Source organism: Rhodococcus sp. no. 34 (genome assembly GCF_054589475.1).
Genome location: NZ_BAAILK010000046.1, coordinates 468821 through 525336, shown reverse-complemented (window position 1 = coordinate 525336; position 56516 = coordinate 468821). Strand labels below are relative to the sequence as shown.

Annotated in this window: 54 protein-coding genes; 27 read left to right on the top strand and 27 right to left on the bottom strand. The window is 63.2% G+C overall.

Annotated features, from left to right (window positions below; translation table 11 throughout):
- Positions 1-49: 49 nt before the first annotated feature.
- The 3 genes from ACYP01_RS23585 (at position 50) to ACYP01_RS23575 (ending at position 4411) form a co-directional block, all read left to right on the top strand.
- Complete coding sequence (locus ACYP01_RS23585) at positions 50-1723, top strand: putative PEP-binding protein (protein WP_064112803.1); 1674 nt, start codon at positions 50-52, stop codon at positions 1721-1723.
- Between the two features lie 75 nt (positions 1724-1798).
- Positions 1799-3079 carry a uracil-xanthine permease family protein gene (locus ACYP01_RS23580; protein WP_020907537.1) on the top strand — a complete coding sequence of 427 codons (1281 nt, stop codon included), beginning with the start codon at positions 1799-1801 and terminating at the stop codon, positions 3077-3079.
- Positions 3080-3268: 189 nt separating this feature from the next.
- Entirely contained in the window at positions 3269-4411 is a 1143-nt protein-coding gene (locus ACYP01_RS23575; protein ID WP_459683050.1) for an acyl-CoA dehydrogenase family protein, read from the top strand.
- A 92-nt stretch (positions 4412-4503) separates the two neighbouring features.
- Here the strand turns inward: ACYP01_RS23575 and lexA are convergent, their stop codons facing one another.
- Complete coding sequence (gene lexA / locus ACYP01_RS23570; RefSeq protein ID WP_007735195.1) at positions 4504-5232, bottom strand: transcriptional repressor LexA; 729 nt, start codon at positions 5230-5232, stop codon at positions 4504-4506.
- A 342-nt stretch (positions 5233-5574) separates the two neighbouring features.
- Here lexA and ACYP01_RS23565 point away from each other — a divergent pair, with 342 nt between their 5' ends.
- A complete protein-coding gene (locus ACYP01_RS23565; RefSeq protein ID WP_459682735.1) occupies positions 5575-6228 on the top strand; it encodes a LysM peptidoglycan-binding domain-containing protein in 654 nt (217 codons plus the stop codon).
- Between the two features lie 194 nt (positions 6229-6422).
- Positions 6423-6920: a transcriptional regulator NrdR gene (gene nrdR, locus ACYP01_RS23560; RefSeq protein WP_030535543.1), complete on the top strand. Its 498-nt coding sequence runs from the start codon at positions 6423-6425 to the stop codon at positions 6918-6920.
- 286 nt (positions 6921-7206) lie between these two features.
- Here nrdR and hrpA read toward each other — a convergent pair whose 3' ends face one another.
- Positions 7207-11112, bottom strand: coding sequence for an ATP-dependent RNA helicase HrpA (hrpA, locus tag ACYP01_RS23555; RefSeq protein WP_459682733.1), 3906 nt, complete (start codon positions 11110-11112; stop codon positions 7207-7209).
- 101 nt (positions 11113-11213) lie between these two features.
- On the opposite strand from hrpA, the gene ACYP01_RS23550 reads away from it, so the two are divergent.
- Positions 11214-11843, top strand: a complete 630-nt coding sequence (locus ACYP01_RS23550; RefSeq protein ID WP_003942129.1) for a Pr6Pr family membrane protein — start codon at positions 11214-11216, stop codon at positions 11841-11843.
- Here the strand turns inward: ACYP01_RS23550 and ACYP01_RS23545 are convergent.
- Positions 11814-12131: a DUF2322 family protein gene (locus tag ACYP01_RS23545; RefSeq protein WP_459682731.1), complete on the bottom strand. Its 318-nt coding sequence runs from the start codon at positions 12129-12131 to the stop codon at positions 11814-11816. The two genes, ACYP01_RS23550 and ACYP01_RS23545, sit on opposite strands and share 30 nt — an antisense overlap.
- 132 nt (positions 12132-12263) lie before the next feature.
- Between ACYP01_RS23545 and ACYP01_RS23540 the strand changes: the two genes are divergently transcribed.
- Complete coding sequence (locus ACYP01_RS23540) at positions 12264-13487, top strand: aminotransferase family protein (protein WP_058039339.1); 1224 nt, start codon at positions 12264-12266, stop codon at positions 13485-13487.
- A 2-nt stretch (positions 13488-13489) separates the two neighbouring features.
- Here the strand turns inward: ACYP01_RS23540 and ACYP01_RS23535 are convergent, their stop codons facing one another.
- Positions 13490-13756, bottom strand: coding sequence for a hypothetical protein (locus tag ACYP01_RS23535; protein ID WP_042919958.1), 267 nt, complete (start codon positions 13754-13756; stop codon positions 13490-13492).
- Positions 13757-13773: 17 nt separating this feature from the next.
- On the opposite strand from ACYP01_RS23535, the gene ACYP01_RS23530 reads away from it, so the two are divergent.
- Positions 13774-14472: a hypothetical protein gene (locus ACYP01_RS23530; protein WP_003942163.1), complete on the top strand. Its 699-nt coding sequence runs from the start codon at positions 13774-13776 to the stop codon at positions 14470-14472.
- Here ACYP01_RS23530 and ACYP01_RS23525 read toward each other — a convergent pair.
- The 3 genes from ACYP01_RS23525 to ACYP01_RS23515 form a co-directional block, all read right to left on the bottom strand.
- The gene (locus ACYP01_RS23525; protein ID WP_003942237.1) at positions 14458-15138 is read right to left on the bottom strand and encodes a PhzF family phenazine biosynthesis protein; all 681 of its coding nucleotides are present in this window, start codon (positions 15136-15138) and stop codon (positions 14458-14460) included. The genes ACYP01_RS23530 and ACYP01_RS23525 overlap by 15 nt on opposite strands.
- 80 nt (positions 15139-15218) lie before the next feature.
- Positions 15219-15758 (bottom strand): carboxymuconolactone decarboxylase family protein, encoded by a 540-nt coding sequence (locus tag ACYP01_RS23520; protein ID WP_003942122.1) that lies wholly within the window; start codon positions 15756-15758, stop codon positions 15219-15221.
- A gap of 2 nt (positions 15759-15760) precedes the next feature.
- Positions 15761-16348: a peroxiredoxin gene (locus ACYP01_RS23515; RefSeq protein WP_003942119.1), complete on the bottom strand. Its 588-nt coding sequence runs from the start codon at positions 16346-16348 to the stop codon at positions 15761-15763.
- A gap of 229 nt (positions 16349-16577) precedes the next feature.
- On the opposite strand from ACYP01_RS23515, the gene ACYP01_RS23510 reads away from it, so the two are divergent.
- A complete protein-coding gene (locus ACYP01_RS23510) occupies positions 16578-17498 on the top strand; it encodes a hydrogen peroxide-inducible genes activator (protein ID WP_042920013.1) in 921 nt (306 codons plus the stop codon).
- 28 nt (positions 17499-17526) lie between these two features.
- Here ACYP01_RS23510 and ACYP01_RS23505 read toward each other — a convergent pair whose 3' ends face one another.
- Together ACYP01_RS23505 and ACYP01_RS23500 are read right to left on the bottom strand one after the other, a co-directional pair.
- Positions 17527-18927: an FAD-binding oxidoreductase gene (locus ACYP01_RS23505; RefSeq protein WP_064444536.1), complete on the bottom strand. Its 1401-nt coding sequence runs from the start codon at positions 18925-18927 to the stop codon at positions 17527-17529.
- 122 nt (positions 18928-19049) lie between these two features.
- Positions 19050-19898, bottom strand: coding sequence for a LysR substrate-binding domain-containing protein (locus ACYP01_RS23500; protein ID WP_003942255.1), 849 nt, complete (start codon positions 19896-19898; stop codon positions 19050-19052).
- A gap of 56 nt (positions 19899-19954) precedes the next feature.
- Here ACYP01_RS23500 and ACYP01_RS23495 point away from each other — a divergent pair, with 56 nt between their 5' ends.
- Positions 19955-20362: a DUF5997 family protein gene (locus ACYP01_RS23495; RefSeq protein WP_007732807.1), complete on the top strand. Its 408-nt coding sequence runs from the start codon at positions 19955-19957 to the stop codon at positions 20360-20362.
- 53 nt (positions 20363-20415) lie between these two features.
- Here ACYP01_RS23495 and ACYP01_RS23490 read toward each other — a convergent pair whose 3' ends face one another.
- The 3 genes from ACYP01_RS23490 to ACYP01_RS23480 form a co-directional block, all read right to left on the bottom strand.
- On the bottom strand, positions 20416-22920 hold the full coding sequence (locus ACYP01_RS23490; protein ID WP_459682727.1) for a DEAD/DEAH box helicase: 2505 nt from the start codon (positions 22918-22920) through the stop codon (positions 20416-20418).
- 26 nt (positions 22921-22946) lie between these two features.
- A complete protein-coding gene (locus ACYP01_RS23485) occupies positions 22947-23984 on the bottom strand; it encodes an alpha/beta fold hydrolase (protein WP_007732813.1) in 1038 nt (345 codons plus the stop codon).
- A 181-nt stretch (positions 23985-24165) separates the two neighbouring features.
- Positions 24166-25125, bottom strand: a complete 960-nt coding sequence (locus tag ACYP01_RS23480) for a proteasome assembly chaperone family protein (protein ID WP_003942198.1) — start codon at positions 25123-25125, stop codon at positions 24166-24168.
- Positions 25126-25480: 355 nt separating this feature from the next.
- Between ACYP01_RS23480 and ACYP01_RS23475 the strand changes: the two genes are divergently transcribed.
- Positions 25481-26236 carry a sensor domain-containing protein gene (locus ACYP01_RS23475; RefSeq protein ID WP_459682724.1) on the top strand — a complete coding sequence of 252 codons (756 nt, stop codon included), beginning with the start codon at positions 25481-25483 and terminating at the stop codon, positions 26234-26236.
- Positions 26237-26391: 155 nt separating this feature from the next.
- The gene (locus ACYP01_RS23470) at positions 26392-27525 is read left to right on the top strand and encodes a DUF4192 domain-containing protein (protein WP_459682722.1); all 1134 of its coding nucleotides are present in this window, start codon (positions 26392-26394) and stop codon (positions 27523-27525) included.
- Here the strand turns inward: ACYP01_RS23470 and galE are convergent.
- Complete coding sequence (gene galE, locus ACYP01_RS23465; RefSeq protein ID WP_003942257.1) at positions 27522-28511, bottom strand: UDP-glucose 4-epimerase GalE; 990 nt, start codon at positions 28509-28511, stop codon at positions 27522-27524. The genes ACYP01_RS23470 and galE overlap by 4 nt on opposite strands.
- 8 nt (positions 28512-28519) lie before the next feature.
- Positions 28520-29206: a metal-dependent transcriptional regulator gene (locus tag ACYP01_RS23460; protein ID WP_003942150.1), complete on the bottom strand. Its 687-nt coding sequence runs from the start codon at positions 29204-29206 to the stop codon at positions 28520-28522.
- 176 nt (positions 29207-29382) lie between these two features.
- On the opposite strand from ACYP01_RS23460, the gene ACYP01_RS23455 reads away from it, so the two are divergent.
- Both ACYP01_RS23455 and ACYP01_RS23450 read left to right on the top strand, forming a co-directional pair.
- Complete coding sequence (locus ACYP01_RS23455) at positions 29383-30654, top strand: acetoin utilization protein AcuC (RefSeq protein ID WP_165638343.1); 1272 nt, start codon at positions 29383-29385, stop codon at positions 30652-30654.
- Entirely contained in the window at positions 30647-33358 is a 2712-nt protein-coding gene (locus ACYP01_RS23450; protein WP_030536893.1) for a bifunctional acetate--CoA ligase family protein/GNAT family N-acetyltransferase, read from the top strand. The genes ACYP01_RS23455 and ACYP01_RS23450 overlap by 8 nt, the downstream gene beginning before the upstream one ends.
- 124 nt (positions 33359-33482) lie before the next feature.
- Here ACYP01_RS23450 and ACYP01_RS23445 read toward each other — a convergent pair whose 3' ends face one another.
- From ACYP01_RS23445 to ACYP01_RS23435, 3 genes are all read right to left on the bottom strand, one after another.
- The gene (locus ACYP01_RS23445) at positions 33483-34454 is read right to left on the bottom strand and encodes a sigma-70 family RNA polymerase sigma factor (RefSeq protein WP_003942639.1); all 972 of its coding nucleotides are present in this window, start codon (positions 34452-34454) and stop codon (positions 33483-33485) included.
- Positions 34455-34613: 159 nt separating this feature from the next.
- Positions 34614-36113, bottom strand: a complete 1500-nt coding sequence (locus ACYP01_RS23440; RefSeq protein ID WP_075833058.1) for a DUF7782 domain-containing protein — start codon at positions 36111-36113, stop codon at positions 34614-34616.
- 26 nt (positions 36114-36139) lie between these two features.
- On the bottom strand, positions 36140-36499 hold the full coding sequence (locus ACYP01_RS23435; RefSeq protein ID WP_459682717.1) for a DUF3099 domain-containing protein: 360 nt from the start codon (positions 36497-36499) through the stop codon (positions 36140-36142).
- Positions 36500-36582: 83 nt separating this feature from the next.
- Between ACYP01_RS23435 and ACYP01_RS23430 the strand changes: the two genes are divergently transcribed.
- On the top strand, positions 36583-36819 hold the full coding sequence (locus tag ACYP01_RS23430; protein WP_003942602.1) for a DUF3039 domain-containing protein: 237 nt from the start codon (positions 36583-36585) through the stop codon (positions 36817-36819).
- Here the strand turns inward: ACYP01_RS23430 and ACYP01_RS23425 are convergent.
- Complete coding sequence (locus tag ACYP01_RS23425) at positions 36792-38054, bottom strand: YihY/virulence factor BrkB family protein (RefSeq protein ID WP_459682715.1); 1263 nt, start codon at positions 38052-38054, stop codon at positions 36792-36794. The genes ACYP01_RS23430 and ACYP01_RS23425 overlap by 28 nt on opposite strands.
- A 256-nt stretch (positions 38055-38310) precedes the next feature.
- On the opposite strand from ACYP01_RS23425, the gene ACYP01_RS23420 reads away from it, so the two are divergent.
- Positions 38311-40089 carry a DEAD/DEAH box helicase gene (locus tag ACYP01_RS23420; protein WP_003942642.1) on the top strand — a complete coding sequence of 593 codons (1779 nt, stop codon included), beginning with the start codon at positions 38311-38313 and terminating at the stop codon, positions 40087-40089.
- 133 nt (positions 40090-40222) lie between these two features.
- On the opposite strand, the gene ACYP01_RS23415 is transcribed toward ACYP01_RS23420, so the two are convergent.
- Entirely contained in the window at positions 40223-40414 is a 192-nt protein-coding gene (locus tag ACYP01_RS23415; RefSeq protein ID WP_003942643.1) for a DUF7455 domain-containing protein, read from the bottom strand.
- Positions 40415-40648: 234 nt separating this feature from the next.
- Here ACYP01_RS23415 and ACYP01_RS23410 point away from each other — a divergent pair, with 234 nt between their 5' ends.
- From ACYP01_RS23410 to ACYP01_RS23395, 4 genes are all read left to right on the top strand, one after another.
- A complete protein-coding gene (locus tag ACYP01_RS23410) occupies positions 40649-41026 on the top strand; it encodes a DUF952 domain-containing protein (protein ID WP_209922846.1) in 378 nt (125 codons plus the stop codon).
- 86 nt (positions 41027-41112) lie between these two features.
- The gene (locus ACYP01_RS23405) at positions 41113-41595 is read left to right on the top strand and encodes a cation:proton antiporter regulatory subunit (RefSeq protein WP_021344116.1); all 483 of its coding nucleotides are present in this window, start codon (positions 41113-41115) and stop codon (positions 41593-41595) included.
- Positions 41596-41602: 7 nt separating this feature from the next.
- On the top strand, positions 41603-42775 hold the full coding sequence (locus ACYP01_RS23400; protein ID WP_003942634.1) for a cation:proton antiporter: 1173 nt from the start codon (positions 41603-41605) through the stop codon (positions 42773-42775).
- Between the two features lie 21 nt (positions 42776-42796).
- Positions 42797-43606 carry a tyrosine-protein phosphatase gene (locus ACYP01_RS23395; RefSeq protein WP_387385757.1) on the top strand — a complete coding sequence of 270 codons (810 nt, stop codon included), beginning with the start codon at positions 42797-42799 and terminating at the stop codon, positions 43604-43606.
- 69 nt (positions 43607-43675) lie between these two features.
- Here the strand turns inward: ACYP01_RS23395 and ACYP01_RS23390 are convergent, their stop codons facing one another.
- Both ACYP01_RS23390 and ppgK read right to left on the bottom strand, forming a co-directional pair.
- Positions 43676-45100, bottom strand: a complete 1425-nt coding sequence (locus ACYP01_RS23390) for an RNA polymerase sigma factor (protein ID WP_370333980.1) — start codon at positions 45098-45100, stop codon at positions 43676-43678.
- 112 nt (positions 45101-45212) lie between these two features.
- On the bottom strand, positions 45213-45980 hold the full coding sequence (ppgK, locus tag ACYP01_RS23385; RefSeq protein WP_064112879.1) for a polyphosphate--glucose phosphotransferase: 768 nt from the start codon (positions 45978-45980) through the stop codon (positions 45213-45215).
- Positions 45981-46149: 169 nt separating this feature from the next.
- Between ppgK and ACYP01_RS23380 the strand changes: the two genes are divergently transcribed.
- A complete protein-coding gene (locus ACYP01_RS23380; protein WP_165638345.1) occupies positions 46150-47028 on the top strand; it encodes an inositol monophosphatase family protein in 879 nt (292 codons plus the stop codon).
- Between the two features lie 6 nt (positions 47029-47034).
- Here the strand turns inward: ACYP01_RS23380 and cei are convergent, their stop codons facing one another.
- Positions 47035-47718: an envelope integrity protein Cei gene (gene cei / locus ACYP01_RS23375; protein ID WP_003942618.1), complete on the bottom strand. Its 684-nt coding sequence runs from the start codon at positions 47716-47718 to the stop codon at positions 47035-47037.
- A 533-nt stretch (positions 47719-48251) separates the two neighbouring features.
- Between cei and ACYP01_RS23370 the strand changes: the two genes are divergently transcribed.
- Positions 48252-48554 (top strand): DUF4193 domain-containing protein, encoded by a 303-nt coding sequence (locus ACYP01_RS23370; RefSeq protein WP_003942593.1) that lies wholly within the window; start codon positions 48252-48254, stop codon positions 48552-48554.
- A gap of 80 nt (positions 48555-48634) precedes the next feature.
- Here ACYP01_RS23370 and ACYP01_RS23365 read toward each other — a convergent pair whose 3' ends face one another.
- On the bottom strand, positions 48635-49132 hold the full coding sequence (locus tag ACYP01_RS23365) for a DUF3093 domain-containing protein (protein ID WP_003942596.1): 498 nt from the start codon (positions 49130-49132) through the stop codon (positions 48635-48637).
- Positions 49133-49173: 41 nt separating this feature from the next.
- Between ACYP01_RS23365 and dut the strand changes: the two genes are divergently transcribed.
- Both dut and ACYP01_RS23355 read left to right on the top strand, forming a co-directional pair.
- Positions 49174-49668, top strand: a complete 495-nt coding sequence (dut, locus tag ACYP01_RS23360; RefSeq protein ID WP_003942635.1) for a dUTP diphosphatase — start codon at positions 49174-49176, stop codon at positions 49666-49668.
- 3 nt (positions 49669-49671) lie between these two features.
- The gene (locus ACYP01_RS23355) at positions 49672-50511 is read left to right on the top strand and encodes a DUF3710 domain-containing protein (protein ID WP_003942585.1); all 840 of its coding nucleotides are present in this window, start codon (positions 49672-49674) and stop codon (positions 50509-50511) included.
- Positions 50512-50522: 11 nt separating this feature from the next.
- Here the strand turns inward: ACYP01_RS23355 and ACYP01_RS23350 are convergent, their stop codons facing one another.
- Positions 50523-51248 (bottom strand): alpha/beta fold hydrolase, encoded by a 726-nt coding sequence (locus ACYP01_RS23350; protein WP_204855774.1) that lies wholly within the window; start codon positions 51246-51248, stop codon positions 50523-50525.
- Between the two features lie 138 nt (positions 51249-51386).
- Here ACYP01_RS23350 and ACYP01_RS23345 point away from each other — a divergent pair, with 138 nt between their 5' ends.
- Positions 51387-51761, top strand: a complete 375-nt coding sequence (locus ACYP01_RS23345) for an OB-fold nucleic acid binding domain-containing protein (protein WP_003942613.1) — start codon at positions 51387-51389, stop codon at positions 51759-51761.
- A 52-nt stretch (positions 51762-51813) separates the two neighbouring features.
- Positions 51814-52527 carry a DUF3159 domain-containing protein gene (locus ACYP01_RS23340; RefSeq protein WP_003942611.1) on the top strand — a complete coding sequence of 238 codons (714 nt, stop codon included), beginning with the start codon at positions 51814-51816 and terminating at the stop codon, positions 52525-52527.
- Here the strand turns inward: ACYP01_RS23340 and ACYP01_RS23335 are convergent.
- The 3 genes from ACYP01_RS23335 to ACYP01_RS23325 all read right to left on the bottom strand — a co-directional run bounded on the left by ACYP01_RS23335 (position 52520) and on the right by ACYP01_RS23325 (position 54261).
- The gene (locus ACYP01_RS23335) at positions 52520-52813 is read right to left on the bottom strand and encodes a GNAT family N-acetyltransferase (protein WP_003942641.1); all 294 of its coding nucleotides are present in this window, start codon (positions 52811-52813) and stop codon (positions 52520-52522) included. The genes ACYP01_RS23340 and ACYP01_RS23335 overlap by 8 nt on opposite strands.
- A 33-nt stretch (positions 52814-52846) precedes the next feature.
- Entirely contained in the window at positions 52847-53509 is a 663-nt protein-coding gene (locus ACYP01_RS23330) for a potassium channel family protein (RefSeq protein ID WP_003942632.1), read from the bottom strand.
- Between the two features lie 86 nt (positions 53510-53595).
- Complete coding sequence (locus tag ACYP01_RS23325; protein ID WP_003942587.1) at positions 53596-54261, bottom strand: potassium channel family protein; 666 nt, start codon at positions 54259-54261, stop codon at positions 53596-53598.
- Between the two features lie 171 nt (positions 54262-54432).
- Here ACYP01_RS23325 and ACYP01_RS23320 point away from each other — a divergent pair, with 171 nt between their 5' ends.
- Positions 54433-56427, top strand: coding sequence for an APC family permease (locus tag ACYP01_RS23320; RefSeq protein WP_007732857.1), 1995 nt, complete (start codon positions 54433-54435; stop codon positions 56425-56427).
- Positions 56428-56516 lie beyond the last annotated feature (89 nt).

Here is a 56516-nt window from a genome sequence, read left to right as displayed (position 1 = left end):
GCTCGAGGTGATCCGGTGTGACACCGGGCCCATCGCTCAAGGAGGACAGATGACCGAACAGCTCAACCGAATCACCGTGCACGGCACCCCCGTCGTGCCCGGAATTGCCTACGGCCCGGCTATCTGGCCGTCCAGCCGACCAGAACTCGTCACCGATGCACCGGCCCTCGACGAGGCCGATCGAGAGGCCGCTGCAGACGCCTTCGTCGCAGCAGCGAAGGCTGTCGAGAACCGCCTTCTCGGACGGGCCGGCGAAGCCACAGGCGCGGCCGCCGAGGTCTTGCAGGCCAACGCGGCGATGGCAGCCGATCGCGGCTGGATCGGGGCGGCAAAGAAGTCGATCGCCGGCGGAGTGCCCCCGGTGCAGGCTGCGATCGCGGCGACGGAGCAGTTCGTGGTGCTGTTCACCAAGGTCGGCGGTGTGATGGCCGAGCGCGTCACCGATCTCGAGGACATCCGCGACCGCGTGATCGCCGAACTCTCCGGATTGCCCGAACCCGGAGTTCCGATGCCCGAGACGCCGTCGGTGCTGTGCGCGGACGATCTGGCTCCTGCGGACACCGCGGGCCTCGATGCAACCAAGATCATCGGACTCGTGACCATCTTCGGCGGCCCGACCAGCCACACGGCAATCATCGCGAGGCAGTTGGGCATCCCGTGCATCGTGGCCGCGAAGGAACTGGAATCCATCGCGGCCGGAACACCGATTCTGATCGACGGAACCACCGGCGACGTGATCGCGGAGCCCGATCCCGAGCAGGCGCGCGAACTGGTCGAACAATCCCGGATCGATCGTGAACGCGTCAGCACGTGGACCGGACCAGGCCGGACGTCGGACGGCCGGCCGGTAGACGTCCTCGCCAACGTTCAAGACGGCGCCGGCGCTCGGGCCGCGGCGCTGACCGCAGCGGGAGGCATCGGGCTCTTCCGGACCGAACTCTGCTTCCTCGGCCGTGAGACCGAACCGACCGTAGACGAGCAGGCGGCGATCTACGCCGAAGTTCTCGAGGCCTTCGCAGGCAAGAAGGTCATCATTCGCACGTTGGACGCGGGTTCGGACAAGCCGCTCAAATTCGCCAACCATCAAGAGGAAGCGAATCCGGCCCTCGGCGTTCGTGGGGTCCGAATCGCCTGGCAGGACATGGGAATTCTCGACCGCCAGCTCGACGCGATCGCGGCAGCCGCGGCGTCGACCAACTCGTCGCCGTGGGTCATGGCACCGATGATCGCCACCCCGGCCGAGGCGAAACGTTTTGCCGATGCGGTGCGGGCACGCGATCTTGTTCCCGGTGTGATGGTGGAGATCCCGGCGGCGGCGCTGTTGGCCGACCAGATTCTCGAACACGTCGAATTCCTCTCGATCGGTACCAACGACCTCGCTCAGTACACGATGGCCGCTGATCGGATGTCCTCCGAACTCGCCGACCTGACCGATCCGTGGCAGCCCGCGGTGCTCGCCCTTGTCGCACGTACGGCCCAGGCCGGTCAGGCGGCAGGCAAGCGCGTCGGCGTCTGCGGTGAGGCGGCCGCCGATCCACTGTTGGCGTGTGTTCTGGCCGGACTCGGAGTTTCCTCGCTGTCGTGCGCTGCGGCGTCGGTCGCGGGTGTGGGAGCGAAGGTCGGGTCAGTCACCATGGCGCAATGTGAGGCGGCTGCGGCGGCGGTGCTGGCAACCGGTGATCCGGTGGCAGCGCGCAAAGCGGCGGCCGACGCAATCAGCTGAACTGGTTTCGTTGGTCTCGGTCGGAGACCGAGCGCCTGACCTCTAGTATTTCGACCTGTGATCGAACGAGAAACAATGACCGGGGCCGGCGGAATCGGCTGGACTGTCCACGGAGACGGCAAGCGGATCGCCGACGGAGCCGTCGTGGCGCCGGACGAACGACTGAGTTGGCCGCGCACCATCGGAATCGGGATGCAACACGTCATCGCGATGTTCGGAGCGACACTGCTCGTTCCGACCATCACCGGCTTCCCCGTCACGACGACGCTGTTGTTCTCGGGTATCGGCACCGCGCTGTTCCTGCTCATCACCCGGGGCCGGATCCCGAGCTATCTCGGTTCGTCCTTCGCGTTCATCGCCCCGCTGACAGCGTCGGCAGGATCGGGCCCGGCCGCGCAGCTCGGTGCCGTCATGGCCGTCGGCATCGTGTTGATGTTGATCGGCGTCGCCGTACGTCTGATCGGCAGCCGGGTCATCGACGCCGTCATGCCGCCGGTAGTGACAGGCGCGGTCGTCGCGCTGATCGGTCTCAACCTCGCTCCGACGGCGGTCGGTTCCTTCGAATCGCAGCCGCTGATCGCCACCGTCACGCTCGTTTCGATCCTGCTGGTCACGGTCGTCGGTCCCGGGCTGCTCGGCCGGTTGGGCATTCTGGTCGGCGTCGTGATCGGCTGGGTCTTCGCCGCGGTCATCGGTGGTCTCGACAGTGAACGAGTGTCCGCTCTGCGCGAAGCCGACTGGTTCGGGCTGCCGAGTCTGCACGGACCGTCGTTCGACTGGTCGGTGATCGTGCTCGCGCTGCCCGTGGTGATCGTTCTGGTCGCCGAGAACGTCGGACATGTCAAGGCGGTGTCCGCCATGACGGGTAAGTCCCTCGATGATCTGGCCGGCAATGCGCTGTTTGCAGACGGTCTCGCCACGACCTTGGCGGGCGCCGGCGGCGGATCCGGAACCACCACGTATGCCGAGAACATCGGGGTCATGGCAGCGACGCGTGTGTACTCGACCGCGGCGTACTGGGTAGCGGCCGCCACCGCCGTGATCCTGGCATTTTCGCCCAAATTCGGTGCACTGGTCTTCACGGTTCCGAACGGCGTCATCGGCGGTGCGACGATGGTTCTCTACGGACTCATCGGCATTCTCGGTGTGCGCATCTGGATGGAAGCGAAGGTGGACTTCACCGATCCGGTCAACCTGACCGTCGCCGCTGCCGCACTGGTTGCCGGCATCGGGAACCTGACGCTGACCATTGGTTCGGTCGAGCTGGGCGGCATCGCTTGGGGGTCGATCGGCATCCTGGTCGCCTACCCGATCATGCGATACCTCGCCAAATTCCGTACTTCGAGTAACAGATAACCGCTACAGTCACGAATCGTGATCGTTCGGGTCATCGACGGGTATCGCAACAGGTTCTACCGTCGGAGGCAGTGACGTGGGCCCGCGAACTTCGGCGTGCCCAGTCTCAGCGAAAACATCCCGACCGGGTACATCGTCCCCACCGGGTACATCACTGAAGTGCCGTATATCGAATTGCAAGGAGTCGGCGTGGAGCGCACCCTGTTCGAACCGGAACATGAACTCTTCCGGGAGTCGTACCAGAAGTTCTTGGCACAGCACGTGGCACCGAACCACGAGAAGTGGGAAGAGCAGAACATCGTCGATCGTGACGTCTGGGTCGAGGCCGGAAAGCAGGGATTCCTGGGAACCGCGGTACCTGAGGAATTCGGCGGCGGCGGTGTCAAGGATTTCCGCTACAACACGATCATCACCGAGGAAACCACCAAGGGTGGCTTCAGTGGTATCGGCTTCACGCTGCACAACGACGTGGTGGCGCCGTACCTCCTGGAGTTGACCAACGAGGAGCAGAAGCAGCGTTGGCTACCCGGATTCGCGTCGGGTGAGCTGATCTCGGCGATCGCGATGACCGAACCGGGTACCGGTAGCGACCTGCAGGGCATCAAGACGAAAGCAGTTCGCGACGGGGACCACTGGGTACTCAACGGTTCGAAGACCTTCATCACCAACGGAATGAACGCCGACATCATCATCGTTGTCGCGTGCACCGACCCGGACAAGGGTGCTCAGGGCTTCAGCCTCCTCGTTGTCGAGCGGGACATGCCCGGCTTCGAGCGTGGACGCAATCTCGACAAGATCGGCATGAAGGCTCAGGACACCGCCGAACTCAGCTTCACCGACGTACGCGTTCCCGCTGCCAACCTGCTGGGCGAAGAGGGAATGGGCTTCTTCTACTTGATGAAGAACCTTCCCCAGGAACGACTCTCGATCGCCGTCGTTGCTGCCGCCGCAATGGAATCGGTTCTCGAGAGCACGATCCAGTACTGCCGTGACCGCAAGGCATTCGGCAAGTCGATCGGCAGCTTCCAGAACACCCGATTCGTACTGGCCGAATTGGCAACGGAGACCACGGCAGTGCGCATCCTGGTGGACAAGTTCATCGAGCAGCTCAATGCCGAGAAGCTGACCGTGCAGGAAGCTGCGATGGCGAAGTGGTGGACCACCGAAGCTCAGGTCAAGCTCATCGACCGCTGCCTCCAGCTGCACGGAGGCTACGGCTACATGAAGGAATACCCGGTTGCCAAGGCGTACATGGACTCTCGTGTGCAGACCATCTACGGTGGCACAACCGAGATCATGAAGGAGATCATCGGACGTTCGCTGAATCTCTGATTCGGGTGATGGACCGCTGATCGTCACGAAAAGACTCTGGGCCCCGGCTGATGCCGGGGCCCAGAGTTTTGTGATCGAGGGTGCGAGCGAACTCAGATCTTCCGCATGACCGTGACAACCTTGCCCAAGATGACGGCGTTGTTGCCGGGAATCGGCTCGAAGAGGTCGTTGTGCGGCATCAGCCACACCTCCTTCTTCGTACGCTTGAACGTCTTCACGGTGGCTTCGCCGTCGATCATTGCGGCCACGATGTCACCGTTCTCGGCGACGTTCTGCTGACGGACGACAACCCAGTCGCCATCGCAGATCGCTGCATCGATCATCGACTCACCGACAACCTTGAGCATGAAGAGCGAACCTTGGCCGACGAGCTCGCGGGGGAGTGGAAACACATCCTCCACAGCTTCCTCGGCGAGGATCGGTCCGCCGGCAGCGATGCGGCCCAGGATGGGGACGAACGCCGGCTCTGGCAGCGGGTCGGCACTGTTGTACTCGCCGGAATGCTTCGACACCGACGCGATGGCGGTATCGGCCGCAACCTCGTCGAGACCCCGAACATCGACTGCACGAGGGCGATTGGGATCGCGTCGAAGGAAGCCCTTGCGCTCCAACGTTCGCAGTTGATGCGCGACCGACGACGTGGAGGTAAGCCCCACCGCATCCCCGATTTCGCGAATGCTCGGCGGATACCCGCGCTCCGTCACCGAATCTCGGATCACTTCGAGAACGCGCCGCTGACGCTCGGTGAGCGTCTCGCTCGACGGAGACGGAACTGCAGAAGCTCCTGCCTCCGCGGCTGTGCTGGAGCGATCGTCCTTCATGGCCTGTTGCCTCCGTGTCTGAAGAAGTCGTGTCTGAAAAAGTCGTGTCTGAACAAGTCGTGTTTGAAAACTGCCTGCAAAAGTGCCTGGTGCAAGTCGCGCAGAAACCTGTCGGTGCCTCCTGCCAACATTCGAGCTGTCGACAAACACGGAGGCTTTCGCAATTCCCGCTGTGTGGTCTGACACGAATCTAGCCGGATTTGCTCGCGGTTTCAAACATCTGTTCGATTCGTGTCGCTCCAAGTAGAGACATTGTCGGCCAGGCGTGGTAGAAATTCGAACATGCGTTCCATCGAACGCATGATCGAACACATCGATCGGTGTCGACCAGCGGAGGTCACGATGGGTAACGCAGCACTGAAAAGCAACAGGGTTTTCGACGACGCGATTGGTTTCGACGCGTTTGGTTTCGACGGTACGTCGGCACTGAAGTACCACCCCTCGTTCTATGGGCCCGATGCAGACGCTGTGTCCTTCGAACGGCGCGGAGCGGCCGAAATGCGTGGCGTGGCCAGGGATGTCGACGACGAACCGCAGGCGGCCGTCGTTCGCCGGGTTCCGGCGGTGGGCGCGGTTTCAGGTTCGCGTTCATTGCGCGAATCTCCTCGCCGGTGGGACAGCGAGCACGATTCGTCACGCCCGTACGGAGGAAGTTTCGCGCACCGAAACAGGGTCGGTGTGTCACGGGTCGAACATGAAGTGGCCGCCGAGGATGTCAGTTGGAAGACGGTTTTCCTGGGCGCCGTATTCACCGCATTCGCAGTGTTGGCGTTGGTGGGGATCGGCGCTTTGTCGAGTGGTGACGTAGCTGCGACAAACGGCGCGACCGAAGTGGTTCGCGTTGCCGCGGGTGAATCCCTCAGTGATATTGCTGCCAAGGTTGCACCTGGCCAGGCTGTCGGTTCGGTGATCGAGCAGATCATGGATCTCAATGCGATGTCGAGTTCCGGACTGTCAGTGGGACAAACGCTGATCGTGCCGGCCTCGGGGCGCTGACCTACCCCGTACCAGGCGGGGGCGTACCGAGCGTGAGAGCAGTCCGTTCACAGCGAGTAAGCTGTCCACTTGACAGTCCCACCACCTCGGGTGGTCGCGTTGAGTACGTGGATCTGCTCTGTAAATCGTCGGAGGATTTGCAGTCGGTAGCGAATCTGAGTTGCGGCCATTTCGGCGACAACGAAGGAACCCCGATGCATTGCCCGTTCTGCCGGCACCCTGATTCCCGAGTGGTCGATTCGCGCGAGGCCGACGAGGGCCAGGCGATCAGGCGGCGCCGTTCGTGCCCCGAGTGTGGCCGCCGATTCACCACGGTCGAGACGGCAGTTCTCTCGGTCGTGAAGCGCAGCGGCGTCACGGAGCCTTTCAGCCGAGAAAAGGTTGTCAAAGGTGTGCGTCGCGCATGCCAGGGCCGCCAAGTGGACAACGATTCGCTGAATTTGCTCGCCCAGCAGGTCGAAGATGCCGTTCGAGCTTCGGGTTCTGCCGAAATTCCCAGTAACGAGGTAGGGCTCGCGATCCTCGATCCGCTTCGAAATCTCGACGAAGTCGCCTACCTGCGATTCGCATCGGTGTACAAGTCTTTCAGCTCGGCTGCGGATTTCGAACGTGAGATCACCGACATGCGCGAGCATGCAGAGACCCGTGCCGCCGAGAAGGCTCCCGGCGCCGAGACCGTTTCCGTCGACTGAGGCCTTCGCCTCAGATAACGCTGAGAGCACAGAGCGGTCTTAGGTAACGCTGAGAACACAAAGCGAACAATCGAACAAATCGGGCACGTTATTCGCTTAGTGTCTACCAGGTACGTTCGTCCGCATCTCGGATCTTCACGGAGGCGTTATGAACTTAGTTGCAGTTCTCGGAGTCGTGAACAGCCTGGTAACCCTCGGGTTCGCCAACACTGTTGCCACCTTTGGCGGTTTCCTCACCAACGTCAACATTCAGACAATCTACTGATCGCGCAATTCTCGCCGAACATCAACGCTTGATCGCTTCGATAGCTTTCAGGACTCGCTTTTCGGAAATCGGTGTGGGTGTACCGAGGGACTGCGCAAACAAGCTCACGCGCAGTTCCTCGATCATCCAACTGATCGCGTCGACATCTCGAGCAGTGCGACGCTCTTCGGGAAGCGAACTCAACAACCGGTCGTACGCTGCGTACACCCGGTCGAGGACATCCATAGCCTGCTGATCTCGTTGTGCACTTGCGGGCAGAGCTTCGAGACGGAATTTTGCTGCGGCAAGATACCGCGGTAAATCGCGTAGGCGGGCCGATCCCAGTTCGGCGACAAATCCCGGAAACAGCAGTGAGGTCAACTGTTCTCGGACGTCGTCGGCTGCCTCGCCGCGCGAGCGGTCCAGCACGACGCTCAGTTGGTGTGCTTGTTCGAGGATCGGAACAATCATGCGCAGGATCGCGGAAACGCGTCCGGCCAGTTCGGAGCGTGCGATCTTCACCAGGGCATCGAACGCTTCAGGCGTGCGTACCGGTCCACCGTGGGCCGCGATCACTTCGTTGGCAGCTGCCACCCGGCAGTCTTCGACGAGGGCCTCCAAGCCGCCGTCCGGATTCTGGCCGAGAGCCAGACGCTGCGTGTTCGACAAGCCGGCGGTCACTGCCTTGAGTTGGGTGGGAACGGCCGCGAGGAGAAGCGCCCGCGTACCTTCCCTCATCGCCTGCGCCTGCGCGGCCGGCGTACTCAGGACACGAACGGCAACTCCGCCGTTCTCCGGCACCAGAGCTGGGTAGCCGGTCACCTGCTGTCCGCCGATGGAGCGAGTGATGGTCTGTTCCAATGCGCCCAGCGTTTCGGATGTCCAGACGGTTGCCGCTGCCCGTTCGGTTCCGGTTGCCGCCTTGGCCACTTCCTTCTGCACGCGCGGGGCGAGCGTGCGTCGTAGCTGCGCCAGATCCTTACCCTTCGCGAGAACCTTGCCAGATTCGTCCTCGACGACAAATGTCATCCGAAGATGGTCGGGCAGCGCGGCGGGATCGAAGTCCTTGGCGTCGATCTGGATCCCGCCCAAGTGCGAGAGTTCGCGGGCCATCGCGGTCATCAACGGCTCGGATCGAGGTTTGACTGCTGCCAATGCTGCGGCGGCATAATCCGGAGCCGGCACGACAGCGCGTCGGATGTTCTTGGGCAAGGTCTTGATCAGAGCAGTAACCAGATCGACGCGCATACCGGGGACCAACCAGTCGAAGCCGACCGGCTGAAGTTGCGCGAGCAGGCCGACCGGGATGTGCGCGCTGACGCCGTCGTCGTCCTTTCCCGGCTCGAATTGGTAAGTGAGCGGAAACTGCATGTCGCCTTGGCGCCAGGCGTCCGGGTACTCGCCGCCCAGTACTGCAGCTGCGTCGGAGTTGACCACCGTTTCCGGTGTGAAAGTCAGCAGACTCGGATTCTTGCGCCGCTCGGTCTTCCACCACTGGTCGAAATGCTTGGCGGATACGGCTTCCTGGCCGATACGTTCGTCGTAGAACTCGTAGAGAGTTTCGTCGTCGACGAGGATGTCGCGTCGGCGCGCGCGGTTCTCGAGTTCTTCGACGTTGTCGAGGAGTGCACGGTTTTCGTGGAAGAACTTGTGGTTCGTCTGCCATTCGCCCTGCACGAGCGCATGGCGGATGAAGAGATCGCGAGAGGCCTCGGGATCGATTCGTGAGTACGTCACTGCGCGGCCGGTTACCAGAGGAACTCCGTAGAGAGTGACCCGCTCGTATGCCATCGCCGAGCCGCGCTTGGAGGACCAGTGCGGTTCGGAATAGGTCCGTTTCACCAGGTGCGGGGCGAGCTTTTCAGCCCACTCGGGTTCGATACGCGCGGACATGCGCGCCCACAGCCTCGACGTTTCCACGAGTTCGGCGGCCATGACCCAGCGTGGTGGCTTCTTGAACAGTCCCGATCCGGGGAAGATCGCGAAGTGGCTGCCTCTGGCGCCGAGGTAGTCCCGCTTCTCGCCCTCGCGTAGCCCGATATGCGAGAGCAACCCGGCAAGGAGCGACTGATGGATCGCGTTCTCGCTTGCCGGTGTCTCTCCCACTGTCCAGCCGAGACCGCGGGTGATCTGCCGGAGTTGCCCGTGCAGATCCTGCCATTCGCGGATGCGGAGCCAGTGCAGGAACTCGTTCCGGCACATCTTGCGAAACTGGTTGGAGGACAGATCGTTACGTTGTTCGCGTAAGTAGTCCCACAGTTTCAGGTAGGCCAGGAAGTCGGAGTTCTCGACGTTGAAGCGGGCGTGCTTTTCGTCGGCGGCTTGCTGGAACTCGGCGGGCCGCTCGCGAACGTCCTGGATGGACAACGCCGCGACGATGACAAGGGTTTCGTGAAGGCAACCGTTGTTCTTGGCTTCCACCAGCATCCGTGCCATCCGCGGATCCACCGGAATCTGGGCCAGCTCGCGGCCGACCGGCGTCAGTTCGGGGTGGCTGGCCTCGGAACCTCGCGCGATGGCGCCGAGTTCCTCGAGGAGTCCGATTCCGTCCTTCACGGCGCGCTGGTCCGGCGGTTCGACGAAGGGGAATGCCGCGATGTCGCCCAGGCCAAGGGCCGTCATCTGCAAGATCACGGATGCGAGGTTGGTTCGCAGGATCTCCGGTTCGGTGAATGCCGGCCGTGACTCGAAGTCCTCCTCGGAATACAGGCGGATGCAGATTCCTTCGGCGACGCGGCCGCAACGCCCGGAACGCTGACGAGCTGACGCCTGCGAAATGGGCTCGATCGGCAACCGCTGAACCTTGGTGCGCACCGAATATCGCGAAATGCGCGCGGTTCCCGGATCGACGACGTACCGAATGCCGGGAACGGTCAGCGAGGTCTCGGCCACGTTGGTGGCAAGGACGACGCGTCGGCCGGTGTGCGGCGAGAACACTTTGTGTTGCTCGGCAGCAGACAGCCGCGCGTACAGCGGGACGATTTCGGTGTTGCGAAGACGCCGATCGCGTAAAGCATCTGCGGTGTCGCGAATTTCGCGTTCGCCGGAGAGGAAGACCAAGATGTCGCCTTCGCCCTCCGCGCTCAGCTCGTCGACCGCCTCGCAGACCGCGTCGACGGGATCGCGGTCGAAGGTGATGTCGCCGGATTCGACGGTCAGTGGCCGGTAACGCATTTCGACAGGGAATGTTCGCCCGGATACCTCGACGATCGGCGCGGGCTTACCGTCGACAGCGAAGTGCTTGGCGAAGCGCTCGGGATCGATGGTCGCCGACGTGATGATGACCTTGAGATCGGGTCGGCGGGGGAGCAGCTGAGCCAGGTAACCGAGGATGAAGTCGATGTTGAGACTGCGTTCGTGCGCTTCGTCGATGATCAGCGTGTCGTAGCGTCGGAGCATACGGTCGCGCTGAATTTCGGCGAGGAGAATGCCGTCGGTCATGAGCTTGACGTAGGTGCGGTCCGAGACCTGGTCGGTGAACCGCACGGTGTATCCGACGGCGTCGCCGAGTTCGGTGTCGAGTTCTTCGGCGATACGTTCGGCAACGGTGCGTGCTGCCAACCGGCGCGGCTGTGTGTGTCCGATCAGACCGCGGACGCCACGTCCGAGTTCGAGACAGATCTTCGGGATCTGGGTTGTCTTACCCGAGCCGGTCTCGCCGGCGACGATGACAACCTGATTCTCCGAGATCGCGGTCGCGATGTCGTCCTTGCGCTGACTGACGGGCAGAGCTTCCGGATACGAGACTGCGGGAACATTGGCGGAGCGTGCGGCCAACCGCGTGCGCGCCGTTTCGATTTCCTCGGCCAGCGCCACCAAAGCGTCTGGTGTGCGGGCACGGTCGAGTTTGCGACGGAGTCGACTCTCGTCGCGGAGTGAGACCTGCGCCAGCGCGCTCTTCAGGTCACTCCGCTTGGTGGAGAGCGGGGCCGGTGGTGTTGTAGACATGCTGATGACAGCCTATCGAACGCGTTCACAACTACCGCTCGCAGATCGTGCTGATGTGCAAATATCGACCGGTGACGACAAATACCGCAAATGAGTCATCGGTGCCTGTCTTGTCGACGCCGATCGCCGTGCGAGCCCTGAGACTGTTGTTTGCTGTGTTCGGACTTGCCGCTTTGCTGTGGATCCCGATCCGTGACGCGGCTGAGCTGTCTCTGTCGAACTATCTGAGCTACTTCACCATCGAGAGCAACATTCTTGCGGTGATCGTGTTGCTGGTCGGTGCAATTCGAGATCCACAATCGCAGGCGTGGCAGTCGATCCGAGGGGCGGTGACGCTGTACATGGTGATCACCGGGATCATCTACGCCGTGCTCCTGGCCGATATCGACGTCAATTTGAACGATGCCTGGATCAACTCGGCACTGCATCGGATTCTTCCCCTGGTCATGCTTCTCGACTGGGTGTTCTTCGCTTCGAGGCACAGGATCTCCGAAGCCCGCTCACTGCAGTGGCTGCTGTTTCCGGTGATCTACGCGGTGTACACGTTGATTCGAGGGCCGATCGTCGACTGGTATCCGTATCCGTTCATGGATCCTCGCCACCAGGGCTATCTGGCCCTGTTCATCGGATTCGTCGTACTGGGCATCGCGATGGCCCTGATGGCGTTGGCGGTCAATGCCGTCGGACGGCTGGGAGCCGGGTTACGCGGACGGAACGCTGCGAAGTCTTAGGGGATTGCCGGAGGCGAGCACCTGCTCGAGGCGGTCCACGTTCGGGTGCTTACCGGGGTTCGCCCGGGCGTCCTCGGTGTGCTCGGCGAAGATCGTCAATCCTGCCGAGGCGGCTTCGGGTGTCAGCGCGCCGTAGACCTGAGCGAGATGGTTGTACACCTTGACCGAGCCGGACTTTCCGGGCTTGTTCTCGACGGTGTCGAGGACGGTTCCGTCGGCGTCGAGTACCTCGATGGCGGCCAGATGATCGATGGCGGGCAGTGCTGCAAGATTGTCGGCAAAAGTCATGGTCGACAGATTACGGGTGCGCCCGTGAAAGCCGGTGCCGGGCGAGCGCCGTCGTGCGCGGATTCCTGGTGTCGATATAGTCGCAGCACATCGTTTGCACACCAGCATCGTTTGTATTCGAAGGGGACAATGATGGCTTCGGCATTGTGGCACGGGTTCGCGGACATGGGCGCTGTGGAGAAGAACGGCGCGTTTGTCGTCTCACGCGGTGAGGGCGCGTACATCTGGGACCGCGAGGGCACTCGGTATCTGGATGCGACGGCGGGCCTGTGGTTCACCAATGTCGGGCACGGGCGCACGGAGATCGCGGATGCGGTAGCGGCTCAGTTGTCGAAGATCGCTCATTTCTCCAACTTCGGTGATTTTGTTCCCGAAACCACGCAGGTGTTGGCCGAGCGGTTGGCGGCCATCGCGCCGGTTGCCGGGAGCAAGATCTTCTTCACCTCGGGTGGTTCGGATTCGGTGGACACTGCGGCGAAGCTGGCTCGCCGGTACTGGCACGAGGTGGGGCAGCCGGAGAAGACGATCATCGTCGGACGCCAGAAGGCGTATCACGGAATGCACGTTGCCGGAACGGCTCTCGCTGGTATTCCGGTGAACCGTGAGGGGTACGGCGAGCTGATGGCGGATGCGGCGACCGTCGGCTGGGACGATGCGAAGAGCCTGCTCGAGTTGATCGAGAAGATCGGTGCGAACAAGATCGCTGCGTTCTTCGCGGAGCCGATCATCGGTGCGGGTGGGGTGTATCTGCCGCCGGAGGGGTATCTGGCCGAGGTGCGTGACATCTGCCGTGAGCACGACATTCTGTTTGTCGTCGACGAGGTCGTGACCGGTTTCGGCCGGATCGGTGGTGAGTGGTTCGCGTCCACCCGTTTCGATTTGCAGCCCGACATGATGACCACGGCAAAGGGTTTGACGTCGGGTTACGTTCCGATGGGTGCGGTGTTCATCGCGCCGCGGGTGGCGGAGCCGTTCTATGCGGGTTCGTGGTGGCGCCATGGGTACACCTACGGCGGGCATGCCGGTGCTGCTGCGGCGGCGATGGCGAACCTGGACATTCTCGAGCGTGAGAATCTGCTCGCGGAGTCGAAGCGTTTGGAGGCGTCGTTGCATACGCATCTGCAGCCGTTGGCGGAGCATCCGCGGGTGGCGGAGGTTCGTAGTGGGCTCGGTGCGGTTGCTGCGGTGCAGTTGGCTGATCCGGCGGAGGCGTTGCCGTTTGTGAAGACGCTTCGTGAGCACGGTATTTCGGGTCGCGCGGCGGGTCAGGGTGCGATGCAGATTTCGCCGACGTTCGTCATGACCGATGATCAGGTCGCGGAGATGGCAGCAGGGATCCTCGCAGCCCTCGGCTGAAGTCAGCTGCGGCGCCGGAAGAATTTCTCGATTCGGCGCCGCACAGCGTTGGGTGCAGGTTCGAGTTCCAGAACCTCTTGTTCCGACTGCTTGGCGTAGGCCTGGGTGTACCGCTCGTGCAGTACCGAGCGAATTTCGTCCGGAGAGTAGGCCCGACGCTGGCGTTCGCCGCGCGCAACGAGAACCCCGGTGGCGGCAACGCCCATTGCACCGGCGAGGCCGACCAGTTTCCAAACGTGCGAGGCGCGCAGAGGAGTACGGAGTTTCATCCCTCTACGCTAGAGGCATGGACCGACGATTGCTTTCGCAGGTGAGTCTCGACGAGGCCGCTGCGGCGACCCGCACGGGCGACATCTGGATCTTCCGTGGAGAGTCGACGGCGGACCGGGCCATTCAGACACTGACCAACAGTCCCGTCAACCACGTCGGAATGTCGGTCGTGATCGACGACCTCCCGCCGCTGATGTGGCATGCGGAACTCGGTCACTCGCTGCAGGACATGTGGACCGGACGCTTCCAGCGTGGTGTCCAACTGCACGATCTGCGATCGGCCGTTCAGGTCTGGGGCGCCAAGTACGGGCAGCGTGGATGGTTGCGCCAGCTCGACCACGAAGTCACCCGGGAGCAGGAAGACGCTCTGCTCGAGACGATCGCGCGGCTGGACGGTACGCCTTTCCCGTCGACGGCCAAGCTTGCTTCGCGCTGGTTCGGAGGCCGAATCCCGAAGCTGCGCAAGAAGTCCGACGTATCGGCAGTGGCCGTCGAGAGCGCCTACTGCGCCGAAGTGGTTGCCAAGACCTATGAAGCGATGGGTCTGCTCGTCGGCAATCGTCGTGTCAACTGGTTCGACCCGGGCAAGTTCTGGAGTGGAGATCAGTTGCCCCTCGCGCCGGGAGTTGCGCTCGGTGACGAGATCTCGGTATCACTGAGTGCACGTGACCTCGAGGCCGGACGCAATCCCGCCGGGTACTCACAAGGTTCGTGACGGCTCGGCGACGACGCGGCCGCCGACTTCGAGCCAACCTTCCGGAGAGAAGGTGGTGTGAAGCACCGATCCGCGTCCCTGGGTGATGAGCAGTGATTTCCTCAATCGGTCCGTGATGCGCAGCGCTGCAGATCCGGTTGCCTCGTCCTCGGCGATTCCCATCACCGGTGCGAACATGCGTGCGCGGATGGCAGCTTCGAGCTTGTCCTGCCACGCCCACAGATACGAATGATCCGCCTCGTAGTCGGACGGATCTGCGTCGATGACGTCGTCCACCGTGTCCATCGGATAGATCGCGAATTCCGGTGCCCATTCGGCACGCGCGCGTACCCACGTCAAAGCGCCGGATTGGCGGACGTCGACACTGCCGGCAGGAACGTCGAGGGCGCTCACGCGACGGCCCTGTTCGCCCAGCCACCACGTGGCACCGACGGTCGGGTGTCCGGCGAAGGGGAGTTCTGCTGCCGGAGTGAAGATCTGGACCCGCGCACGCGAGGCGCCGTCATCCGGAACGTCGATGAAGATGGTCTCGCTGTAGTCGAGTTCCTTCGCGACGGCTTGTCGATCCGATTCTGCAACCGTGGACGCGTCGACGATTCCCAGCGGATTCCCGTGCTTGCCGTTCTCGTCCGTGAAGACCCGGACCACACTCACCTCGATACCCATCGGTCCACCCTAGCGCGCGAAAAGCCCTCCCCACCTTCACGGTGGGGAGGGCTCGTCGAACTGCACTCAGGTCCGAGTGATCAGACCTGTGCGGCAGAGAGGATCTCGTTGGCTTCGACAGCCTGTGCGACGCCCGCGACGATGGAACCGGCGCGGATCGCTTCGAAGATGACCTCGCGGTCGACACCTTCCTGGCGGAGGGTGTTCTCGTGAGCTTCGAGGCAGTGGTTGCAGCCGTTGATCGCGGACACTGCAAGCGACCACAATTCGAAGTCGGCCTTGTCGACGCCCGGGTTGCCGATGATGTTCATCCGCAGGCCGGCACGAAGGTCGTCGTACTTACCGTCGAGGTAGCCCTTGGTGCGGTAGAAGACGTTGTTCATGCCCATGATCGACGCTGCGCCGAGAGCGGCGTTGTATGCCTCTGCCGACAGGTTGTCGGCAGCCTCGGAAGCAATCTCCTTGAGCGTGGACGCAGACTTGGTGGCTGCGGCCGTTGCGAGGAGCGTTCCCCACAACTGCTGCTCGTTCAGGACCGTCGTGCGCGCAATGGAACTCAGGTTGAGCTTGAGGTCCTTCGCGTACTCGGGAAGCGAGTTCTTGAGGTTCTCGACGCTCATACTCAGACGCTCGCAGTCAGGAGCTCGCCGGCGTTGATGGTCGGGTCGCCCTTCTTCCAGTTGCATGCGCACAGCTCGTCGCTCTGGAGAGCGTCGAGGACGCGGAGAACCTCGTCGACGTTACGGCCGACGGAACCGGCTGTGACGGAGACGAACTGGATCTCGTTGTTGGGGTCGACGATGAACGTCGCGCGGTCTGCAACGCCGTCGGCGTTGAGGACGCCGGTGGCCTCGGCAAGCTCGCGCTTGAGGTCCGAGAGCATCGGGAAGGGGAGGGTCTTGAGCTCTTCGTGCTGTGCACGCCACTGGAAGTGCACGAACTCGTTGTCGACGGAAGCGCCGAGAACCTGAGCGTCACGGTCTGCGAACTCTTCGTTGAGCTTGCCGAATGCAGCAATCTCGGTGGGGCACACGAAGGTGAAGTCCTTGGGCCAGAAGAAGACGATGCGCCACTTGCCTGCGTAGTCGTCACTGGTGACGGTGGTGAAGTAGTCATCGGGCTGCTGGGCATCGACCTTGGACAGGTCGCCGCCGATGACAGCCGTGAGGTTGTAAGCGGGGAACTGGTCGCCGATTGTGAGCAGAGCCATGTGTCTCATTCTCCTACGTGTCTCGTGAACAGGAATTTCTTGCGCACACGATCCGGCTGTTCGGACTGTGACGGCCGAACGTGCTGGATCGAGAGGGTTTGTCACCGTCAGCGGGTCGGACGGTTTCGACTGGAGTGTCGAGGTTGTGACCGGCGCTTTTTGGTATGAGTCCATTCTGCATCAAACCGTTCAAAAGGTAAAGGTGATGGGTGGCACTACACTGATAGGCATGTCTGATCAGACTTATCAACCTTCCTTGTCACAGCTGCGTGCCTTCGTGTCGGTCGCCGAGTATCGGCATTTCGGTACTGCCGCAGCGCGTTCCGGTGTGAGCCAACCCACACTGTCGCAGGCGCTGGCAGCTCTCGAGGCGGGACTAGGGGTCAAACTGATCGAACGCAGTACGCGACGCGTGCTCGTGACCGCGGACGGACAGCGCTTGCTCGGTCAGGCCAAGCAGATTCTCGAAGCTGCCGACGGTTTCGTCGCGAGCGCGGCCGGCTCCGGCGACTCTCTGACCGGACCGCTACGCATCGGGTTGATCCCGACCGTTGCGCCCTACATTCTTCCGGGGTTGTTGCCGGAGCTGCGCGAGAAGTTGCCGTCGTTGGCGCCGCAAATAGTCGAGGATCAAACGGCGCGCCTACTCGATGCACTGCGATCGGGAGCGCTCGACGTCGCGGTGTTGGCGCTTCCTGCCGGAACACCTGGCCTGGTGGAAGTTCCTGTGTACGAAGAGGATTTTGTGATGGTCGTGCCGAACGATCATTCCTTGGCCGGACGTGTCGATCTCACGGCGGACGTGCTCGACGCGCTGCCGTTGCTCTTGCTCGACGACGGCCACTGCCTGCGTGACCAGACGTTGGATCTGTGCCGTTCGGTAGACGCCCATCCGCTTGCCGGCGACACGCGGGCTACCTCTCTCGCGACAGTCGTGCAATGTGTGGCCGGGGGACTCGGGGTGACTTTGGTCCCGGAATCGGCTGTTGCAGTGGAGGTTCGACGCGGGGACTTGTCGACGGCGCGTTTCGCTTCGCCAGCTCCCGGTCGCACGATCGGCGTCGTGTTCCGCTCGTCGAGTGGCCGAGCAGAAGGATTCCGTCAGCTGGCCGAGCTGGTCCGTTCGGTCAGCCCGACGGTTCCTCGATGACGTAACTCGTTCGACGTCGACGTGAAAGCTAGTCGAGAGAGCCTTCTTTCACGGCAATGACCGCTCCGGGATTGAGAATTCCCAGCGGGTCGAGCGCATCCTTGACCTTGCGATTGAGGGCCATGACGTCTTCACCCAACTGTGACGGCAGCCAGTCGCGCTTGAGTCGACCCACCCCGTGTTCGCCGGTGATCGTGCCGCCGAGCGCGATGGCGAGATCCATCACCCGTCCGAATGCGATCTGTGCGCGTTCGGACATGTCCGGGTCTGCGGGGTCGAAGACGATGAGCGGGTGGGTGTTTCCGTCTCCGGCGTGCGCCACCGTGCAGATCAGGACGTCGAGGTCGTCTGCGATGGCTTCGACCCCGGTTACCAGCTGGGGGAGTGCGCGCATGGGAACGCCCACGTCTTCGAGAAGCAGACTTCCCATCGCGAGCACGGCCGGGAACACCGCTCGCCGTGCCGCCGCAAAAGCGTCACCTTCGGCCTGGTCATCGGTGGCGAATACTTCGGTGGCTCCGTTGTTTTCGCACGCCTGAACAATCGTCTCGATTTCCAGCACGCCTGCCGCGCCGGGTGCGTCGGACTGCGCGAGCAGTAGTGCGTGAGCCTTGCGGTTGAGACCCATGCGTACCGAATCCTCGACAGCATTGATACTGGCGTGATCCATGAACTCGAGCATCGCCGGACGCATGTTGCTGGTGATCGCCAAGACCGCGTCGGCAGCTTCTTGTACCGAGTCGAACGACGCGACGACGGTTGATGCGGGCGGCTGCGCGGGAATCAAACGCAACGTGATTTCCGTGATGATGCCGAGAGTGCCCTCGCTGCCCACGAACAGTTTGGTGAGTGAGAGTCCGGCGACGTCCTTGAGAAGGGGACCTCCGAGGCTGACAGCTGTACCGTCCGCCAGCACGACCCGGAGTCCGAGAACGTAGTCGGTGGTAACTCCGTACTTGACGCAGCAGAGTCCGCCGGCGTTGGTGGCTGCATTGCCGCCGATGGAACAGATCTCGAAGGACGACGGGTCAGGTGGGTACCAGAGTCCGTGCTCTGCGGCGGCTTTCTTGACCTCCGCATTCATCAAGCCGGGCTGAGTAACCGCCACCCGGGCGACCGGGTCGATCGTGATCTGTCGCATTCGCTCGGTGCTGACCACGATGCAACCGTCGACGGCGCTGGATCCACCGGACAGGCCCGAGCCGGCACCTCTGGGAACCACCGGTACGCGATTGGCGGTTGCCCATCGCATCACGGTTTGGATGTCTTCGGTGCACGTAGCGCGAACCACGGCAGCGGGGTGGCCGGCGGCCGGATCGGCAGCCCAGTCCTGGCGGTAGCCCGCGGTCACGTCCGGATCCAGCAGGACGGCTCCCTCGGGGAGTGCCGCTACCAATTCGTCGAGGGCTGAAGAACTCGCGGGAGTCATACTCTCATCATGCTCGACGGAGTTCGACGATGCGCCAATTCGCGAGACCACAGCCCGAGTCTGTCGCGCCTGATCAGTTCAGCATTGTCCGGCAGCGATCCTCCGAGTTGCCAGTTGAAGCCCTAGCGGCCCTTCTGCTTTCCGGAGAACCGGCCACCCGAACTCTTGGTCCCACCGGACTTGCCGCTGCCTGATTTGCCGCCCGCCTTGGCCTTACCGGAACCGGCGTTGCGTCCGGATATGTTCTTCGCGGTGCCGGCGCCCTTAGCTTTCTGCCCGTTCTTGGCAGCTTCTGCGCGACGCTCGCGGGCCGCGATCTTGGCCTTGACGGAGCCCTTGATCTTCTCCGCCGGCTCACCGTTTCGGCCGCGGGAACTCTGCGCCGTTCGGCCCCGCACGATGCCGATAAGTTCCTCGACCAGATCTGTGGTCTTGGACTCCATCCATGCCAAAGCCACAGGTGCCTCGGGCGCACCGTCCACCGGACGGAAGGTCAGGTCCTTGCGATGGTGGAACCGCGCCAGCGAATGGGGAACCACGACAACTCCGACGCCGGCGGCCACCAACTCGATGGCGTCGGCGATGGTCGCGGGTCGCTCGGCGGCGGTCTTTCCGGGACGGGTCGGCCAGTCGAGTCTGTCGTCGAGAGGATCGAGCACTATCTCGTCGGCCAGATCGTCGACGGAAATCTGATCGACAGTAGTGAACACGTGATCCTTCGGTACCACCACCACCGGGGTTTCCGCGTACAGCGAGATGGCGCTGATGCCGGTCCGGTCGATCGGCAGTCGAACCAAACCTGCATCTGCTTCACCGGCGCGAAGTGCAGCTTCGAGTTCGAGAACCGGGAACTGAACAAGTTCCAGACGCACCTCGGGGAGCCGCTCGTGCCACACCCGGACCCACTTGGTGGGCGTCACCCCCGGGGCGTACGCGAGTCGAAAAATTGCCTGACTATCCGCGTCTGTCACCAGGCAAGGCTACCGCCTTGGTAAAAGCACCCGTATCGGCTGGTTACTCTTGTTGCATGACGTCGAACAAAACTCCCCAGACGATGAAGCCGACGACGGCTGCCAAGAAGCTGGGTGTGTACCTGGAAGCAACACCTGCGCAGTTCCAGGAAGGCGACGTGACTCGTGACGAGCTGACCGCTCTGCAGACCGATCCGCCGGAGTGGCTGCTGGAGCTGCGACGCACCGGACCGCACCCTCGCCCGGTCATCGCAGCCAAGCTGGGCGTATCGATCGCCGGCCTGGCCCGCGGCGGCGTCGAAGAAGCACTCACCACGGATCAGATCGCCGCACTCCTCGAAGAGAAGCCCGAATGGCTCGAAAAGGAACGCGCTGTTCAGGCCGAGGTGCGGGCCGAGAACGTTCGCATCAAGGAAAAGCGCGCTGCTCGCCGCAACCAGCCGCGGAAGGCTCGAAGGGGCTGACGCCCCCTGTGCGCCTTTTTGGTAGCGCCGACTACCAGAAAGGCGCACAGGCGCTAGCCTTCTACGACGCTCAGCTCGTCGAACACGATTTCACCCGCGGCATCCGATTCCGGGATGTCGACGACGGCAAGCAGTGCCCATCCGTGATCGCCCTCCGGATCCTCGAGCACCTGCCGCACCCGCCAGAACTCACCCTCTTCGGTGACCTGGAAGAGCGCCGGCCCGCGCGCCGATGGCCCGGTTCCGATTGTTGCGTACTCCTCGAAGTACGGGAGTAGTTGCTCCTCCCACTCGGCGGCGTCGATACCGTCCTCGAGGTTTTCCAGCTCATTCCACTGCCGACGCGACGCGAGGTCGATGCGTCGGAACATCGCATTGCGCACCATGACGCGGAATGCGCGCGGGTTCGCCGAGATGGGACGGGGAATGTCGGCGCCGAACGCAACCTCTTCCGTATCTGCCTCGGCTCCGGGGTCGGTGAGTGACTCCCATTCGTCGAGCAGGCTCGAGTCGACCTGACGGATCAGCTCGCCCAACCACTCGATGATGTCTTCGAGTTCCTCGGTGCGCGCTTCCGTCGGGACGGTCTGTCGCAGCGCGCGGTAGGCGTCGGCGAGGTAGCGCAGGACGAGGCCCTCGGACCGGGTGAGTCCGTAATGGCTGATCAACTCGGCAAACGTCATGGCGCGTTCGATCATGTCGCGCACCACGGACTTGGGGGAGAGGGCGAACTCGGTGATCCACGGGTGGCCACCCCGGTACATTTCGAAAGCCGGGAACAGCAAGTCCGACAACGGTTTCGGCCACGTAACCTCTTCGAGGAGTTCCATGCGCTCCTCGTACTCGATGCCGTCGGCCTTCATCTGCGCAACCGCTTCGCCACGAGCGAAGTGCTGCTGCGCCATCAGAACCTGACGCGGATCGTCGAGCGTCGACTCGATGATCGAGACGACATCGAGTGCGTAACTGTCGGATTCGACGTCGAGAAGTTCGAATGCCGCCAAGGCGAACGGTGAGAGTGGCTGGTTCAAGGCGAAGTCGCGTTGCAGGTCCATCGTCAACCGAGCCATGCGGCCGTACTCGTCGGGTTCGTCGAGGCGTTCCACGATGCCGGCGCTGAGCAATCCGCGATACAGCGAGATCGCTTTGAGGATGTGCTTGCGCTGCGCCGGACGCGATTCGTGGTTGTCCCCCAACAGGTGCCGCATCGCGTCGAAGCAGTTACCCGGGCGGGCAATGACATTGAGCAGCATCGAGTTGCTGACCGAGAATCGCGACACCAACGGCTCGGGCGAGGCCGCGACCAAGCGATCGAACGTCGCTTCGCTCCAGGACACAAACCCCTCGGGAGCCTTCTTGCGTTGAATCTTCTTGATCTTCTTCGGATCGTCGCCGGCCTTGGCGACTGCCCGCAGATTCTCTACTTCGTGTTCCGGTGCCTGTACGACGACGGTGCCCATCGTGTCGTAGCCTGCACGACCCGCGCGACCGGCGATCTGATGGAACTCGCGGGCTTTCAGATGTCGAGTACGGACACCGTCGTACTTGGCCAGACCCGTGAGCAGCACCGTGCGGATCGGGACGTTGATGCCGACGCCGAGGGTGTCGGTACCGCAAATCACCTTGAGAAGCCCGTCCTGTGCGAGAACTTCGATGAGCCGTCGGTACTTGGGCAGCATGCCCGCATGGTGAACGCCGATGCCGTGCCGGACCAGGCGGGAGAGTGTTTTTCCGAACCCGGTGGTGAAGCGGAAACCACCCAGCGCCTCGGCGATCGCTTCCTTCTCTTCTTTGGAACAGAAATTGACGCTCGTCAGTGCCTGGGCGCGTTCGAGGGCGGCGGCCTGCGTGAAATGCACGATGTAGACGGGGGACTGGTTGGTGGTCACCAGATCTTCGATGGTTTCGCCGACCGGCGTGGTCGCGTAGGAGAACATCAAAGGCACGGGGCGTTCTGTGCCGGAGACGACGGTGGTGGGTTTCCCGGTACGCCGCGTCAGATCTTCGGAGAAGAAGTCGACTTCACCGAGAGTTGCCGACATCAACAGGAACTGGGCGTGCGGCAACTCGATGAGCGGAACCTGCCACGCCCAACCTCGATCGGGTTCGGAGTAGAAGTGGAACTCGTCCATCACGACCTGGCCGATATCGGAGTTCGGGCCCTCGCGCAGTGCAAGATTCGCGACGATTTCGGCCGTCGCACAAATGATCGGCGCCGACGAGTTCACGGCGGCGTCGCCAGTCATCATGCCGACGTTCTCGGCACCGAAGACCTCACACAGTGCAAAGAACTTCTCGCTCACCAAGGCCTTGATCGGCGCTGTGTAGTACGTGCGCTTGCCGAGCGACATCGCATAGAAATGCGCGCCGATCGCCACCATCGATTTGCCTGACCCGGTCGGCGTCGCAAGGATCACGTTTGCACCCGAGACCAACTCCATGACGGCCTCTTCTTGGGCCGGGTAGAGCGTCAAACCTCGTTCGATGGTCCACGAAGAGAAGGCGTCGAAAACGGAATCAGGATCCGCGTTGTCGGGGAGAAGTTCCGTCAGCAGCACTCGTACAGGCTAGCCGCAACCGTGGATCAGGTTGCGCTTCGCTCGTCCGAGCCCATGGCGTCGAGCACCGCCATGCGGGTGGACGACGTTCCGGTGATGGTGTTCTCGCCGACCCCGGAGATCAGCATGTGGCGCCAGCGAGCCTCGTCGAAGACGAGTGGTGCGGTGCTGGAAAGAAAATCTTCGACGATCTGCAGGAAACGCATCGGATCGTCGCGGAACGGGAAGTGGCCCGAGCCGCGGAAGACTTCGAGGCGTGAGTTCGGCATCGCCGCGTGCGCGAGATGAGCGTGGGAGACGGGAATGACGGAGTCGTCGTCGCCCCAGATCAGTTGAACCGGCAGATTCTCGGTCAGATAACAGCGGTCGAGCATCGTGACGACCTGTCCGCGCCAGTCCACGACGGCCCGCAGCGTACGAAGGTAGGCCTCGTAGGCAGTGGGGTCGGGGAGATCAGCGAGCACGCGAATCAGGTCCGGTGTGTCGTGCAACATGGTGCCGGGACGCAGATTTGAACCGTGAACTACGCCGGCAAGGTTCCCGGCCATCCGGACGAGCGGCATCGCACCAGGTATCCGGAGCAGCTTTACCACCTCGTTGACCACCGGAACGGACATGAGGCGCAGCAGCGGATGGACGTCCTTGGTGACGCCACCGGCCGAGACCAGCACGAGGCGATCCACCATGTGTGGGAATTGGTAGGAGAACTGCATCGCTACGCCGCCGCCGAGCGAGTGCCCGATGACGGTGACGTGCTCGATGCCGAGCGTCGACAGAAGATCCCGCATGCCGTTGGCGTACGCGGCTACCGAGTAATCCGCGCGTGGCTTGTCGGAACGGCCGTGACCCAACAGGTCAGGTGCGATGACCGTGTACTTCTTGGCGAGGTGGGGAATGATCTCGGTCCACGTCGACGAGTTGTCGCCGATTCCGTGCAGGAGCAGTACTGCCGGACCCTCGCCGGCTATCCGAAATGCGCGTCGGTAGCCGTGAATCGTCCGGAACATCATCCGCGGTTCCTCGTCGGGGACCGGTCGGAGCTGACGGTTCCGTGGTCTGCTCATGTCGCCTCCTGGCTCGGCGTGTGACCACGTTGACTGTCTGCTCCAGTTGTTGAGCCGTCAACGAAAATCACACAGAGTTCGAGGCTATCCGACGGATGTGTCCTGAACAACAGCCCAGGTAACGGAGGGGTTGCGGAATGCGCACAATGTCGAATTATGCGCCCCGCCCGTCACATTTTCGTCAGTTGTCGCCTCGATCGAGGTCTCCAGCTGAGCCGAAGTCGTCATTTCCTGCCTGTTCGGCCAGGAACTTTTCGAACTCTGCGCCGATCTCGTCACCGCTGGGAAGGTCGGCCTCGCCGGCCAGAAGGGACGACTGTTGTTCCTGAGCGGCGACAAAAGTGTCGTATTGACGCTCCAAAGCGTGGACTACAGTCTGAACTTCTTCGTTCCCGGCTATGTGCTCGTTAACCTGTTCCCGAACGCGCGCCGCGGCCTCACCCAGTGCAACCAACGGCAACTCCAGATCCGAAACCTCGGAAACGTTTTCGAGCAAAGTTTCTGCGGCGCCCGGGTAGTCCGTTTGCGCGAGGTAGTGGGGGACATGCACCGAAAAGCCCATCGCCTCGTGCCCGTGCTGAGACATACGAAGCTCGAGCAGTGATGATGCGCTGCCGGGAACCTGCAGTTCACCTGACCAACGCTGATGGTCCTGGATCAGGTCCTTGTTGGTCGAATGTGCTGTCACGCCGAGCGGTCGGGTGTGCGGGATTGCCATCGGAATCGCGTTGAGCCCGATGGTTCGACGCACTCCCAACTGTTCGGACAACAGGCGAACGGCTGTGGTGAACCGCTCCCACTTGAGGTCCGGTTCCATCCCCGCGAGCAGCAGGAACGGCGTGCCGGCCGTATCGCGCAGTGCGTACAGATTGAGCGCCGGAGCGTCGTAATCGGAGAAATGATCGGCCTTGAACGTCATCGTCGGTCGACGTGAGCGGTAGTCGATCAGCTCGTCGACAGCAAACGACGCGACAAGCTCGGTCTCGAGGCTTTCGCGCAGATGCGTCGTCGCCAACTTCACGGCGTGACCGGCGTCGGAGTAACCCTCGAGTCCGTGAATCAGGATCGGTCCCTGGCCGTCGGCAGCCGCCAACTGGGGCGCCGGAAATTCCAGCTCGTACATCCTCGACTGTTCGTCCATCGCAGTCCCCTTCGCTCTTCGGTCTTGATCTCAAGTGTCCACTATCGGCGCACGCTCGACAGCATCGGAGTCAGGTGCCCGACAGCACTGGATCAGACGTTCATCGGTAAGAACACCGAGTCGGTGACCGATCATTCCCGATCCGACGAGACGGGCGTTCGCCGAGAGCGAAGCCGAGCGGTATCTTTCGACACTTGGCCTGGGCGTTCGCTAGATGTCGGGTGCGCGGCTTCGGACATGGCAGAGTGGAAGACAAGGTCGGCACGGCCGATTTGTCCGAAATGGATTGGTCGAGTGTCGGGATCGGTCGAGTGCGGAGGCTTACATGCGGGTGTGTCCACGATCGTCCAGGCGAGTGGCCGCATGCTCACTTGCTGCGGTGGCCGCCGTTGCACTACTCGCGGGCTGCTCCGGGTCTGTCCAAGGAGCACCCGTTCCGGACTCCGTGCCGGCGACTGCCGGTGCGACCGACAGCGGCTCGGCGGCGCCGAGTACGACGGCTGCACCCAAATCCTCGACGCCGAAATCCACCTCTCCGAAAACGGCGGCACCGCTGTCCGAACTGCTGCTGACTCCCGAGGAATTCCCTGAGCCCTTCGGCGCTGTTGTGCTGCCCCCGCAAGCCGTTCCGATGGCAGCGCCGGATCTAGTCGGCGTCCCGCGCGGTGCCACCGTCGATCCGTCCGAATGTGAGCCACCGGAACAGGATTACGGTCCGAACGGGACCGTGATGGCGGTCGGGACCGACAACGCGACGAGGGCAACGATTTCGGTCGAACTCACGAAGGTCGATGCACCACTGGACGAGTTGGAAGCGCAAACTCGGCAGTGCCCGTCCATGACTGTCACTGCGAACGGCGTCACTACGACAGTGACGACGGAAATTCTTCCGCCGTCGCCGATCGATGCCGACAAGACGATGTCACTTCGCCGCACTGTCGTGTCCCCCAAGGCCACAGCCGGTGATCAGACGATGCTGACCTTGATCGCGCAGGTCGGCGACGTACGGGTGGCGACAACACTGATGACGTTCGGTTCTGCGACGCCCTCGACGGCACCGCTGGATCAAGCGTTCACCGCAGCCGTACAGAAGGTCAAAGCAGGCAAGTGATTTCGCAGCACACAGGTCCGACAAGTAGCGGAACTGCTCGGTGCGGCGCGGTACTTGGTCCCCAACAAATGCGGTAATCCACAGACGAGTTGGACGCAGCTGTTTTCCCTGGTCGAGCAGACGGCCGGGTCAGGGTGATCAGCGACGGTGTGTGCATGACGACATCACCTCTTCCTGGAGAATTCGAATTCTCCGACGACGACCTTGCCGCCCTTCTCGGATGCGTCGAACGCGTCTCCGATCCAGGCGAATTGATCGCGGCAATACCCGCACTCCTGGGCTTCCATCCGTCCAACTCCGTCGTTGCGCTGTCTCTGATGGGCGCCTCTGCCTCGACGCTCGGACCAGTGATGCGGCACGACTACTTTCCCAGTGTCAGGGGAAAGCCCGCGAGGCAGATGAGCGCGGCGCTGCGCCAGTTCGCCGCCGTCTGTGACGGGGAAGGCGCGCGTGCGGTCGTTCTCGTGGTGATCACCGATTGCTCGGCAGCTGAAACTCTGATCGATGAAACCATCGATCTGGCCGAGGTATTCGAAGACATGCTCTGCGGAACCTGCGTCGAGCTGGCCGACGTATTGTGCACGGCCGCAATAGAATCTGGCCAGCCGTGGACGAGCGTCATGCGTTCGATTCACCGCGGCACCCTGCCAGACCCGGCATCTTCGTCGGTTGCAGCAGCACAGGTGTTGGGCGGGAGGGTCATTCGCCGTTCGCGTGAGGAACTGGTCCGGTGGGTACACGGCGCCGCTCGCAATCACGACACGATTGCCCGACTGATCGCGAGCCGACGAGAGTCGAGCGCGCACAGTGGGGAACCGAGCGGTGAAACCGCAGTTCAGTGCCGGATCGATCTGGTGTTGGAACACGTCCGCCGTGTCGAGGCAGGCGCTCACCGCCCTGACCCGCAGGAATGCGCCGATCTGGTGGTCGCATTGACGGACGTACGCGTGCGCGACGTGGTGCTGGGATTGGCGATCACGTCCGTTGCGGCACATGCTGAGCAATTGTGGCTCGTGCTCACCCATGAAGTCCCGTTGCCCGAACGAGCTTGGCCGGCAACACTTCTCGGCTTCTTTGCATACGTGCGTGGCGACGGACCTCTGGCAGGTGTTGCGCTGTCGGCCGCGCTGTCGGCCGATTCGGAACACACCTTGGCGGGATTGCTGGATCTATCGCTGCAATCCGGTATGCGCCCCGACGGAATCCGTGACCTCGCGGCCGTCGGATTGTCCATCGGGGAATCGCTCGGAATCACCGGCTTGCCGCCGGCACTGCCGAATGGAAGCTAGCGAGCAGCGTGTGAGCGGTCGCCCAGATCCTGGAGGAACTGCCATGCGTCGGCGACGATGACGTCGAGATCGGTACGCGTGGGCGTCCAACCCAGTTCGGCAATCGCCTTGTCGCTCGATGCGATCAGTACTGCCGGATCACCCAGCCGTCGTGACGCGTCCTCGACGTTGATCGGCAGGCCGGTGACCCGCGCACAGGCGGCGATCACCTCGCGCACGCTGAAGCCGGCACCGCTTCCGAGGTTGTAGATGCGGTGCTCGCCGGGAACCGAGGATTCGAGCGCCAGTAGATGTGCTTCGGCGAGGTCCAGCACGTGGATGTAGTCGCGTACCGCGGTTCCGTCCGGCGTGGGCCAGTCGGTTCCGAAGACCGAGATCTTGTCCCGCTGTTCGAGCGCGACCTGCAGGACGAGTGGAATCAGGTGGGTTTCGATCACCCGGTTCTCGCCGGCGGACTTGTACGCACCTGCGACGTTGAAGTAACGCAAGCTCGTCGCACCGAGGCCGTGGGCGATCGAGTACGAGGTGATCGCATGATCGATCGCGAGCTTGGTCGCGCCGTACGGATTGGTGGGGCGGGTCGGAGCGGTCTCCACGATGGGGGACTGCTCCGGTTCGCCGTACGTAGCGGCGGTGGACGAGAACACGAGGCGGGGAGTACCGGAGACACGGATAGCCTCGAGCAACTCGATGGTCGTGACGACGTTTCCGCGCCAGTACTTTTCGGGGTGCAGCACCGATTCGCCGACCAGCGACTGCGCCGCGAAGTGAAGCACACCGTCGAAAACCGGTGAACCCGCACTGCCGAGGACATCGGCAGCAAGCGCTCCCACGTCTCCTTCGATGAACTCGGCACCGGCAGGCACCGCGTCGGCATTTCCGGTGGAGAGGTCGTCGATGACGACAACCTCGTGTCCACGCTCGAGCAACACAGTGCTGCACACACTGCCGACGTAACCGGCGCCGCCGGTGACCAGGAGTTTCATCTACTTCCTCAGACCTGCTTGACCTGAACGGCGTGAGCCATTTCCTCGGACAGGTCGAACCCGCTGTGACCCGGCACGATGATCGTCACCGAGCCCGGACGGGTTTCGACCGTCACCCTGGCGTCGGGAACGACGCCGGCGTCACGCAGCTGCGCGATCACCTCGGGATCGGACTGCACGTGCTCGGCCAGTCGCCGAACGACCACAGCTGTCTGTGCGCCGTGCGGAATATCGGTCAGGCGCACCAATGTTTCGGTGGTGGCAACCGGGCCGTCGAGTCCCAACTGGTCCAAGCCCGGAATCGGGTTGCCGTAGGGCGACGTCGTGGGGTTGTTCAGAACGACGACGAGCCGACGCTCGACCTCCTCGCTCATCACGTGCTCCCAACGGCATGCCTCGGCATGTACGTCTTCCCATTTGAGACCGATGACGTCCACCAGCAGGCGCTCTGCCAACCGGTGCTTACGCATGACAGAGATCGCGAGATCGCGACCCTTGTCGGTGAGTTCCAGATGTCGATCGCCGGCGACCATCAGCAAGCCGTCACGCTCCATACGCGCAACAGTCTGGCTGACGGTGGGTCCGCTCTGTTCGAGCCGTTCGGCGATCCGCGCCCGGAGTGGGACTACGCCCTCTTCTTCCAAGTCGTAGATCGTCCGGAGATACATCTCCGTGGTGTCGACTAGATCCTTCACACTCAACCCCTTCGTCAGTTGATCATTCTACCGTTCAGTTCGTGGTTCCGGTGCCGCCTCCACCGCGGCGAGTCCAGCGCGTGTCCGAATTGGATTCGTGTCACTCGATCTCGGTCTCCGAAGCGGGCCACGAGTGTGGTGTGCAGCACGAAACGAGAAGGAAGTAGCGTGATCCCATGACCGCGTCGATCAGATCTGACGGGGACCCCGCGGCGTCTCGAGCGAATCGAGTCGTGGTGTGGAGTCCGGAGTACCTGAGCTATCGGTGGAGCGCCGATCACCCGATGAATCCCACTCGCCTCGATCTCACGATGGCACTCTCGCGAAGCCTCGGACTTCTCGAGGGCGTCGAATTTCTCGAACCGAGTGCCGCGTCCGATGCCGACCTCCTCAGAATCCACACACCGGCATATCTTGCAGCGGTCAAAGACGCGGGTAACTCTGCGAACAACGGTGTGAGCGGCCAGGATGTTCCCCACGGGCTCGGTACCGAGGACAACCCGGTCTTCCCGCACATGCACGAAGCCAGTGCGATCCTCGCCGGCGGCTCGCTGGCCGCAGCGCAGGAAATCGCTTCGGGACGTACGAGGCGCGCGGTCAGCATCGGCGGCGGCATGCACCACGCGATGGCGGATTGGGCCTCTGGATTCTGCGTCTACAACGATGCGGCGGTTGCGATTTCGTGGCTGCTCGACAACGGCTACGACCGCATCGCCTACATCGACGTCGACGCTCACCACGGCGACGGAGTGCAACATGCGTTCCTCGGGGACCCGCGGGTGCTCACGGTCTCGCTGCATCAGCACCCGGCAACCTTGTGGCCGAACACCGGATGGTCGAGCGAAGTCGGCGACGGGGCCGCCGAAGGTACGGCGGTGAACATCCCGGTGCTGCCCGGAACCGTCGACGCGTTGTGGCTGCGTGCATTTCACGCCGTCGTCCCGGGAGCCATTGCAGCCTTCCGCCCGCAGATCATCATCAGCCAGTGCGGAGTCGACTCGCACCGCGAGGACCCGCTCGCGGATCTCGCCCTCACCGTCGACGGTCAGCGCGCCGCGTTTTTGGCGATGCGTGACCTCGCCGACCGATACTCCGAGGGGCGGTGGCTGGCAGTCGGAGGCGGGGGATACGGACTGGTGCGCGTCGTGCCGAGGGCATGGACTCACTTGATCGCTGCAGCGCTCGATCGCGAGATCGACGTCGACACCGCTGTCCCGGAAGACTGGAAGGAATCGACGAAGCTGCGAGCGCCGAGCGTCGACCTCCCGCCGACCATGGGGGACGGCGGCGATGTCGCCTACACGCCGTGGGACGGCCCGGGTGGTACACCGGAGACAGGTGTCGCCTCGGTGGACCGTGCACTCACCCGTATCGACTCGGCGATCATCGCGACACGTCGCGCTTCGTTCCCGCTACTCGGACTCGACCCGGAGGATCCCCGTGACTGAACAGTCCGATACCGAAGCTGCCGGCGGCGAGGCGAGCGGCCAGGCGCCGAAGACCGACCCCGCTCACACCTATCCCCATTCCTGGGTAGTCGATGTTCTCGCCTCCGACGGCGGAGCGGTGGCGTTGCGACCCATCGTTCCCGAAGACGCGGACAAGCTCGTCGAATTCCACGGCAAACTCTCCGAGCGCACCCGGTATCTGCGCTACTTCGGCCCGTACCCCACGATGTCGGCGCGCGACGTCAAGAACTTCACGACGGTCGACCACCACAACCGCGTGGCGTTCGTGATGATGCTCGGCGACGAGATCATCGCGGTGGGTCGATACGAGCGACTGCTCGACGTCGGTGACGGAAAGTCTGCCGAGGTCGCCTTCGTCGTCGCCGACGCACACCAGGGGCGCGGCCTCGGCCCGATCCTGCTCGAGTACCTGGCAGCGGCAGCGGCCGAGAACGGTCTGACGATGTTCGTCGCCGAGGTCCTCTCCGAGAACCGCAACATGGTGACGGTGTTCCGTGAGGCGGGGTATCAGGTGAGCCGCTCTTTCGACGGTGGCGTGCTGAGACTCGAATTCGCGATCGACCCGACGGAAGCGCTTGTTTCAGTACGTAATTCGCGTGAGCGGGCAGCTGAGGCCCGCAGCATGGGAAACGTGCTCAGCCCGCGATCGGTGGCGGTGATCGGCGCATCAGCGGACCCGGCCAAAGTGGGTAACGCGGTGTTGACCAACCTGCTGCGCGGCGGATTCACCGGACCGGTCTATCCCGTCAACGCAGAGCATCGTTCGGTACACGGCGTTCGGGCATATCCGACGGTTCGTGACATCCCCGACGACGTCGATCTCGCCGTCGTGGCTGTACCTGCAGAATCGATCAATTCGGTACTCGACGACTGCCTCGACAAGGGCGTCAAAGCGCTGGTGGTCGTCTCGTCGGGCTTCAGTGAGAGTGGTCCGGACGGGCGCTCGTCCGAACGCAAACTGGTCCATGCAGCGCGCGCTCACGGTATGCGCCTCATCGGCCCGAATGCGCTGGGTGTCGCGAACAACGACCCGGCGATTTCGTTGAATGCGACGCTCGCGCCGGTCTTGCCGGTGGCAGGCAACGTCGGCTTCTTCTGTCAGTCCGGCGCGCTCGGTATCGCCATTCTCGACGAAGCCGCGCGCAGCCGAATCGGATTGTCCGCCTTCGTTTCCGCCGGTAACCGTGCGGACGTCTCGGGTAACGACCTTCTGCAGTACTGGGATTCCGACCAGTCCACCGAAGTGGTCCTTCTCTACCTGGAGAGCTTCGGCAACCCACGGAAGTTCTCTCGCATCGCCCGTCGAGTTGCGCGGAAGAAGCCGATCGTCGCAGTGAAGAGCGGTCGGCACGCGGTTCCGCCAGTGCTCGCCGCCACCGGAGTCGAGATCGACGATTCGATCGTCCGCGCCCTCTTCGAACAGGCGGGCGTCATTCAGGTCGGGTCCATTTCACAATTGTTCGACTGCGCCTTGCTCTTCGGATACCAACCGTTGCCCGCCGGCCCCCGGCTTGCGGTCATCGGCAACTCGACCGCGCTCGGTGTCCTTGCTGCGGACGCGGCCCGCAGTGAAGGTCTGCAGGTCAGCGACCCGGTCGACCTCGGCGCCCAGGCGAGTCCGGAACTCTTCGCCACTGCCGTGCGCGACGCTTTGGCGTCGTTCGACGTCGATGCCGTCATCGCCGTCTTCGTTCCTCCGGTAGCCATTCCGGTCGAGCCGTTCGCGAAAGCACTCAAGGACGCCGTCGCAGGCTCGGACAAGCCGATTCTCACCACGTTCCTCGCAGCTGAGGGTGTGCCGGACGTCCTGGCAGTTCGTGACGAAGTCGGTAACCCGACCCGCGGTTCGGTGCCGTCCTACCCGGGGCCGGAGCGTGCCGCCCTGGCGTTGGCGAGGGCTTGGCGATACGCGGAGTGGCGCAGCAAGCCTGCGTCGAAGGTGGTTCGCCCCGTGGGTATCGACTCCGAGCGAGCCCAGAAGATGGTGGCAGATTGGCTTGAAAACTCTCCTGGCCGTTGGCTTTCAGATGTGGAAGCGGCGGCGCTGCTCGAGTGTTACGGGGTCGCCGTCGTCGAATTCCGTTCGGTCCTGAGCGAAGACGAAGCAGTAGAGGCAGCGGATGCTGTCGGCTACCCGGTCGCGGTCAAGGCAACCGGCGAAATGTGGCGACACCGACCGGATCTGGGCGGTGTCAGGCTGGATCTGAGTGGACCGGAATCGGTGCGCCTCGCTTACCGAGATCTTGCGGCCGCGTCGGGTGAACCGCTGCTGCACGTGCAGAAAATGGCAACCAAGGGCATCGGATGTGTGGTTGGTGTCCAAGACGACCCGTCGTTCGGTTCGCTGATCTCGTTCGGGCTTGCCGGTGTGATCTCCGATCTCCTCGGTGACCGTGCCTATCGCGTACTGCCACTCACCGAGGACGCTGCTACGGAATTGATCGACGCGCCCAAGGCCGCGCCGCTTCTCTCCGGATACCGCAACGCCGTTCCGGTCAACAAGGGTGCGTTGGTTGATCTGGTCCAGCGCATCTCGGCGCTGGCCGACGACATTCCCGAAGTCCGCGAACTGGCCTGTGAGCCGGTACTCGCTTCGGCTACCGGCGCGGAGATCACCGATTCACGTGTCCGAATCGGACCTGAGCCGAGCGCAATCGACCTGGGGCCCAGGCGGCTGCGGTAGACACAGCGAACAACACCGGCCACCGCACATTCCCGAGGGGGAGGGAAGTAGCGGTGGCCGGTGCTTTGTGCGGTGCGTCAGCGCGAGTGGTGTGGCGCGCTGACGCACGTGCTGTGTTGTTTGATCAGCTCGCGTAGGACCGCAGTTTCTCGGCGCGATCACCGACGCGGAGCTTGCCCATGACCTCACGCTCGATCTGACGAACCCGCTCACGCGAGAGGCCGAAGAGCTTGCCGATCTGATCGAGGGTGCGGGGCTGGCCGTCGTCGAGACCGTAGCGAAGTCGGATGACCTGCTGCTCCCGCTCGTCGAGCGTCCCGAGCACGCTGCGCACATCGCTGTGCAGCAGACCGGCGATGACGGCGTTCTCGGCCGAGGTCGCCTCGGAATCTTCGATGAAATCGCCCAAGGGCGCTTCTTCGTCGTTGCCCACAGGCATGTCCAGGCTTACCGGGTCGCGGCTGTGGTCGAGCAGGTCGGCAATCTTGTGCGCCGGGATGCCCGACTCTTCGGCCAACTCGTCGTCCGTGGCTTCTCGCCCGAGCTGCTGGTGCAGTTCGCGCTTGATGCGGGCGAGCTTGTTGACCTGCTCCACGAGGTGGACTGGGAGCCGGATGGTGCGGCTCTGATCAGCCATTCCGCGGGTGATCGCCTGACGGATCCACCAGGTGGCGTACGTCGAGAACTTGAAGCCCTTGGCGTAGTCGAACTTCTCCATTGCACGGATGAGTCCGAGGTTGCCTTCTTGAATCAGATCGAGGAGCGGCATGCCGCGGCCGGTGTAGCGCTTGGCCAGCGACACGACGAGTCGCAGGTTCGCTTCCAGGAGGTGGCTACGTGCCGACTGTCCCTCGCGAACGATCGTTGCGAGATCCCTCTTCTTGGCGACTGTCAGGCGCTTTCCCGTGGCAAGGACGTGGCTGGCGTACAGCCCCGCTTCGATTCGCTTCGCCAGTTCGACCTCGTCTGCTGCTGTCAGCAGTGCGGTACGACCGATCCCGTTCAGGTAGACGCGGACCAGGTCTGCGGCCGGGCTCTGGGCGTCCAGATCTGCGGCGCTCGGACGAATGCGAGTAGTGGTGCTGGGGCTTGTCATGACTTGCCTCCCTATCGGCGGTCTCTCACACAGTTCAACGTGTGAGAGTTCCGGGAAAGTTCCCGTGCCGATTTCCGCTAAATCGCCGTGACCTGCAGTTATTTCCCAGTCGTCCTGAGAAGTTGCTGAGAACACAAAAATCTGCAACTCACCGGGAACTCAGTTCGTGACGGGAAGCACCAACCCGTGTCGAACCAGCGAGACCATCATTGTGACGACGGCCTCACGTAGCTGGTCCGGGTCTTCGCCGTTCGCCGCGGCAAGAAGTTCGATCAATTCGTCGACCACCAGTCCATCCGCTCGGAGTCCGGCCAACAGCGCAGCACCGAGCTCGTCGATCTCGTGCTGCCAGTGCGGTCCGTTGCCGCGGTGCACGCGCGTGACCACTTGTTGCCATCCCTCGTCACCGGGGAGGTAGACGCGTTCGAGAGCCGTGTCCGGATCGAGGACGAAGCGTTCCTCGAGGACGTCGTGTTCACGCAACCAGGCAAGACGGTCGAAGTATGCGAGCGCCTCGGCCCCGAGCGGGTCCGAGAAGCCGTGCATGAGGTCCTCGGCCATCAGGTCGGTGGGGGAGTCGGTGCGGCGAAGAAACACGAAACCGAAGCCGACGCCCTCGACATCGGCTTCTTCGAGGTGATCCAGCCAGGCGTTTGCTCTCGATGCCGTTTCCGGATCTCGAGGATCCTGCCCGCCGTCCTTGAGCCACGTGCCGACGTACAGAGCCGGATCCGCGACATCGCGCTGGACCACCCAGGCATCGACGCCGTGGGCCGGCAGCCACGACGCGATCCGCGACCGCCAGTCCTGCCCTTCGACGTGCACCCAGGACGCCAGCAGAGCTGCCGTGCCGCCGGGGTTCAGGTAGTCGATCGATTGCGAGATCATCAATTCGCTCGCACCGTCGAGATCGAGGCCGGAATCGCGGTACGTGTGATGGACGCGTGCCTCGCCGACGACAAACGGCGGATTGGCGACCACCTGGTCGAAGGTTCGACCCTCGACGGGTTCGAACCAGGACCCTTGAAGGAGTTCGACGTCCAGTCCGTTGAGGGCCATGGTTGCTGCCGTGAGGTCGACAGCGCGTTGATTGATGTCGGTTGCGGTGACCGAATCGGCGTACGTGTTCGCGTGCAGGGCTTGGATGCCGCATCCCGTACCGAGGTCGAGCACGCTGCCGACCCTCGCGGTGGGCGTGGCCTGCAGCAAGGACAGTGACGCATGCCCGACGCCCAGCACATGATCGGCCGTGGCCTTCTTGGGACGGATTCCGCCGTCGAGATCCGAGATCACCCAACGATCGCCGTCGCCGACGTCGATGGGGCGAAGATCCACCGCGGCCCGCACGAGCGGATTCTCACTGTCGAAGTTCTCACCTTCGAGCAGACCGGCGTCGACGCACTGCGCGATTGTCAGCGGAGCCAGCGCCGCGGCGACGTCGCCCGCCGGGCAGTCATCGGCGAGAAGGAACAGTCTGATGAGAACGCCCAGGTCCCCGAGTTCTCGGGTGGCGCGGCGCACGGGCACCGGCTCACTTCGACCGAGAGCAGCGTGAACTTCGGGACCCAACGCCTCGAGCATGGTTCCGGTGTCGAATCGATTGCGAAGCAGAGCCTCACGCAGCGCAGGGGTGATGGACAGGAGCGTTTCGCTTCTCACCCCGTCATTCTCGCAGGCGGAACTTGTCAGCCTTCGATGGTGTGGTGCGTCGCGGATTCGATCTCGCCTGCGGTCTTCTTTCGTCCGTCGTATCGACTCGGTTCGTCCTTGGTGCGCGGTGGTCGGTCGTTGGCGATCAGGACGGCGATCCAGGGAAGCGGAATCGATGCACCGATGATGAGCATCGAGATCCAGGCGTTGGCCCAGATGCCGTACGCGATCGCCGCGAGGATCAACGCCGGGAACCGGAAGGACATGATGATCATGTACTTGCGCACTCGGGCTTTGTGCTGTTCTTCGACGGACTGCTGCGCTTCGGTGATCAGTACGGGATTGTCGGGAGTCCCGGACTCGTCGGACCTGCCGAACGCGCCATTTCGTGCCATGACTCCACTGTTCCACTCTCGGCCGACAATTGCACACGACCCGTGGGTCGCACCGCTGTGACGGAGACGGCATTATTGGAGGGGTGAGCACTCAAACCAAGGAACGTCCCGACGTCTCCACCGACGAAACGACCGACGACGACACCCCGAAGTTCTTCCACTACGTGAAGAAGAACAAGATCGCCGAGAGCGCCGTCATGGGAACCCATGTCGTCGCGCTGTGCGGTGAGGTGTTTCCCGTGACGAAGTCCGCCAAGCCGGGATCACCGGTGTGCCCGGACTGCAAGAAGATTTACGAAGGACTCCGCAAGGGCGACTGACCTCGGGTCACGCGAGCGGCAGTACTTCCGGAGCTCGGCGGATCGACAGCCTCGACGCAGTCGGCCGCCGGGCCCTTCGCGTCTGCCTGCGGTTCGTAGCAGGGTTCTTGGTCTACGCAGGAGTTCTGGCGCGACTCCGTTTGTCTGCTCTCGGTTTGTCTGCTGCGGGGCCGCCCGTACGAGGGGACCGTGGCCGGATCCGCTTTGTCGCCCGAGATGCGGATCGGGCTGGTGGCCAGGTGCCAGGTCAGGTTGGTGACCGGACCGGTCTTTTCGTCGGTGTTCTGAGCCGCAAGCCACTCTCGCATCTGCTCCATCCGGGTGGCACGAGCCGGCCAGAACTCTTGAACAGTCGCGTTGAACTCGGCGCCGAGGACGACGGCAAAACCGAGGAAGAATGTGAAGAGCAGAAACGCGATCGGCGTTGCCAACGCGCCGTACGTGTAGCCGGTGCTGGTGACGAATCCCAGGTACCAGCGCAATCCGGTGCTGGCGGCCATGAAGAACACACCCGCGACCAGGGCGCCCGCGAGCAGCCGATGCCACGGCAGCGACTTCGGCAGAGCGACCTTGTACAGCGTCGTGAGGCCGATGATCACCAGCAGACCGACAGCGGGGTAGTAGAACGTGTCGACCAGATTCGATCCGACCACGTACCAGGAGGCCGGCAGTGCTCGCCCGACGAGCGTCGGCCCCAGAGCTACCAGCGGCAGGATGAACACCGCCATCACCAGGAACATCACGTAGAGCAGCAGGGCGAAGATGCGCTGCCAGATGGGATTGCGGGCATCCTGCTGCCCGTGTGCTTCCACGATCGAGTCGACGAACGTACTGATCGCCGATGATCCCGCCCACAGGGAGAGCAGGAAGCCCACCGAGATGATCTCCGGGCGTCCGCGCTGAAGGACGTCCGTCACCGTCGGGCGGATGATCTGGTCGACGACGCTTTCGCTGAAGATCGTTCCGCTGAACGTGACGATCTTGGATTCGATGATCTCGACGGTGTTGGGTCCGAACCACCCACCGATGTAGCCGATCATTCCCAGAAGGCCGAGCAGCAGGGGAGCAAGCGACAGCGTTTGCCAGAACGCGGCCGTAGCCGCCTTTCCGAAGATGGAATCGTCCCAGGCCTTGCTCAGGGTTCGACCGATCAACTGCCCGGTGCGGCGTAGCGGATGCCATCTGCGGTGGTGCAGATCACTTCCGCTCGACTTCTCGCCTCGCGCTTCACTCATGATGTCTCCAGCATCCCTGACGACACACCCGGTTGCCCAACCATGGCGCCGACGTGTCGCACATTTCTGAGACAATTCGCGTGCAGGTCGGCAGGATGCGAGAGAAGCGAAACCTCGCCGGCCGGAGTGAGAACGGCCATGAGTACGCGCTTCGAGTGCGGCTTTCGTCGGTGGCGGCGGCTAGGCTCGTCGCCGGACATTGATGAAAATTCGAGGAGCGCGAGACAACAGTGCGATTCCAGTGGAGGCGCGGCCTATGACGTCTGAGACCGTGGCAGCCGAGTTCGGCAAGTCGCCCGAACCCGCCGGAGCTCAATCCGCGGGAACCCAACCTGGCGCCCCTACCGGTTCCCTTCGTGCATGGCAGCGCCGTGCACTGACCAAATACCTTTCCAGCAGTCCGCGTGACTTTCTGGCGGTCGCAACGCCGGGAGCAGGTAAGACCACCTTCGCTCTGCGGGTAGCTTCGGAATTGCTCCGTGACCGGACGGTCGACCAGATAACCGTCGTGGCGCCGACCGAGCACCTCAAACACCAGTGGGCGGAGTCCGCACAGCGCTCCGGCCTCGCATTGGACTCGCGGTTCTCCAACTCGACCGGCCAGACCTCGAGTGACTATCACGGCGTCGTGCTGACCTACGCCCAGGTTGCCTCGCACCCGTCGAAGCATCGTGTGCGCACCGAGGGCCGCAAGACGCTGGTCATCCTCGACGAGATCCACCACGGCGGCGACGCCAAGAGCTGGGGCGACGCCATTCGTGAAGCGTTCGGCGACGCGACCAGGCGTCTCGCACTGACCGGAACCCCGTTCCGCAGTGACGACAGTGCCATTCCTTTTGTCGAGTACGAGCCGGACAAGGAAGGTCTGCTCCGCTCGAAAGCCGACCACTCCTACGGATATTCGGATGCCCTCAAGGACGGCGTGGTTCGCCCCGTCGTGTTTCTCGCCTACTCGGGCGAGGCACGGTGGCGAAACAACGCCGGCGAGGAATTCACCGCTCGACTCGGCGAGCCGCTGAGCGCCGAGCAGACGACTCGGGCCTGGCGTACGGCCTTGGACCCTGCCGGCGACTGGATTCCTGCCGTGCTGCAAGCAGCAGACACCCGTTTGGCGCAGCTGCGCAGTACCGGTATGCCCGATGCCGGCGGACTTGTCATCGCGACGGACCAGACAGTGGCCCGCGAGTACGCGAAGGCCCTGACCGCGATCACCGGCGAACAGCCGGCTGTCGTGCTGTCCGACGACCCCACCGCGTCCAAGCGAATCGCCGAATTCGGTGCGAGCGACCAGAAATGGATGGTCGCGGTCCGCATGGTGTCCGAGGGCGTCGACGTTCCCCGTCTGGCGGTCGGTGTGTACGCGACCAGCGCGTCGACTCCGCTGTACTTCGCTCAGGCGATCGGGCGCTTCGTACGTTCGCGTCGTAAGGGCGAAACTGCCAGCGTCTTCCTGCCGTCGGTGCCGGTGCTTCTCGACCTTGCCGCACAGCTCGAGGCCCAGCGTGATCACGTACTCGGCAAGCCGCATCGTGAGAAGGACGGCCTCGAAGACGACCTGCTCGCCGATGCGAACAAGCAGAAGGACGAGCTGGGCGAGGAGGAGAAGGCGTTCACGTCCCTGGGCGCCGATGCCGAACTCGACCAGGTGATCTACGACGGATCATCCTTCGGTACCGCGACATTCGCCGGAAGTGATGAGGAAGCCGACTACCTCGGTCTGCCAGGCCTACTCGACGCCGATCAGATGCGGGCATTGCTGCGTCAACGCCAGCAGACGCAGGTCGAGGCCAACTCGGCCAAGGCCGCCGCCCCGCAACCCACGGCGGCAGTGGTATCCGATCGAGCGGCCACGGCAGATCAGCTCGGTGCGCTCCGCAAGGAGCTCAACGGGTTGGTGGCGATGAACGTTCACCGCACTGGTAAGCCGCACGGCATCATTCACGCGGAACTGCGCCGAGTGTGCGGCGGTCCGCCGACGGCCATCGCTACTGTCGATCAGCTGACCGAACGCATCGCGATTCTCCGCAGCTGGTAGCAGCCGATACCGGTCCCGCACGCTTCGCGTGCTTGCGGCCCCGGAACGGCAGAACGGGCGATCACAGTGATTGTGATCGCCCGTTCTGGCGTTCATGGCGCGCCTCGTGAAGAGGCCACCCCCGGCTGACAGGTCAGATTGCGGGTTCGCTTTCGGAGACGACGGCATTCATCTCGCGAAGTCGATCCGCGTGTTCGGTTGCGTGGTGTCCGCAGAAGAGAAGCTCGCCGCCGGTGGGAAGCACGGCGCGTACGCGTGCTCCGGCACCGCACCGGTCGCACCGGTCGGCAGCGGTCAACTGTGGGCTGGTCAGTGTTCCGGGCATGACTCCTCCGTACTGGCTTTGCGGCATTCGGGCCGCGTGCCTGGGGCCTGGTCCGCCGCGTCGGAATGGCGCGGTAGATCCACTCTTACAGACGTTTGGGGTTTACGGGTTGTTCCCGAAGGCGTTTCTTAGTGTTGTGTCTCACTGGAAATGCGCTGGGCAGGCATTCTCGGGTGAAGATTGTTCGCTGACAGCTGATTCGGATCGCCGACCTCAGCCCGATATTCTGGGCGGATGAACCCGGGACGCGAACCACTTGTCGACGAGAGCGTCGAGTTGCTCCACATGTGCACGCGCGAGGAGTGGGCGCGGGCACAACAGCTCGGTGAACGTATCCCCGACGGATTCGAGGCGGAGGGATTTGTCCACATGTCGACTCCGGCGCAAGTTCATCTCCCGGCCAATCGGATCTTTGCCGGCCGTGACGACATAGTCCTTCTGGCTATCGATCCGGCCTTGCTCGGCGGTCAGGTCAAGTACGAACCGGGTGTCCCCTCGGACCCGGAATCGATGCGATTCCCGCATCTGTACGCCCCGATTCCCGTCGCAGCCGTCACCGCTGTCGTCGAGTATTTTCCGGACGAGAACGGCGTGTTTTCGCCGGTTCGGTAGGTCGCCGGTTCGCTCGCCGCGAAGTGCTCCCCGCGGATAACGGCCCTCCCGCGATGCAGGTCACCGATCGGCGCTACCGTTGGTATATGAACGTAGAAGTCACCCCACTACCGGGGATCGGGACGCGCAAGGATTTTGTTCTGTCTTCCGGTCGTCGCGTGGGTGTCGTCACCCATCGGGACGGTCATACCGACCTCATCGTTTCCAAGGCAGACGACCCTGACGCGTGTGCTGCCTCGCTGCCTCTGACCACCGAGGAAGCGGCAGCGCTCAGCAATCTCCTGGGTGCCCCCCAGCTCGTTGCTCAGCTCGAGGAAGAGCACCGTGATCTTCCGGGCATTCGAACCAAACAGCTCTACATCAAGGACGGTTCTCGCTACGACGGACAGACCCTCGGGGACACCGGCATGCGCACGCGTACCGGAGTGTCCATCGTCGCCGTCATGCGCGCAGGGCAGGTGAGCCCGTCTCCGAACCCCGACTTCACGTTCACCGGGGGAGACCTTCTCGTGGCAGTCGGAACGCCGGACGGTTTGGCTGCAGCGGCAAAAATCTTGGCCAACGGCTGACTGGCGCGTGGACACAACCACCCTCGCACTGATCGAACTCGGCGCGGTCTTCTTCGCGCTCGGACTGCTCGGACGGCTCGCTGCTCGCGTCGGCATGTCGCCCATCCCGTTCTACCTGATCGGCGGCCTGTGCTTCGGACAGGGCGGTTTCATCCAGCTAGGCGACATCGGCGAGTTCTCCCATCTGGCCAGTGAGATCGGGATCGTCCTGCTCTTGCTGCTGTTGGGGCTCGAATACACTGCGGCCGAGCTCGTCACCGGTCTCAAACGCTCGCGGGTAGCCGGCATCGTCGACATCGTCCTCAACGCCACCCCTGGCGCGGTTGTCGGCTTGATGCTCGGCTGGGGCGTCGTGGGGGCGACGGTCATGGCCGGCGTCACCTACATCTCGTCTTCGGGAATCATCGCCAAGGTGCTCAGCGACCTGGGGCGCCTCGGTAACCGCGAGACACCGGTCGTGCTGTCGATTCTGGTGTTCGAAGACCTGGCGATGGCGCTGTACCTGCCGATTCTGACCGCGATGCTCGCGGGCGTGAGCTTCATGGGCGGGCTCGAAGCGGTCGGCATCTCGTTGTTGGTCATCACCGTGGTACTTGTTGTGGCCCTCCGATACGGACGGTACGTCTCCGCCCTCCTCGACAGTCCCGACAGTGAGACGCTCCTGCTCAAGCTGCTCGGTGCCGCACTGTTGGTCGCCGGCATCAGTTCGGCGATGCAGGTGTCGGCGGCTGTGGGCGCATTCCTCCTCGGAATCGCGATCTCGGGGTCGACGGCGCACAATGCCAGTCGCGTGCTCGAGCCCCTTCGAGATCTGTTCGCCGCAATGTTCTTCGTGGTCTTCGGTCTCAACACCGATCCCAGTTCCATTCCGCCAGTCCTCGGATGGGCCGCGATCCTGGCAGTGGTCACGGCGATCACGAAGCTGGTAACCGGCGCTTGGGCGGCCAGACGTCAGGGTGTCGCGCGAATGGGTCAGGCGCGCGCCGGTGCCGCTCTGATCGCCCGCGGTGAGTTCTCCATCATCATCGCCGGCCTCGCGGTGTCCGCAGGCGCCGTCGACGCCGAACTTGCCGCATTGGCAACTGCTTACGTGCTCCTGATGGCGGTCATCGGCCCGGTGGCGGCAAGAGTTATCGAACCGGTTGCCTCGTTGTACATCAAGGTTCGTACGAAGTCCTGATTGCGGTCCTATTCTGTCCGGATGTCGAACAGAATCGCCCGTCCCGCCGCGACCGCTCTGTGTGCGCTGATCATCTCGTGTGCACCGGTCCCGGCGCTCGCCGGTGGAATTCCCGCTCTCGACCACGCCGGACCCACAGCTGCGCAGGTTGCCGCGGATCGATCGCTACACCTCGAGGGTGCGTCGAACGCGCGTGACATCGGTGGCTACGACGCCGCGGACGGGCAGACCGTTCGGTGGGGGAAGGTATTTCGCTCGAATGCCCTCGACAAGCTGACACCGTCGGATCTCGCGTCGTTGAGCGAACGCGGAGTGGAATCGGTCGACGACTTCCGTACGGTCGTCGAACGAACGCTCTCGCAGGATCGCCTTCCGAACGGGGCGCGAAGCAACTGGTTCGACGTCATCGGAACCAACCCCGCCAACCTCCCGGCGCTGGTGGACATGCCGACGATGTACGCGTTGATGGTGACCGATCCGGGGGCGAGCCGCGCATTCCACGACGCGCTGGTGAACGTCGCGAACACCGACGGTGCAGTCCTCTACCACTGCTCGGCGGGCAAGGACCGTACCGGTTGGATGACCGCAGTTCTCCTGGCCGTCCTCGGCGTCAGTCGCACCGACGTGAACGCCGATTACATGCTCAGCAATCAGTACCTCACCGGACCCCGCACGGGGAGCGCGTTCATCGACGGCGTCGAACAGTCTTGGCTGGACACGTCTTTCGCCACGGTGGATCGGGTGTACGGCAACTTCGACAACTACGTCCGGGACGGCCTTCAGTTGAGCGAGGACGATGTCGCACAACTCCGGGACACACTCTTGGTCTGAGGCGGCAAACGCACAAGAGCCGCTCTCCGGAGATCCGGAGAGCGGCTCTTGTGTGCATAGCTGGTGTGACTAGTCGAGGTAGTCGCGCAGAACCTGCGAACGCGACGGGTGGCGCAGCTTCGACATCGTCTTCGATTCGATCTGGCGGATACGCTCACGCGTGACGCCGTAGACCTGTCCGATTTCGTCTAAAGTCCTCGGCTGACCGTCGGTGAGACCGAAGCGGAGGCGAACCACGCCGGCTTCGCGCTCGGACAGCGTCTCGAGTACCGACTGCAGCTGATCCTGCAGCAAGGTGAACGAGACGGCATCGACTGCGACAACAGCTTCGGAGTCCTCGATGAAGTCACCGAGCTGGCTGTCGCCCTCGTCGCCGATGGTCTGGTCGAGAGAGATCGGCTCACGCGCGTACTGCTGGATTTCCAGCACCTTCTCCGGCGTGATGTCCATTTCCTTGGCGAGCTCTTCCGGCGTGGGCTCACGGCCCAGGTCCTGGAGCAGCTCACGCTGGATACGGCCGAGCTTGTTGATGACCTCGACCATGTGCACCGGGATACGGATGGTGCGAGCCTGGTCGGCCATTGCGCGGGTGATGGCTTGACGGATCCACCACGTGGCGTAGGTCGAGAACTTGTAACCCTTGGTGTAGTCGAACTTCTCGACTGCACGGATCAGACCGAGGTTGCCTTCCTGGATGAGGTCCAGGAACGCCATGCCGCGGCCCGTGTAGCGCTTGGCCAGCGAGACGACCAGGCGGAGGTTGGCCTCGAGGAGGTGGTTCTTGGCGCGGTTGCCGTCGCGGCAGATCCAGCTCATGTCGCGTCGCTGAGCCGCAGGCAACTTCTCGCCCTTGTCAGCGAGGTCCTGCATGATCTGCACGGCGTAGAGGCCGGCCTCGATGCGCTTGGCCAGTTCGACTTCCTCTTCGGCGTTGAGGAGTGCGACCTTGCCGATCTGCTTGAGGTAGGCGCGAACCGAGTCGGCGGACGCCGTCAGTTCGGCATCCTTGCGTGCCTGGCGGAGAGCCTCGGACTCTTCCTCGTCCCAGACGAAGTCGCCGGAAGCCTTGTCCTTCTCGGACGGCTCTGCAGCGGTCTCTTCGTCTTCGCCGACTGCTACGACCTCGACGACATCGGACTCGACCTCGGCAAGGTCGCCGTCCGTGATGTCGATGTCTTCCAACTCGACATCGCCGTCTTCGGCGTCAGGATCGCCGGCCTTCTTGGGGCTGGCCTTCTTAGCTGCTGCCTTCTTGGCCGGAGCTTTCTTGGCCGGAGCCTTCTTTGCTGCTGCCTTCTTGGCGGGGGCCTTTTTCGCCGGAGCCTTCTTGGCTGCCGGAGCGGTGACGGTGGCCGCCTCCACGGCTGGAGATTGTGGCTCTGACTCTGATGGAGAATCAGCAGTCTGACGTGTATCGGTGGCTGCCACGTACGCCCTTTCGTGACGGTGTCGTGCGGCGTCACGCCAGAGTGGTGATCCGGCGGAGAGGTCAATGGTTGTTGGCCGGCGCGCAGCCGGACTTCACCATTGTAACGACTCTCAGGAAACTCTTACGTCACGGCGGGCCGTAACAGGTAGATTTTCCGCTTTTCACGTGCAGGTTTTCTCATCCGGCGACGGGGGCCGGCCTGGTCAGTCCGACCGATGCGAGCGCAGCTCCGGCGATTCCCGCGGTGTTGAGGAGGGTGGCGGGGACGACCTTCGTGCGGTTGGTCAGGTGCGGAATCCACTTCTCGTGCTTGCGGCTGATTCCGCCTCCGGCGATGAAGAGATCAGGCCACAGCAGGTTCTCGAAGGTGGTCAGAACTCGGGAGACCTCGACCGCCCACTCCTTGTAGCTCCAGTCCTTCTTTTCCTTCACCGACGACGCCGCTCGATGCTCGGCTTCCTTGCCGTCGACCTCGAGGTGGCCGAACTCGGTGTTGGGCAACAGAACTCCGTTGTGCAACACGGCAGATCCGATTCCGGTGCCGAAGGTCAACAAGATCACGACGCCGGAGGTGTCCTTGCCCGCTCCGAACGAGTCCTCGGCGATTCCGGCAGCGTCGGCGTCGTTGAGGACGGTGACCTCGCGCCCGCCCAGGGCCTTGCCGAACAGGGCGGCGGCGTCGGTGTCGATCCAGGACTTGTCGATGTTCGCGGCGCTGCGCGCGACGCCCCCGGTCACGACAGCGGGCAAGGTGATGCCGACCGGACCGGTCCACTTGGCCTGCTCGACGATTTCGGCGACAGTGCCCGCGATCGCATCGGGTGTGGACGGCTGCGGGGTCAGGATCTTGATGCGTTCACCGATCATTTCCCCGGTGCTCAGGTCGATCGTGCCGCCCTTGACGCCGCTACCGCCGACGTCGATCCCGAAACCTGTGGTTGTCATCGTCCTGCGCTCCTGAGTGTCGAATTCGAGGTCACGATCTACCGTTGCAAACACTAACCCGAACAAGGACCCGGGCGCGTCCTCTCGAACCGCCCGCCTCGAGACGTTCGAGTGGTGCCCCTCGGTAGAGATGTGTTGCGATGGTCCGGTGCGCCCTTCAGAAAGAACGTTGCCCGACTTTTCCGCCGATTCTCTGGACCCCGCACAGTTGCGGGAAGTAGCCGTAGCCGTCGCCGAACGCGCAGCCGAACACGTCCGTTTGCGTCGGCCCGAGGTATTCGGCCTGGTGGGTTCCGGTGCCGCCGAGGGTGGTTCGGTTGCGGCGAAGAGCACGCCCACCGATCCCGTCACGGTGGTCGATACCGAAACCGAACAAGTGATTCGCGACCTTCTGGCGCAATTGCGCCCTGCGGATTCGATCCTGGGTGAGGAAGGTGGCGGAGACACCGACGATTCCGCGGGAGTTCGATGGGTTGTCGATCCCATCGACGGCACGGTGAATTTTCTCTACGGAATCCCCGCGTTCGCCATCTCGGTGGCCGTACAGATCGACGGGGTCTCGGTAGCCGGGGCTGTCGTCGACGTGTCGTTGGAAACCACGTACGCCGCGCATCGGGGCGGCGGTGCAACCATGACCACGGCCGACGGCGTCGTCAGCGACCTGCAAGCCAATGAGGTGACCGAGCTGTCAATGGCGCTGTTGGCCACCGGCTTCGGTTACGGAGCGGATCGCCGGAAGGTGCAGGGCACGTTGATCGGGCAGATCCTGCCGCAGGTCCGCGACATCCGACGCATCGGTTCGGCTGCGTTGGATCTGTGCATGGTTGCCACCGGCCGGGTCGACGCTCACTTCGAACACGGACTGAGTCCATGGGACTGGGCAGCCGGCTCCTTGATCGCTTCCGAAGCGGGCGCCGTGATCAACGTCCCGGCGCCAAATTCCACGTCGGCCGACGGCGATGTCGTTTACGCAGTCGCTCCGGCGATCGCCGAGCAGTTCGCGCACATGCTCGGAGCTACCGGCGCAGATCAGCCGATTCCGAGCTGAGGCTTGTCAGCAGCGCGCCGTGCGCGCTGCTTTGAGCAGTGCGATGTCCATGGGGGCGACTTCGGCGTTTGCGGGCTGCTCGGCCAGAGCATGCAAGATCGCGGTGGCGTCGGTGTTGGGGGTCAGGGCGCCCTTGTTGTAGGTGCCGAGAGCCAGGTCGACGGTGTCGTCGCCGCGGCCGTCCTGGACCAGTTCGGCGCAGGGGGCGACCAGCCAGACGGAACTGGCGGCGGCGAGGCCGTTCGCTCCGAATCGGATCTGACCCTGGCACTCCATGTTCTGGTCGACGTAGACGGGGTCGTTTCCGACCTGGACGTCCGGCGCGCTGGAGAAGCCGAACTCGCTCAGCTGCGCTGCCACCTGGGCCGCCTGACCGTGTTCACCGTTGGCGTTGAACACACGAACCTTGGTGGCGGCGAGGGGAGCGGGATCCACGTCGAGCAGCTTCGAGCGGTCGACGACGGTTCCCAGCGGTAGTGGCGCCGCTGCCGAAGGATCGGACGAAGGTTGCGGCAGGTTGCAGGCGACGGTGTCACTGACTTCCGCCTCGGCGCTCAGGATGCGGACCCACAAGACACTGCCGATCAATGCGAGTACCGCGAACACGGCGATCACCGGCCACGCGCGCCGACGGCGGAACGGACGTCCCTGGTCATCGGTAGAGCTGCCTTCGGTGATCAGAGAAACCACGGTATCCCTCGACTTTCTTGACGAAACTTCTACTTCGCCATCGGGCCGAGCGGCGCCGGCATGACGTTCGGTGCCTACCTTAGAGGGCCTGTGTGACGAGACAGCCGAAGCGAGGCTCGACGCGTCGAGTCCTTGTCGATTGAGAAACGGCAGTTGGCCGATTACCGGCCTGTTTCTACCCGGATTCGGCCCGAAAACATCGTGGAAAGGTCACAGCTTGCTCTTGCCTTGGTGACAATTCGCAGTCATTTTTCGGAAATTTCCGATTCGGTTACTACTTTCGTGCTCACGTCGGCTACTGTCTGGCGGCCCAGGTCGTTCAACTGGGCATCGGCCGGACGCCGAAATGACAACCAAATGAGGCGCAGATCACGTTCTCGGAAGGAACTTCCGGGCACTAATTCCAGTCCTGCAGCGTTATGCAGCGACAGGGAATGATCTGGATGCCACGGCGGTTTCCATGCGCATCAAGGATCTACCGGATTCTCGGCGCACACGGGACCGGGATACACGAAGAGGATGGGGTAGACGAGATGGCAACTGACTACGACGCACCGAGGCGTACAGAGTCCGACGAGGTTTCGGAGGACTCGCTCGAGGAGCTGAAGGCGCGACGCAACGAAGCGCAGTCAGCCGTCGTCGACATCGACGAGACGGACACCGCGGAGTCCTTCGAGCTGCCGGGTGCCGACCTTTCCGGCGAGGAACTCTCGGTTCGAGTTGTTCCGAAGCAGGCAGACGAGTTCACGTGTTCGAGCTGCTTCCTGGTTCATCACCGCAGCCGCCTGGCCAGTGATGCCAACGGACAGCTCGTATGCATGGACTGCGCTGCCTGATCTCCCTTCCCGGTGGTCGACCCGTCAGCGCGAGGGTCGACCAAGGGTCGGGAAGTACTGCTTTGCTGTGACCGCGCTGGTCAGAGATCCAGCGCAGCCAGCAGATCAGCGGGACGACGTGTGCTCACCAACCAGTACGGCGTGGGATCCTCCGGGTCGTCGAGCACGATCAACACCATTGTCTTGACCCATGGGCGATGCTGGACGAACGCCGACGGATCGAGTTGGCGCCCCATCGCAGCACTCTTCGCGGAAGCCGGCACTGCTGCCGCCCGTGAAATCAATTCGACCGGCAGGTGGGCTCTACCCACGTGCAATTCCTTCACCCCTGCTGTCTCCACCACCTCGACGCGCATCCGGCTGAGCCAGAATGCCGCCCAGATCGGGATCGGGAGTAGTACGACGTACGCCAGGTACGAGAGAAGCCCCGGGCGGCCCATGTGGACCTCGGCCGCGAGGAGTCCGGCTACGGCCAGCCCGGCGATCCACCACCAGATCGGCACCCACAGGCGCTCGGAGTACAGCGTCGTGGACGGGGGCGTTGTGGTGGCGACGTCAGGTCGAGATGTTTCGGGCACCTGTCAAGGATAGTCCGTCGCTACGAGTAGTCTTGGCCCACGTGAGCGACCATCTCTCCATCGCCTTGAAGCGACTGGATCCAGACCTGCCCGTTCCACAGCGTGCGCATCCCGGAGATGCGGGTGTGGATCTGTGCTCCACCAGCGACGTCACCATCGAACCCGGCCACCGAACACTGGTCGGAACGGGGATCGCGATCGCTTTGCCGGTGGGCACCGTCGGGTTGATCCATCCGCGTTCCGGACTCGCCGCCAAATCGGGACTGTCGATCGTGAATGCGCCCGGAACCGTGGACGCGGGATACCGGGGCGAACTCAAGGTCTGCTTGATCAATCTCGATCCGGCCACAGCCATCGACATCCGCCGCGGTGACCGAATCGCTCAGCTCGTGGTTCAACGAGTCGAACTTCCGGTTTTCGAGGAAGTCGAATCGCTGGACGACACGACCAGAGGAACCGGAGGCTACGGTTCCAGCGGCGGGCACGCGATACTCGATACCGATGCGCCTGGCGCGGTAGTCGGAGAGGGAGTCTGAATCATGTTCGGACGCAAGAAGAAGACAGACGTCGACGAGGAAACCACCAGCTTCTTCGGTGACGAGAACGACGAGTCGGTGGAGATCGACGAGGTCGAAGACGATCTCGAAGTCACCGGCGACGAGTTCGGTGACGAATCGGAAGGCCCTTACGACATCTCGGAGATCGATTCCGACGATCCGACGGCAGGCCGTGACGGTCAGCGTCTTGATCTCGGTTCCGTTCTGGTGCCGATGCCGACCGGCGGGCAGTTGCAGGTCGAGATGGCGCCCAACGGTTCGCCGCAGGCCGTGCACCTGGTCACCGAGCACGGCCGCATCACGGTTGCTGCCTACGCCGCCCCGAAATCGCCCGGTCAGTGGCGTGAGGTCGTTGCCGAGCTCGCGCAGTCGCTTCGCGACGACAATTCCGCGGTGAGCGTCGAGAACGGCCCGTGGGGCCGTGAACTGGCTGCTGTGACGGCCAACATGGACCTGCGGTTCATCGGCGTCGACGGTCCCCGGTGGATGGTGCGCTGCGTGGTCGCGGGTCCGAGTGGATCCACCGCCGCGAACGCCCCTCTGGTGGCAATCGCACGGGACATCTTGCGTGACACCGTCGTCAACCGAGGATCAGAGCCGCATCCGGTGCGGACACCGCTGCCCGTGGTGCTCCCGCAGGTGCTCGCCGAGCAGTTGGCGGCCGCACACGAGCAGCAGTTGGCGGCAGCGCAGCAGCAACAGGTCGCCGCCCAGCAGCAACAGCAGTCAGCACCGCCCGCTCCGCCGGCACCTCCAGCACGGCCGACCCCGCCGCCTCGTAGCGGCGAATCCGGTTCTGCCATGCAGCAATTGGGTCAGTAACAGGATTTTCTTCAGGCGCTCGCGGTGGTATCGGATTCGATCGCCGCGAGCGCTTTGATGCAGGTGGACCCGAGAATCGCGGGGTCGCGCCCGATCATGTCGAGCGTCGTCGTGGCGACTGCGCCGCGGGGGAGTGAAGCCGCCCATGCCTGCGCCACTGACGCGGGATGAACCGGATCGTCCACCGCCGACGCAATGCCGACCGGAACGCCTACCGCCCGTAGCGCGCTCTCGCCGAGTGAGTGGTACGACGCCGCCTCGTCGAGCGCAGCCGGGAGATCGGGCCACTGAGAGCGCCAGGAGCGCTCGAGTTCGGCTCCGAGCCACGCCGGACTCGACGCGAGCATCGCAGCGATCACCGACTCCAAGCCTTCGGAGCGCAGTTGCCCGGCGGTGAACCGCGCGCTCGCTGCTGCGGGGGCGTCGTCGGCCGAGCCCGTCCAGGCCGGAAGCGCTGCCAACACACTCACGGTTCGATCGGGATTGTCGGCGGCCCACTGGAGTGCAACGGCCGCTCCGATCGAGACCCCTCCGACGATGATTCGGCCGTGCGTGTCCGCGGCTCTGTCCATCGCGTCCAGATAGCCGTCCACGACACGCCGAGGGTCCGGTTCAATTGCGACGATGCGCACACCCAGAGCCTCCAGCGGCGCCCGGAATGCGCGGTCCGCGAAGTGGGCGTCAGAGCCTGTACCTGGGAGAACGACGGCAACGGTCGCCAATTCCGAGTTCTGCATCTCTTGATCTTGCCCGGTGCCCCCGAGACGCGGACTGACCGGTGTGGTTACACGCTCGTAATGGGTCTACAGTGGCGATCACACAGCCCTTCACGTGACGCGAAACCCTTGCGTCACACATGTTCGCAGGAGCGCGCAATGGCACCCGCCGCCGCAGGATATTTTCGTCGACTGACCCAGCGTCTGACCGAGGACGTCGACCAGTTGGACGCCCAGGAGATGGCCGAGTCCAACAAGGCTTCCGGAGGTCAGAAGGCATGCGATTGTCGTCGCGGTGAAGAAGTCACGATGGTGGGCCGACTCCGCAGCGTCGACGCGTGTCCCAAGTCGGGAAATGCCAGTATCGAGGCGGAGTTCTTCGATGGCACCGAGGTGATCAATCTCGTCTGGATCGGGCGTCGCCGGATCCCGGGAATCGAGACCGGTAAGACCCTGCTGATCCGCGGTCGTGTGGGCGAGCGTGACGGTCGCAAGGCGATCTTCAACCCTTACTACGAACTGCGCGGCGAATAGGCGCGTTTCCCGCATTTACCGTGCAACTCGGTGACTGTGGCACCCTCGACAGGTGACTGAAACACAACAGCGATCGGTAATCGACCAACTCGGCGGGCTGAGTGGTCTGATCTATTCGTCTTTGCCGATTCTGATTTTTGTCCCGGTCAACAGCATCTGGAATCTCACCGCGGCAATCTGGGCCGCATTGGGCGTCGCTGTCGCTATCGCGGCCTGGCGCCTCTTCCGCAAGGATTCCCTCCAACCCGCTATTTCCGGTTTTCTCGGAGTCGGAGTTTCCGCATTCATCGCCTACCGCACCGGCGACGCCAAAGGATATTTCCTCTTCGGTATCTACACGAGCCTCGCCTACGGTGCGGTCTTCCTGATTTCGATCCTCGTACGCTGGCCCCTCGTCGGAATCATCTGGGGTTATCTCAACGGGCACGGCAATCTCTGGCGCAAGCACAGCTCCGCCGTCCGGCTCTACGACGTCGCGACGGCAGCGTGGGCGTTGGTCTTCGGTGCGCGGTATCTCGTTCAGTCACAGCTCTACGACACCGACCACACCGGATGGCTCGCAGTCGCGCGTATCGGCATGGGTTGGCCGTTGACCGGTTTGGTGCTGCTCGTGACGGTCTGGGCTGTGCGTAAGGCCGATCGCATCGTCGAGCCTGAACCGGTTGTGGAGCCCGAAAGCAGCGAGCCCACCGCCACGGACGCAGGGTCCGAAGAGGTGGGCTCGGTGAATCTGACGAAGCCGCGCGAAGACCGAGATCTCAGCTGATCAGGTCCTGGTACTCGGGGTGCTTGTCGAGGAACTTCACGACGTACGGGCACACCGGATGAACCTTGAGGCCGCGTGCTCGTAGGTCGTCCAGAGCCTGGCGGACGAGAACCCCGGCCAATCCGAAACCTTCGAAGGCGGGGTAGATCTCGGTGTGGTTGAACGAGACGACGTCACCGGAGGTGGTGTAGTCCTCGATCCCGGCGAGGTCGCCGTCGGCATGGATCTCGTACCGGCTCTGGGCCGGATTGTCGGTGACTACGGTGTTTTCGGGCGCTTGTGCCATGTGATTCCCTTTCGTCGTCAGTGTGTTCGTCGGTCAATTCTCCAGGCGGAGTGCAACGCGCAACTGATCCTCGGCGTCGACGGCCGCAACGAAGAGCAGTTCGTCCCCGCCTTCGATGGGATCGTCCATCTGCGGGACGATCACGCGTCCGCCACGCAGGATGGTGACCAGTGCGCAGTCTCGCGGAAGTTCGAGTTTCTTGACGGCTTTTCCGGCAAGAGGTGTGTTGTCGGGCAACGTGATCTCGACGAGGTTGGCCTGTCCCTGCCGCAGTGTCATCAGTTTGACCAGGTCACCGACCGAGACGGCCTCTTCGACGAGCGAAGCGAGCATCCGCGGTGTCGAGACGGCGACGTCCACGCCCCAGGACTCGTCGAAGAGCCACTCGTTGCGGGGATCGTTGACGCGGGCGACAACTCGGCGAACACCGAACTCGGTTTTCGCGAGCAGACTGAGGACCAGGTTTGCCTTGTCGTCTCCGGTCGCGGCAATCACGACCTCGTACGACTCCATCGACGCGTCCTCGAGTCTGCTGAGTTCGCAGGCGTCCGCGTGCACCCACTTCGCCTCGGGCACCGACTCCGGTTCGATGTGATCGAGTTTGCGTTCGATCAGCATGACGTCATGTGAGCTTCGAATCAGCTCTCGCGCAATGGAACGGCCTACGGCGCCGGCTCCGGCGATGGCGACCTTCATCGAGAACTTCCAATCACGTTGTAGTGCAACACAGTCGCAGTCTTGTTGTGGGGGGCGGCGTACGGATCAGTCATCTGCGGCCTCCCTCAGTCGTCGCTCGGCGGCGGGTTGCCGGCCAGTGCGACAGCTTCGGCGACGGTTCCCGACACGGCGGCGATGTAGACCTGATCGTCGGCCTGGATGACAGTCTTGCGGTCGGGGAGAATGCCGGTCCCGAAGCGGATGATGAAGGCGACTCTCGAACTGGTCGCGCCCTCGAGGAGCGCGATCGGCTTGCCCGCCCAATCCTCGTGCAGGGCAAGTTCGGTGATGGCGACAGTGCCCGAAGGATCGCGCCACTTCGCAGTCTGACTTTCCTTGGTCAACGTGTGCAGGAAACGATCCGTCGACCACGGCACGGTGGCGACCGTGGGAATGCCGAGTCGCTCGTAAACGGCGGCCCGCTTGGCGTCGTAAATACGTGCGACGACGCGTTCGACGCCGAAAGTCTCGCGTGCGACTCGCGCTGCGATGATGTTGGAATTGTCTCCCGAGGACACCGCGGCAAAGGCGTCGGCCCGCTCGATTCCCGCCCGGACCAGCACGTCACGGTCGAACCCCATTCCCAGAACCTTGGTTCCCGGGAAGTCCAGATCGAGACGCAGAAACGCACTCTGATCGCGGTCGATGACGGCGACCTCATGTCCGATCCTGGTCAGGGACGCGGCGAGGGAAGAACCCACTCGACCGCACCCCATGATGACGACATACACGCCCTACTCCGTTCATGGACCCTCATGGCGCGATTGCACGCCGAATCGAACGGTACAGCCCCTCACGGGAAGAGCAAGTACAACGGTCGCTCGCGTGCCGGTTGTCACGACAAAAGGTGAAGTTGGGGCTCTGATGACTCCGAATCGGGCGAGACGGCTTACGCTTTGCACGTGTCTAAGCTCTCGACCGCTACCAAGCGGCTCCTGCTCGGTCGGCCGTTCCGAAGCGACAAACTCGGGCACACGCTGCTACCCAAGCGAATTGCACTACCGGTCTTCGCGTCCGACGCGATGTCGTCCGTCGCGTATGCCCCCGAAGAAATCTTCCTGGTTCTCTCCGTCGCGGGTATTTCCGCGTATGCGTACACCCCCTGGATCGGATTGTCCGTCGCCATCGTCATGGCTGTGGTGGTGGCGAGCTACCGCCAGAACGTCCACGCATACCCCTCCGGTGGCGGCGACTACGAGGTCGCGACGGTCAACCTCGGCCCGACCGCCGGTCTGACCGTCGGTAGTGCGCTGATGGTCGACTACGTGCTGACGGTCGCCGTGTCGATCTCGTCGGCGGCGTCGAACATCGGCTCGGCTCTGCCGTTCGTCGCGCAGCACAAGGTGTTGTTCGCGGTTGCGGCGATCGTGTTGCTGACCGCGGTCAACCTTCGCGGTATCCGTGAATCGGGGACCGCGTTCGCAATTCCGACCTACGCATTCATCGTCGGCATGTTCCTGATGCTCGGGTGGGGATTCTTCCGGATCTACGTCCTCGGCGAGGATGTGCACGCGGAATCGTCGTCGTTCACGCTCAACGCCGAGGATTCGCATCTGTACGGAATTGCCTTCGCGTTCCTGATCGCCCGCGCATTCTCCTCGGGCTGTGCCGCACTGACCGGCGTCGAGGCCATCAGCAACGGCGTACCGGCGTTCCAGAAGCCGAAGTCGCGCAACGCTGCCACTACCTTGCTGCTGCTCGGGTCGATCGCCATCGTCCTGCTGATGGGCATCATCATCCTGGCTCAGAAGATCGGCATCGTCTACGCACACAATCCGCAGGAACAGCTGGTCGGAGCGCCGGAGGGCTATCATCAGAAGACCTTGATCGCGCAGATCGCCGAAGCCGTGTTCAGTGGTTTCCCGATCGGTTTCTTCTTCATGGCGATCGTCACGGCACTGATCTTGGTTCTGGCCGCGAACACCGCGTTCAACGGATTTCCGGTACTCGGATCGATCCTGGCACAGGATCGGTACCTACCGCGTCAGCTGCACACGCGCGGCGACCGGCTGGCGTTCAGCAACGGAATCCTCTTCCTCTCCGGTGCTGCCATCGCATTCGTCGTGGTGTTCGGCGCCGAGGTCACCAAGCTCATCCAGTTGTACATCGTCGGCGTCTTCGTCTCGTTCGTGCTCAGCCAGACGGGCATGATCAAGCACTGGACTCGGCATCTGAAGTCCGAGACCGACAAGGCGCAGCGGGCCCGTATGCAGCGCTCGCGAGTGATCAATTCGATCGGTCTGGCAATGACCGCCACCGTCTTGATCATCGTTCTGATCACCAAGTTCGCTGCCGGCGCATGGATCGCCATCGTCGCGATGGTCGCGATCTTCATCGTGATGAAGATGATCCGCAAGCACTACGACAGCGTCGCAGCCGAGCTCGAGGAGCAGGAGTGGGACGGCGTACTGCCCAGCCGCACGCACTCGATCGTGCTCGTCTCGAAGTTGCACATGCCGACGATGCGAGCTCTCGCCTACGCGCGAGCCACGCGACCGGACACCCTCGAAGCCATCACGGTCAACGTCGACGAGCCGGACACCCGCGCACTCGTGCGGGAGTGGGAGAAGAGTGACGTGACGGTTCCGCTCAAGGTGATCGAGTCGCCGTACCGCGAAATCACCAAGCCGGTTCTCGACTACGTCAAGCGTGTACGACGCGATGCCCCACGTGACGTCGTCACCGTCTTCATTCCCGAGTACGTCGTCGGACACTGGTGGGAGCAGATCCTGCACAACCAGAGTGCGCTCCGCCTCAAGAGCCGCCTGCTCTTCCAGCCCGGCGTGATGGTGACCAGCGTTCCGTGGCAGCTGAGTTCGTCGGCAAAGGCAAAGCCGCTCGACATCGAGAAGACCGCAGGCGCCACGCGTCGCGGTTACGACACCGGCGAGAAATGATCACCGGCGAAAAATGATCGGCAACATCGAAATGGCAGGCGTAGTTCGTTGAGTGAGAATTGGACCGGACAGACCTTCGAGGTCGATCT

Excerpts from the sequence above, each read along its gene's own strand:
- ACYP01_RS23585 (WP_064112803.1), top strand. The coding sequence starts at position 50 with ATGACCGAACAGCTCAACCGAATCACCGTGCACGGCACCCCCGTCGTG.
- ACYP01_RS23580 (WP_020907537.1), top strand. The coding sequence starts at position 1,799 with ATGACCGGGGCCGGCGGAATCGGCTGGACTGTCCACGGAGACGGCAAG.
- lexA (WP_007735195.1), bottom strand. The coding sequence starts at position 5,232 with ATGAAGGACGATCGCTCCAGCACAGCCGCGGAGGCAGGAGCTTCTGCA.
- ACYP01_RS23565 (WP_459682735.1), top strand. The coding sequence starts at position 5,575 with ATGGGTAACGCAGCACTGAAAAGCAACAGGGTTTTCGACGACGCGATT.
- nrdR (WP_030535543.1), top strand. The coding sequence starts at position 6,423 with ATGCATTGCCCGTTCTGCCGGCACCCTGATTCCCGAGTGGTCGATTCG.
- hrpA (WP_459682733.1), bottom strand. The coding sequence starts at position 11,112 with ATGTCTACAACACCACCGGCCCCGCTCTCCACCAAGCGGAGTGACCTG.
- ACYP01_RS23545 (WP_459682731.1), bottom strand. The coding sequence starts at position 12,131 with ATGACTTTTGCCGACAATCTTGCAGCACTGCCCGCCATCGATCATCTG.
- ACYP01_RS23540 (WP_058039339.1), top strand. The coding sequence starts at position 12,264 with ATGGCTTCGGCATTGTGGCACGGGTTCGCGGACATGGGCGCTGTGGAG.
- ACYP01_RS23535 (WP_042919958.1), bottom strand. The coding sequence starts at position 13,756 with ATGAAACTCCGTACTCCTCTGCGCGCCTCGCACGTTTGGAAACTGGTC.
- ACYP01_RS23530 (WP_003942163.1), top strand. The coding sequence starts at position 13,774 with ATGGACCGACGATTGCTTTCGCAGGTGAGTCTCGACGAGGCCGCTGCG.
- ACYP01_RS23525 (WP_003942237.1), bottom strand. The coding sequence starts at position 15,138 with ATGGGTATCGAGGTGAGTGTGGTCCGGGTCTTCACGGACGAGAACGGC.
- ACYP01_RS23520 (WP_003942122.1), bottom strand. The coding sequence starts at position 15,758 with ATGAGCGTCGAGAACCTCAAGAACTCGCTTCCCGAGTACGCGAAGGAC.
- ACYP01_RS23515 (WP_003942119.1), bottom strand. The coding sequence starts at position 16,348 with ATGGCTCTGCTCACAATCGGCGACCAGTTCCCCGCTTACAACCTCACG.
- ACYP01_RS23510 (WP_042920013.1), top strand. The coding sequence starts at position 16,578 with ATGTCTGATCAGACTTATCAACCTTCCTTGTCACAGCTGCGTGCCTTC.
- ACYP01_RS23505 (WP_064444536.1), bottom strand. The coding sequence starts at position 18,927 with ATGACTCCCGCGAGTTCTTCAGCCCTCGACGAATTGGTAGCGGCACTC.
- ACYP01_RS23495 (WP_007732807.1), top strand. The coding sequence starts at position 19,955 with ATGACGTCGAACAAAACTCCCCAGACGATGAAGCCGACGACGGCTGCC.
- ACYP01_RS23485 (WP_007732813.1), bottom strand. The coding sequence starts at position 23,984 with ATGAGCAGACCACGGAACCGTCAGCTCCGACCGGTCCCCGACGAGGAA.
- ACYP01_RS23480 (WP_003942198.1), bottom strand. The coding sequence starts at position 25,125 with ATGGACGAACAGTCGAGGATGTACGAGCTGGAATTTCCGGCGCCCCAG.
- ACYP01_RS23470 (WP_459682722.1), top strand. The coding sequence starts at position 26,392 with ATGACGACATCACCTCTTCCTGGAGAATTCGAATTCTCCGACGACGAC.
- galE (WP_003942257.1), bottom strand. The coding sequence starts at position 28,511 with ATGAAACTCCTGGTCACCGGCGGCGCCGGTTACGTCGGCAGTGTGTGC.
- ACYP01_RS23455 (WP_165638343.1), top strand. The coding sequence starts at position 29,383 with ATGACCGCGTCGATCAGATCTGACGGGGACCCCGCGGCGTCTCGAGCG.
- ACYP01_RS23445 (WP_003942639.1), bottom strand. The coding sequence starts at position 34,454 with ATGACAAGCCCCAGCACCACTACTCGCATTCGTCCGAGCGCCGCAGAT.
- ACYP01_RS23435 (WP_459682717.1), bottom strand. The coding sequence starts at position 36,499 with ATGGCACGAAATGGCGCGTTCGGCAGGTCCGACGAGTCCGGGACTCCC.
- ACYP01_RS23425 (WP_459682715.1), bottom strand. The coding sequence starts at position 38,054 with ATGAGTGAAGCGCGAGGCGAGAAGTCGAGCGGAAGTGATCTGCACCAC.
- ACYP01_RS23420 (WP_003942642.1), top strand. The coding sequence starts at position 38,311 with ATGACGTCTGAGACCGTGGCAGCCGAGTTCGGCAAGTCGCCCGAACCC.
- ACYP01_RS23415 (WP_003942643.1), bottom strand. The coding sequence starts at position 40,414 with ATGCCCGGAACACTGACCAGCCCACAGTTGACCGCTGCCGACCGGTGC.
- ACYP01_RS23410 (WP_209922846.1), top strand. The coding sequence starts at position 40,649 with ATGAACCCGGGACGCGAACCACTTGTCGACGAGAGCGTCGAGTTGCTC.
- ACYP01_RS23405 (WP_021344116.1), top strand. The coding sequence starts at position 41,113 with ATGAACGTAGAAGTCACCCCACTACCGGGGATCGGGACGCGCAAGGAT.
- ACYP01_RS23395 (WP_387385757.1), top strand. The coding sequence starts at position 42,797 with ATGTCGAACAGAATCGCCCGTCCCGCCGCGACCGCTCTGTGTGCGCTG.
- ppgK (WP_064112879.1), bottom strand. The coding sequence starts at position 45,980 with ATGACAACCACAGGTTTCGGGATCGACGTCGGCGGTAGCGGCGTCAAG.
- ACYP01_RS23370 (WP_003942593.1), top strand. The coding sequence starts at position 48,252 with ATGGCAACTGACTACGACGCACCGAGGCGTACAGAGTCCGACGAGGTT.
- ACYP01_RS23355 (WP_003942585.1), top strand. The coding sequence starts at position 49,672 with ATGTTCGGACGCAAGAAGAAGACAGACGTCGACGAGGAAACCACCAGC.
- ACYP01_RS23350 (WP_204855774.1), bottom strand. The coding sequence starts at position 51,248 with ATGCAGAACTCGGAATTGGCGACCGTTGCCGTCGTTCTCCCAGGTACA.
- ACYP01_RS23345 (WP_003942613.1), top strand. The coding sequence starts at position 51,387 with ATGGCACCCGCCGCCGCAGGATATTTTCGTCGACTGACCCAGCGTCTG.
- ACYP01_RS23335 (WP_003942641.1), bottom strand. The coding sequence starts at position 52,813 with ATGGCACAAGCGCCCGAAAACACCGTAGTCACCGACAATCCGGCCCAG.
- ACYP01_RS23330 (WP_003942632.1), bottom strand. The coding sequence starts at position 53,509 with ATGAAGGTCGCCATCGCCGGAGCCGGCGCCGTAGGCCGTTCCATTGCG.